The organism is Verrucomicrobiia bacterium, assembly GCA_035577545.1.
Taxonomy (GTDB): domain Bacteria; phylum Verrucomicrobiota; class Verrucomicrobiia; order Palsa-1439; family Palsa-1439; genus Palsa-1439.
In genome coordinates this window covers 1-45,533 of record DATLVI010000042.1, presented here as the reverse complement: position 1 = coordinate 45,533, position 45,533 = coordinate 1, and the positions used below count along the sequence as shown (strand labels likewise).

The 45,533-nt window shown below is 57.9% G+C and carries 43 protein-coding genes and 1 tRNA gene; 14 read left to right on the top strand and 30 right to left on the bottom strand.

Translation table 11 applies throughout. The features are described from left to right. The 4 genes from VNL17_15790 to VNL17_15775 all read right to left on the bottom strand — a co-directional run. Window positions 1-174 (bottom strand): beta-ketoacyl synthase N-terminal-like domain-containing protein (locus VNL17_15790; protein HXI85543.1); only part of this gene is annotated, 174 nt, incomplete at its 3' end. A 123-nt stretch (window positions 175-297) separates the two neighbouring features. Continuing rightward, window positions 298-543 carry an acyl carrier protein gene (locus VNL17_15785; GenBank protein ID HXI85542.1) on the bottom strand — a complete coding sequence of 82 codons (246 nt, stop codon included), beginning with the start codon at window positions 541-543 and terminating at the stop codon, window positions 298-300. 86 nt (window positions 544-629) lie between these two features. Continuing rightward, on the bottom strand, window positions 630-1,379 hold the full coding sequence (gene fabG, locus VNL17_15780) for a 3-oxoacyl-[acyl-carrier-protein] reductase (protein HXI85541.1): 750 nt from the start codon (window positions 1,377-1,379) through the stop codon (window positions 630-632). 196 nt (window positions 1,380-1,575) lie between these two features. Next, on the bottom strand, window positions 1,576-2,589 hold the full coding sequence (locus tag VNL17_15775; GenBank protein HXI85540.1) for a hypothetical protein: 1,014 nt from the start codon (window positions 2,587-2,589) through the stop codon (window positions 1,576-1,578). Window positions 2,590-2,975: 386 nt separating this feature from the next. Between VNL17_15775 and VNL17_15770 the strand changes: the two genes are divergently transcribed. Then, window positions 2,976-3,746 (top strand): hypothetical protein, encoded by a 771-nt coding sequence (locus VNL17_15770; protein ID HXI85539.1) that lies wholly within the window; start codon window positions 2,976-2,978, stop codon window positions 3,744-3,746. A 97-nt stretch (window positions 3,747-3,843) separates the two neighbouring features. Here VNL17_15770 and VNL17_15765 read toward each other — a convergent pair whose 3' ends face one another. Further along, window positions 3,844-4,437: a GNAT family N-acetyltransferase gene (locus tag VNL17_15765; protein ID HXI85538.1), complete on the bottom strand. Its 594-nt coding sequence runs from the start codon at window positions 4,435-4,437 to the stop codon at window positions 3,844-3,846. 7 nt (window positions 4,438-4,444) lie between these two features. Then, window positions 4,445-5,353, bottom strand: coding sequence for a methyltransferase domain-containing protein (locus VNL17_15760; protein ID HXI85537.1), 909 nt, complete (start codon window positions 5,351-5,353; stop codon window positions 4,445-4,447). A gap of 376 nt (window positions 5,354-5,729) precedes the next feature. On the opposite strand from VNL17_15760, the gene VNL17_15755 reads away from it, so the two are divergent. Then, window positions 5,730-7,157, top strand: a complete 1,428-nt coding sequence (locus tag VNL17_15755; GenBank protein HXI85536.1) for an ATP-binding protein — start codon at window positions 5,730-5,732, stop codon at window positions 7,155-7,157. Window positions 7,158-7,217: 60 nt separating this feature from the next. Here VNL17_15755 and VNL17_15750 read toward each other — a convergent pair whose 3' ends face one another. The 3 genes from VNL17_15750 to cysK form a co-directional block, all read right to left on the bottom strand. Continuing rightward, window positions 7,218-7,616: a cupin domain-containing protein gene (locus tag VNL17_15750; protein HXI85535.1), complete on the bottom strand. Its 399-nt coding sequence runs from the start codon at window positions 7,614-7,616 to the stop codon at window positions 7,218-7,220. Window positions 7,617-7,778: 162 nt separating this feature from the next. After that, window positions 7,779-8,705, bottom strand: coding sequence for an ACP S-malonyltransferase (gene fabD / locus VNL17_15745; GenBank protein ID HXI85534.1), 927 nt, complete (start codon window positions 8,703-8,705; stop codon window positions 7,779-7,781). 9 nt (window positions 8,706-8,714) lie between these two features. Continuing rightward, window positions 8,715-9,668 (bottom strand): cysteine synthase A, encoded by a 954-nt coding sequence (gene cysK / locus VNL17_15740; protein HXI85533.1) that lies wholly within the window; start codon window positions 9,666-9,668, stop codon window positions 8,715-8,717. 384 nt (window positions 9,669-10,052) lie between these two features. Between cysK and VNL17_15735 the strand changes: the two genes are divergently transcribed. Continuing rightward, window positions 10,053-10,499: a hypothetical protein gene (locus tag VNL17_15735; GenBank protein ID HXI85532.1), complete on the top strand. Its 447-nt coding sequence runs from the start codon at window positions 10,053-10,055 to the stop codon at window positions 10,497-10,499. Here the strand turns inward: VNL17_15735 and thiS are convergent. The 5 genes from thiS to larE are packed head-to-tail and all read right to left on the bottom strand — an operon-like array spanning window position 10,496 to window position 14,229. Beyond that, window positions 10,496-10,711, bottom strand: a complete 216-nt coding sequence (gene thiS / locus VNL17_15730; protein ID HXI85531.1) for a sulfur carrier protein ThiS — start codon at window positions 10,709-10,711, stop codon at window positions 10,496-10,498. The genes VNL17_15735 and thiS overlap by 4 nt on opposite strands. Then, on the bottom strand, window positions 10,701-11,936 hold the full coding sequence (thiH, locus tag VNL17_15725; protein ID HXI85530.1) for a 2-iminoacetate synthase ThiH: 1,236 nt from the start codon (window positions 11,934-11,936) through the stop codon (window positions 10,701-10,703). The genes thiS and thiH overlap by 11 nt, the downstream gene beginning before the upstream one ends. Next, a complete protein-coding gene (locus tag VNL17_15720; GenBank protein ID HXI85529.1) occupies window positions 11,933-12,727 on the bottom strand; it encodes a thiazole synthase in 795 nt (264 codons plus the stop codon). Before VNL17_15720 ends, thiH begins: the two co-directional genes overlap by 4 nt. Next, entirely contained in the window at window positions 12,724-13,410 is a 687-nt protein-coding gene (locus VNL17_15715) for a hypothetical protein (GenBank protein ID HXI85528.1), read from the bottom strand. Before VNL17_15715 ends, VNL17_15720 begins: the two co-directional genes overlap by 4 nt. A 3-nt stretch (window positions 13,411-13,413) precedes the next feature. After that, entirely contained in the window at window positions 13,414-14,229 is an 816-nt protein-coding gene (larE, locus tag VNL17_15710; protein HXI85527.1) for an ATP-dependent sacrificial sulfur transferase LarE, read from the bottom strand. 223 nt (window positions 14,230-14,452) lie between these two features. On the opposite strand from larE, the gene VNL17_15705 reads away from it, so the two are divergent. Next, the gene (locus VNL17_15705) at window positions 14,453-15,205 is read left to right on the top strand and encodes a hypothetical protein (GenBank protein ID HXI85526.1); all 753 of its coding nucleotides are present in this window, start codon (window positions 14,453-14,455) and stop codon (window positions 15,203-15,205) included. A gap of 90 nt (window positions 15,206-15,295) precedes the next feature. On the opposite strand, the gene VNL17_15700 is transcribed toward VNL17_15705, so the two are convergent. From VNL17_15700 to VNL17_15685, 4 genes are all read right to left on the bottom strand, one after another. After that, window positions 15,296-15,748, bottom strand: a complete 453-nt coding sequence (locus VNL17_15700) for a GNAT family acetyltransferase (protein ID HXI85525.1) — start codon at window positions 15,746-15,748, stop codon at window positions 15,296-15,298. A gap of 9 nt (window positions 15,749-15,757) precedes the next feature. Further along, a complete protein-coding gene (locus VNL17_15695; GenBank protein HXI85524.1) occupies window positions 15,758-16,216 on the bottom strand; it encodes a hypothetical protein in 459 nt (152 codons plus the stop codon). A 49-nt stretch (window positions 16,217-16,265) separates the two neighbouring features. Further along, window positions 16,266-16,883 carry an HNH endonuclease gene (locus VNL17_15690; protein ID HXI85523.1) on the bottom strand — a complete coding sequence of 206 codons (618 nt, stop codon included), beginning with the start codon at window positions 16,881-16,883 and terminating at the stop codon, window positions 16,266-16,268. 144 nt (window positions 16,884-17,027) lie between these two features. Further along, window positions 17,028-17,915, bottom strand: a complete 888-nt coding sequence (locus VNL17_15685) for a hypothetical protein (protein HXI85522.1) — start codon at window positions 17,913-17,915, stop codon at window positions 17,028-17,030. Between the two features lie 86 nt (window positions 17,916-18,001). Between VNL17_15685 and VNL17_15680 the strand changes: the two genes are divergently transcribed. The 3 genes from VNL17_15680 to mdh all read left to right on the top strand — a co-directional run bounded on the left by VNL17_15680 (window position 18,002) and on the right by mdh (window position 21,801). Continuing rightward, window positions 18,002-18,601: a type II secretion system protein gene (locus VNL17_15680; protein HXI85521.1), complete on the top strand. Its 600-nt coding sequence runs from the start codon at window positions 18,002-18,004 to the stop codon at window positions 18,599-18,601. A 2-nt stretch (window positions 18,602-18,603) separates the two neighbouring features. Further along, window positions 18,604-20,745 (top strand): PQQ-binding-like beta-propeller repeat protein, encoded by a 2,142-nt coding sequence (locus tag VNL17_15675; protein ID HXI85520.1) that lies wholly within the window; start codon window positions 18,604-18,606, stop codon window positions 20,743-20,745. Window positions 20,746-20,874: 129 nt separating this feature from the next. Then, window positions 20,875-21,801 carry a malate dehydrogenase gene (gene mdh / locus VNL17_15670; protein ID HXI85519.1) on the top strand — a complete coding sequence of 309 codons (927 nt, stop codon included), beginning with the start codon at window positions 20,875-20,877 and terminating at the stop codon, window positions 21,799-21,801. A gap of 11 nt (window positions 21,802-21,812) precedes the next feature. On the opposite strand, the gene VNL17_15665 is transcribed toward mdh, so the two are convergent. Further along, complete coding sequence (locus VNL17_15665) at window positions 21,813-22,403, bottom strand: hypothetical protein (GenBank protein HXI85518.1); 591 nt, start codon at window positions 22,401-22,403, stop codon at window positions 21,813-21,815. A gap of 187 nt (window positions 22,404-22,590) precedes the next feature. On the opposite strand from VNL17_15665, the gene mfd reads away from it, so the two are divergent. The 3 genes from mfd (at window position 22,591) to VNL17_15650 (ending at window position 26,648) form a co-directional block, all read left to right on the top strand. Further along, window positions 22,591-25,782: a transcription-repair coupling factor gene (gene mfd, locus VNL17_15660; GenBank protein HXI85517.1), complete on the top strand. Its 3,192-nt coding sequence runs from the start codon at window positions 22,591-22,593 to the stop codon at window positions 25,780-25,782. Window position 25,783: 1 nt separating this feature from the next. Beyond that, window positions 25,784-26,062: a cupin domain-containing protein gene (locus VNL17_15655; GenBank protein HXI85516.1), complete on the top strand. Its 279-nt coding sequence runs from the start codon at window positions 25,784-25,786 to the stop codon at window positions 26,060-26,062. Window positions 26,063-26,129: 67 nt separating this feature from the next. Further along, window positions 26,130-26,648 carry a superoxide dismutase family protein gene (locus VNL17_15650; GenBank protein ID HXI85515.1) on the top strand — a complete coding sequence of 173 codons (519 nt, stop codon included), beginning with the start codon at window positions 26,130-26,132 and terminating at the stop codon, window positions 26,646-26,648. Window positions 26,649-26,681: 33 nt separating this feature from the next. On the opposite strand, the gene VNL17_15645 is transcribed toward VNL17_15650, so the two are convergent. Both VNL17_15645 and VNL17_15640 read right to left on the bottom strand, forming a co-directional pair. Beyond that, on the bottom strand, window positions 26,682-27,575 hold the full coding sequence (locus tag VNL17_15645) for a hypothetical protein (GenBank protein HXI85514.1): 894 nt from the start codon (window positions 27,573-27,575) through the stop codon (window positions 26,682-26,684). A 3-nt stretch (window positions 27,576-27,578) separates the two neighbouring features. Further along, entirely contained in the window at window positions 27,579-28,067 is a 489-nt protein-coding gene (locus tag VNL17_15640; protein HXI85513.1) for a hypothetical protein, read from the bottom strand. A gap of 86 nt (window positions 28,068-28,153) precedes the next feature. Here VNL17_15640 and dtd point away from each other — a divergent pair, with 86 nt between their 5' ends. Next, on the top strand, window positions 28,154-28,588 hold the full coding sequence (gene dtd, locus VNL17_15635; GenBank protein ID HXI85512.1) for a D-aminoacyl-tRNA deacylase: 435 nt from the start codon (window positions 28,154-28,156) through the stop codon (window positions 28,586-28,588). Beyond that, on the top strand, window positions 28,581-29,372 hold the full coding sequence (locus VNL17_15630) for an RNA methyltransferase (protein HXI85511.1): 792 nt from the start codon (window positions 28,581-28,583) through the stop codon (window positions 29,370-29,372). The genes dtd and VNL17_15630 overlap by 8 nt, the downstream gene beginning before the upstream one ends. A 4-nt stretch (window positions 29,373-29,376) precedes the next feature. Here the strand turns inward: VNL17_15630 and VNL17_15625 are convergent, their stop codons facing one another. The 4 genes from VNL17_15625 to VNL17_15610 form a co-directional block, all read right to left on the bottom strand. Further along, window positions 29,377-31,599, bottom strand: a complete 2,223-nt coding sequence (locus tag VNL17_15625; protein ID HXI85510.1) for a hypothetical protein — start codon at window positions 31,597-31,599, stop codon at window positions 29,377-29,379. Between the two features lie 508 nt (window positions 31,600-32,107). Further along, window positions 32,108-32,989, bottom strand: a complete 882-nt coding sequence (gene lipA / locus VNL17_15620; protein ID HXI85509.1) for a lipoyl synthase — start codon at window positions 32,987-32,989, stop codon at window positions 32,108-32,110. A 56-nt stretch (window positions 32,990-33,045) separates the two neighbouring features. Continuing rightward, window positions 33,046-33,834 (bottom strand): fumarylacetoacetate hydrolase family protein, encoded by a 789-nt coding sequence (locus tag VNL17_15615; GenBank protein HXI85508.1) that lies wholly within the window; start codon window positions 33,832-33,834, stop codon window positions 33,046-33,048. A gap of 141 nt (window positions 33,835-33,975) precedes the next feature. After that, on the bottom strand, window positions 33,976-37,725 hold the full coding sequence (locus tag VNL17_15610; protein HXI85507.1) for an Ig-like domain-containing protein: 3,750 nt from the start codon (window positions 37,723-37,725) through the stop codon (window positions 33,976-33,978). A gap of 409 nt (window positions 37,726-38,134) precedes the next feature. On the opposite strand from VNL17_15610, the gene VNL17_15605 reads away from it, so the two are divergent. Continuing rightward, window positions 38,135-39,403, top strand: coding sequence for a glycosyltransferase family 39 protein (locus tag VNL17_15605; protein HXI85506.1), 1,269 nt, complete (start codon window positions 38,135-38,137; stop codon window positions 39,401-39,403). A gap of 80 nt (window positions 39,404-39,483) precedes the next feature. Here VNL17_15605 and VNL17_15600 read toward each other — a convergent pair whose 3' ends face one another. The 3 genes from VNL17_15600 to frr form a co-directional block, all read right to left on the bottom strand. Beyond that, the gene (locus VNL17_15600; GenBank protein ID HXI85505.1) at window positions 39,484-42,837 is read right to left on the bottom strand and encodes a PKD domain-containing protein; all 3,354 of its coding nucleotides are present in this window, start codon (window positions 42,835-42,837) and stop codon (window positions 39,484-39,486) included. Window positions 42,838-43,018: 181 nt separating this feature from the next. Further along, window positions 43,019-43,096, bottom strand: a tRNA-Glu gene (locus VNL17_15595). 95 nt (window positions 43,097-43,191) lie between these two features. Beyond that, entirely contained in the window at window positions 43,192-43,752 is a 561-nt protein-coding gene (gene frr / locus VNL17_15590) for a ribosome recycling factor (protein ID HXI85504.1), read from the bottom strand. On the opposite strand from frr, the gene VNL17_15585 reads away from it, so the two are divergent. Next, window positions 43,751-44,491, top strand: coding sequence for an HAD family hydrolase (locus VNL17_15585; protein ID HXI85503.1), 741 nt, complete (start codon window positions 43,751-43,753; stop codon window positions 44,489-44,491). The two genes, frr and VNL17_15585, sit on opposite strands and share 2 nt — an antisense overlap. Before the next feature lie 28 nt (window positions 44,492-44,519). On the opposite strand, the gene pyrH is transcribed toward VNL17_15585, so the two are convergent. Beyond that, window positions 44,520-45,254, bottom strand: a complete 735-nt coding sequence (gene pyrH, locus VNL17_15580; GenBank protein HXI85502.1) for a UMP kinase — start codon at window positions 45,252-45,254, stop codon at window positions 44,520-44,522. A gap of 11 nt (window positions 45,255-45,265) precedes the next feature. Beyond that, window positions 45,266-45,533, bottom strand: a 268-nt coding sequence (locus VNL17_15575) for an elongation factor Ts (GenBank protein HXI85501.1), incomplete at its 5' end; no start/stop codon positions are given.

The following is a 45,533-nucleotide window of genomic DNA, read 5'->3' as shown; positions in this document are numbered from 1 at the left end:
CTTAAAGTCGCGCACTTCGCCGCCAATCTTGCAGTCGTATTGCGTGGTATCGAAACGGGTGACGAGTCCGATGCCGCTCTTGCCCGCGAGCAGGTTCTGCCAAAACAGCTCCAGCTCACTGCTCAGCGGCGTGAGGACCCCAATACCCGTGATGACAACGCGTCGTTCGCTCATGGCTTGTCAGAATCAGGAAAAATTGGGGCATAAAGTGTGAAATAGCAACTCACTTTATGCCCCGCAATTCAACGGCCCGTTTTCGTCCCCGTTTCTGCGGAACGCCGGGCGCCACCGATCGCTTTATTTCTCGCCGCGCTCCTCGATGTATTTGACCACATCGCCGACCGTCTGGAGCTTTTCCGCGTCTTCGTCGGGGATCTCCGCGCCAAACTCCTCTTCAAACGCCATCACCAATTCGACGGTATCGAGCGAGTCCGCGCCCAAATCTTCGATGAACTTCGCCTCGGGCGTCACCTGGTCGGGATTAACGCCGAGCTGTTCGACAATAATCTCCTTCACGCGGTCTGCTACGGATTTCTCTGCCATTTGCTCCTCCTGGTTCAAAACGTTCGTTTGTTTATGCGAAAACGTGCTCTGTTGTCAAAGTTTTGTTTGCGCTCGCTTGCCGCTCTTCATGCCATCGCCAGCCCACCGTCCACCGTCACGACCTGCCCGGTCATATACGCCGCCAGGTCGCTGGCCAAAAATAGTACCACGTTGGCCACGTCCCCGGCTGTGCCCAACCGCCCCAGTGCAATTCGCGTCTTCAACACTTCCCGCGCCGGCTCTCCCAGCGCGTTCGTCATCTCTGTTACAATGAAACCCGGCGCCACGGCATTCGCGGTGATGCCGCGCGAAGCCAGCTCGCGGGCCACCGATTTCGTGAATCCAATGAGACCCGCTTTGGACGCGGCATAGTTAGATTGGCCCGCATTGCCTGTCAACCCAATAATTGACGTGATATTGATGATCCGACCGCTCCGCTGCTTCAGCATCCCCCGGCTGACCGACTTGGTAAAATTGAATGCGCCCTTCAGGTTCGTATCCAGCACCGTGTCCCAGTCGTCATCGCTCATCCGCAGCAGCAATTGATCGCGCGTCACGCCCGCATTATTCACCAACACATCCACCCGCCCAAATTCCTTCAAAACCTTGTCGCAACACTCCGCGACCTGCGCGCTGTTCGCTACGTCCACCGCAAACGCCGTCGCCTTCCCGCCTGCCTTCACAACCTCCGCCGCCGTCTCCTCCACATTCGCCAGCGTCCGCCCGCAAGCCGCAATCGCCGCCCCCTCGCCCGCCAACCGCAAAGCAATGGCCTTCCCAATCCCCCGCCCCGCCCCCGTCACCACCGCCACCTTGTTCTCCAAAAGCTTCTGCATGAGCCCTTCTTAACTACCTGTGAGAGGAAATGTCAACCGCGCATGTTGTTGGGCAATGTCACATTTCATAAAAAACGAACCCATTTGTAATAATTGGTCAACACAACTGAACTCTTTAATTCCGTGACACTTCCACTCAAAAATACGCACATTACAAATGGGTTCGTTTCGCAGATACAGGGTGTTTAGCGCCGATCTACCTCCTCAAAACTTCCATCGTCACCGGCGGCGGCACATTCTCGCCTTCACGTCGCCGCTGCAGCCTCTCCAGTTGCAGCAGCGCCCGATACATCTGCCGCTCCAGCGCGCCCTCATACCGCAAAATCTTGTCCAACACCTTCGCCGACGGCAACACGTCCGCCGCTTGCCGTGCCCACTCGTCTTTGTCCTCCCGTTCCTCCCGCTGCTCGCTCAACTTCGCGTACTCCCCCAACTTCTCGTCGATAAACATCAGCACCCCTCGTTGATGAATGTCCTTCAATTCCTCCCCACTCAACCCGTCTGCATCCGCCATAGCTTTAGCGACGGCGGACCCGTCCGCCGGCTTGTCCATCCCGTCCACTGACGTATCCGCCTCGGCTTGAGGAGCAGCAGCTTTCACATCGGTCACCATCCGTTCGCGCAATCCTTCCAGCTCCCGTGTGATCGCATTCGGCTGGTTGATGAACCACTTCCGCGTCGATTCACAGGCCGCCTCCGTCAGTTCACCGTCACGCTCCACGTCGCGACGGACCGACTTCAACACCGCTGTCAAATACTCCAGTCCCTGCGTCGTCTTCTCCATCTGCTCTGCCGCGTCTTTCAAAGGGTTCCCGAAAATTCCCAATGGCAACGGCTGCCGGTCCTCCCGACGCCGCAGACCACCGTCCACGCTCAACGCAATCTCCCCCGTCTCCGCCAGCACCGCCCGCCGCAATCGCCACTGCGTCATCACGACCCGTTCCACCAGCATCTCCTCCACCGGCCCCTCCGGCGCCAGACTTTCGAAGCATCGTTTCCGCAATGCCTCATACTCCTCCTCATGCTCCTGGATCCGCAACCCCCGCACCACCACCATCCCCGACAAAATCCCGTGCTTCACCGCATTCATCCGCGACGCCGCCTTCCCCTTCGCCGTCCGCGGCCCCGTCGACCTCCGCGCATTCCGCCGATTGCCCTCCAATTGCTTCAACGACCCCTTCGTCACAACCACTTCATCATTCGGAATCATACTAGTGTCTTCTCGGTTTGGGTTTGGTTTGCGGCTGGCTATACCTCAGTAGTTCACACCCGACTATATCACCCACCGATACAATGTCAAGCAGTATTATCGTTTTTTGATATGCTGCCAGTTGTAGCTGCGCTTCTGTGAAGCGCAGGGCGCCAAGAACGAGCAGTTCCGCCACAAACTTACCGCCAAAAGGTCGAGCTATCACGTGTGGAGTGTTGACCCCAATGACCGGTTGGTTTGGACGCGAATCGTTTCGGAGTGTCCTCAGCAGATAATCACGGGAGTCATAATATACACTAAGGACACTTTGGAAACGGAGTTGCAAAGGCTACTCATCGTTTCTATGGAGCAGGGCCGGTCCATCGAACCAAGACGATTTTGAAGACTTGGCAACGGGCATCGACGGCAGTACGATACCGAATGCGAGCGATGTTGCTGACAATCTTCAAGAATCACAGACTATGACTGACCCTGCCACGCCGCCGACTGACCGCCTTCCTATAGATTTACCGAAGGAGTGGTGGCTCGCCGCCGGAGTGGTGATTCAAGTAGTGGTAGCGATTTTAATGTACTGGTCGATCCGTCACAGTGAGAGTCAGTTTGAATTAGCCAGCAAGCAGTTTGAAGCCACTATTGAGCCGGTAGTGTCAATTTCAGGCTACCAACAGGTTCTAACCATTGAAAATCGCGGCACAATCCCAATATCCAAAATCGAACTCGCGGGCCTTCTCCATGCCTCATTTTCCAGATCAAATATGACGCCGTATATGGTTCGCTCAGAAGTGTACGGGAATCCGTATTCCATCTGCGATTCGACTTTGATTTCAGGAGCGAAAACGAACTGCTCAATTCCGTCAATGCTTATGTACAGTTTCGGTCAACAGGAATGGATTGACGCTCGAAAAAGTCAGTCAGAATACCTAGGCGTTGTCATCTGCTACAGGCGCAGCGTAGATATGAAGGCGTTTTACAAACTAACGCTGTTTGAATTACTCCCTCTCGACAACACTCCAACTTCGACATTCATATTGTTTGAGAGAGACCCTTCCCATAGCATCATTGTCGGCGGGGGCTTGGGAGAAACGGCAGATTTAGCCGTGGGTATCCGCACGATTATGGAAACCAAACTGGATGAGTCTCACTTGCGCTACAAGTGAGTAATGACAACCGGGGTCACATCTCTGCTTTTGCCGATAGAGCTTCGACCTAAACCCTCGACCCCGTCACAAACTCACCCGCCTCAAGGCGGAGTTGTCACGAGCGGAGAGTTGACCTCAACGACGACCGGCGAGACCAGTCCGCGTGCAATAATCCGAAGATGGCACAGTCATGGAACTGCGCGTCGTCCTCGAGAATTCGTTTCCGTAGGGTACCATCCCGTGTGAAGCCGAGGCGTTCCGCCAGGCGCACGGATCGTAGATTCTCAGCAGCGGTCCAAATTTCAATGCGGTTGACCGTCATTGCTTCGAACGCAAATCGCAAGACCTCTCGGATGGCTTCCTGGGCGTAACCAAGCCCCCAGCAATCCTTCGCCAAATCGTATCCGATGCCCACGCGTCGATGGTAACGGTCCCAGTCGAATAGACTCACAGAACCAATCACGCGCGCAGACTCACGCATCTGCACCGCCCAGATGATTTCCTGCTTCAACCGGTACCTCTCTCGCTCCTCTTCGATGAACGTAAGCGTCTCTTCTATCGTTCGATGTGGCGCGGAATTGTAGCGCTGAACCTCAGGGTCGCTGCGGATCGCAAAAATATCGGCGACGCATTTCGAGTCGTACTCGCAAAGCGAAGTGCGCTCCGTCATCAAGACGGGAAATTGGCCAAAGTCGAATGCGGGCGACATGCTATGACTACTTTCTCGCCATGAACACAATGACATCGTGCTCGGCAGTAGCCTCGACCTCTGTATAGCCGCCCTGAATCGCTTCAATCTTAAAACCTACTTGTTCGAGCATCTGACGCAGCTCGTTGCGAAAGTAGGGATTTTCGTAAAGTGTATATTCCTCTTCGGAGATGAGCTGCCCATCGCGCCATAACAGCGCGCGCATTTGGCGTGTGACTCGTTGTTCCAAAGGATCAAAGGCCACAATCCGACCGTGCAGCGTGTAGCCGGATCCCCCGTCTGGCGGTGTCTTTCCAATCGTATCGGCCCACGGTTCTGGCAATTGACTCCTCAACTCCTTTCGCCACAAGGGCCACTCCTTGGCGGATCCATACGGCAGGTGCTGATCCAATAGCAGCAAGCCGCCAGGGTTCAGCTGTGCGTAGAAGCGCTGGAGCGCAATAAAATCCTGCTGGCGAGTAACCCCAATCCCAAACACACCGCAGGCCACGATGCTCTGATACGTGCGTGGCAAGTCTAGTTCGTGCAGAGCTTGCTGATAGAGACGGACGCTCAGGCCCTCGCGTTCCGCCTTTTCCCGACACAGGGCGAGCATATCGGGCGACACGTCACAGCCATCCACGTCGAGGCCTGCCCGCAAAAAGGGGATCAGCAAGCGACCAGTTCCACAACCGGCATCGAGTGCCGGTTGCCCATTGCGTTCTATCTGTTTCTGGAAGTACGCAATCTCCGGCCCAACCGTGAGATGTTCGGCCCAGTACCGCGCCACGAGCCCATAGTGCCATGTTTGCGGTCGGTCATTCATCAGCCGGAGGTTAGGGTCAATTCGGGGTGCAATGTCAATCCGGTAATCAATCATCAATCCGGGGTCATGATTAAAGACCGGGGTCACATCTCCGCTTTCTGCTTTTGCCATATCAGTCTGCCTTCGCCGCTTGGTATTGTTCGTCGCTGACCTTCTCCATCCAGTCACCATTTTGCCGTCGAGCTATTCCTGAATCGCGATGTGCGCCACCCTCCTGGTCCAAGCTTACGACGTCCCTCCGGCTAGGTGCGGATTGTTTAGAGGGCGTTCCCTTCGCGCCGATGAGTAGCATCCCCAGCCATCCGTGACGTCCCGTTCTCTTAGGTATGAACAATTCGCGTCCTGTCTAATGCTTTTCCCCTAGCGACTTAAATCGACCTTTCTCCAATATAACCCCTCAATGGCCCAGGTTAAGCTGCCTTGGTTGGCAAGCCACCTCGCATTGTGCGTGTTCGAACCAATAATCACTGATTTCTATTGAGGCAAAATGAAGAATGCTTTTCCAGACGCGACGGTGGCCGCCGTTGACACACAAGTTGAGCAAAAACTGACCGATCGCGTCAATCAGGCCGAGTCGCGAACGGAGGACGCCGAAGCGCGAACAGTGGAAGCCCAGACGCGCATCGAGCAGGCGGAAACCAGGACGGGACAGGCCGAGACCCGAACCGAGCAGGCCAAAACAAGGACCGAACAGGCTGAGACGCGAACCGAGCAGGCCGAGACAAGGACGGAACTCGCCGAAGCGCGCGTTGAGCAGGCCGAGGCGCAGACGGAACTGGTGACGCAAGCCTCCGAACTCAGTTATCAGCGGCTCTTCGAGGCGTCGCAGGACGGCATCCTGATTCTGGACATTGACACCGGACGCATCAACGAAGTGAACCCTTTCCTCTTTAAACTACTGGGTCTTTCCCGCAGTGAAATGGTCGGCAAAACCGTTGACGAGCTTGCTCCATTCAAACTCATCGAGTCCAACCCGCGCATGTTGGGGCAACTACACCTGAATGGGACTGTCCACTATGACGACCTGCGACTGGAAACGAGCGATGGCCGCGGGATTATCGTGGAGTTTGTCAGCAACGTGTACGAAGCCGGCGACAAACAACTGATTCAATGCAACATCCGCGATATCACGAAACGCCGACAAGCGGAAGATGAAGTGCGCCGGCTCAATGCGGGCTTGGAGCGGAGGGTCGAGGAGCGCACGGCGGAATTGGGGGCGGCCAACAAGGAACTGGAAGCGTTCAGCTACTCCGTCTCCCATGATCTTCGCACGCCACTGCGCCATATCATCGGTTTCGCAGAACGCCTGCAGCGGGAGGGGCCGAACCTTTCAGAAAAAAATCTCCCGCTGGTGACAACGATCTCCCAAGCGGCAAAACGGATGACCGAATTGATCGACGACCTGCTGGCGTTCTCGCGTCTGGGGCGCGAAGCCCTGCAAAAAACGGAAGTGAATCTGGATAAACTGCTCCAGGACACGTTGGGTGATTTCAAAGCGGAGACAAACGGACGGAACATCACGTGGAAGATCCACCCACTGCCGGTGGTGTGGGCCGACCGGGCCTTACTACGGATGGTGCTGTTCAATTTGATTTCCAATGCGGTGAAGTTCACCGGCCGTCGCGCCGAAGCGACAATCGAAATCGGTAGTACCCCGAACGACAAAGGCGAGACCGTGATTTTTATCCGCGATAACGGCGCCGGCTTCGATCCCCGGTATGCGGACAAACTTTTCGGCGTGTTCCAGCGTCTGCACGCGCAGGCGCAGTTTGAAGGCACGGGAATCGGGCTTGCCAATGTCGGGCGTATTCTCCTCCGGCATGGCGGCCGGGCCTGGGCGGAAGGTGTGGTGGACGGTGGCGCGACATTTTTCTTTTCGTTGCCCCAGGAAAATGGAAAAGGGGTCAGTCCTTAACACCAGATGCATCGTGAGCCCGGGGTCGCATCTCTGCCGTGGAGGCTCTCGGGGTCCCCTTCAGGCGCCTTGATATTGTTCGTCGCTGACCTTTTCCATCCAGTCAACCATTTTGCCGTCGAGCTGTTCCTGAATGGCGATGTGCGTCATGGCCGTGGTCGGCGCGGCGCCGTGCCAATGCTTCTCGCCCGATGCGAAGCAGATCACGTCACCCGGCCGAATTTCCTCAATCGGGCCGCCCCAACGCTGCGCGCGCCCGCAACCAGCGGTGACGATCAGCGTCTGCCCCAGCGGATGGGTGTGCCAGGCGGTACGCGCGCCAGGTTCAAACGTGACACTGTTGCCAGCCGCGCGCGCCGGTTCCTTCACCTGAAACAGCGGATCGATTCGCACCGTCCCGGTAAACCAATCGGCCGGTCCTTTGGCGGAAGGCTGTGAGCCACTTCGTTTGATTTCCATATCCTTAATTCCTTCTCTTGACCATTTGGGAAAAAGGGTCAACGCTTTACAATTTACAAATGAATACAGTAAGCGGCCCCGACGACAACGACCTCACACGATTCTCCCGTTCATCTCAATCGGATACATGGCACTACCACGTATCGGGTCGAAACGTTTGGGTTAAACTTTCAACTTCGCCACCGTCGCATCCAGCGTCGCCACATCACTGACCGAAAGCATCTCGACGTCTTTGTTGATGCGTTTCATTAGGCCGCTGAGGACGTTGCCGGGGCCAAGTTCAATGAAGCGCGTGAAGCCTTCCGCGACCAGCCACTGCATGGACTCGCTCCAGCGGACCGGTGAGGTGACCTGGCGCACCAGCAGTTCTTTAATCTCCGCAACACCCCCGGCAGGGCGTGCCGTGACATTGGAAACCACGGGAACTTTCGGGAGCTGCATCCGCAGACCGCCGAGCGCCTCCGCCACTTTGACCTTCGCGCCTTCCATCAAGCGTGAATGATACGCACCGGCCACCACCAACGGGATGGCGCGCTTCGCGCCCTTTTCCTTGGCAAGCTCAATGGCCTTCGCAATTTTCTCTTTGTCACCGGAGATGACGACCTGGCCGGGGCAATTGATGTTTGCGATGTCCACGTCGGCTTCTCGGCAGACTTCCGCCAACGCCTCGTCGTCCATATTGAGGATGGACGCCATGCCGCCGTTGGTCGCGTCGCAGGCTTCCTGCATGAAGCGACCACGCATTTGCACCATGCGCAACCCATCGTCAAAGCTCACCACGTCCGCCGCAGCCAGCGCCGTGAATTCGCCCAGTGACAGCCCAGCCGTCGCGTCGAACACGAGATCTGGAGCCTGGCAATTCAAGGCTTCCAGGCACGCGAGGCTCGTAAGAAAAATCGCCGGCTGCGCGTTGTCCGTCTTGGTAAGAACGTCAACCGGCCCCTCGAAACAGATCTTCTGGAGGTCGCGTCCGAGCACTTCGTTGGCGCGGGCGAAGAGTTGGCGGCACACCTCATACTTCTCGCAGAGATCGCGCCCCATGCCGACAGTCTGGCTGCCCTGCCCCGAAAAAAGGAGAGCCGTCTTCATCACGAAGGACTATGAATTCTTCGTGACTTCCGCGCGCGCTTCGGCGGCCAGCGCCGTGCTGAGGTAGCGTTCGCCTGTCGACGGCGCAAAAGTGACGATGAGCTTGCCCTTGTTCTCGGGACGCTTCGCATATTGGATCGCCGCCCAAACGTTCGCGCCGGAAGAAATTCCGCAAAGAATACCTTCCTCTTTCGCCAACCGCCGCGCCATCGTGAACGAATCATCATTCGTCACGGTGAGCACTTCATCAATGATGGCCGTATTGAGGTTCTTGGGGATGAACCCCGCGCCAATCCCCTGGATCTTATGCGGCCCGGGTTTGCCGCCGCTTATCACCGGCGAGTCGACAGGCTCGACCGCCACCGCCTTGAAACCCGGTTTCTTCGCTTTGATCACTTCGCCGCAGCCGGTGATCGTGCCGCCGGTCCCCACTCCCACCACCACCGCGTCAACCCGGCCGTTCGTGTCTTCCCAAATTTCCACAGCCGTCGTGCGCCGGTGAATTTCCGGGTTGGCGGGATTGTTGAACTGCTGTGGCATAAAAGAGTTCTTGGTTTCCTTGAGTAATTGTTCCGCTTTGCGGATCGCGCCGGGCATTCCTTCGGCTCCGGGCGTGAGAATCAGGTCGGCTCCGAGCATGCGCAGCAACGTGCGCCGTTCTACGCTCATCGTGTCCGGCATTGTGAGGGTCAGCCGATAACCCTTCGCCGCGCAGACAAATGCCAGTGCGATCCCCGTGTTGCCGGAAGTCGGCTCGATGATGGTCGAGTCCTTCCCGATCAGCCCGTCGCGCTCCGCCGCTTCGATCATCGCCACGCCAATACGGTCCTTGACGGAGCTCAATGGATTGAAGAATTCGCATTTAACCGCAATCTCGGCATCAAGTCCGGCCGTGACGCGGTTCAGTCGCACCAGCGCTGTTCGTCCGATCGTTTTGGTAATATCGGCAAAAATTTGGCCCATGATTTCCTCGTAGAAAGAATTCGCAGTTGAGAATCCGCAGCTTTCAACTACTCTTGGCTGACTTGTAGGTGAACCTCATGGCAAACGCAAGCTTGAAAGGTTACCGCTCGGTGGCCGGCAAGTCGCGCGTGATCGCATGTCGATCGGTGTCCATCGGCTTTCGGCGTCACAGATACCGTGCCAATGAAGAGGGGGAAAAATGAAAGGCCCTAAAAATGAGATTCAGGAGTTGCACGCCAAGGAGGTGGGGGTGGGGAACCCCTCTGAAGAACGTGCAAGCTCCTGAATCTTCAAATTCGTACTTTTTGTCTCCGGCACAGGATATAATCACTCGAAGTATATTGCAACTAGTTTTTTGCAGCGACAAACGGCGACCAATCCACCATGAACAACCCCTCCCCAGATGACCAGAACCGCCAGATGGACGCCGCTGTCAGGCAGGTCAATGCGGCCCTCCAAGACTACTCGGACAAGGACTGGAATTATAGTCGTATCTCCTTGACTATACGCGGATTAGATGAATTGGATAGCCCGTATATCCTGAGGCTTGAGACTCTGGATTTGAAGACGAAGCAAGGCCGTACCGATCTTAAAACCCTGTCCGACGAGGTCAAATGGGGAGAGCGCCACACTTCCGAACTCGGTATGCTGGAAGTAGTTAGCTTACGACTTAACAAGGCCCTACTTGAAATCACAAGCGACGAACACTGGCAATTCAAGCGGCCTGTCGTTCGTATCGTAAAGAAGGAAGTGCCTGCAGTACAACAGGATAATTACGCTATCTGGTACCAAATCGACGAAGTGGCTGGCGATGACTTTGACAATCGTTAGCCACCGGCAACTGGCATGATCACCTCGAGGCTATCGTCGCTCTTCAACATGATTTGAGCCAATTCCGCGCGGCTCAAGACCCGTCCGTTATACTCGACCACAACCTGCGTAGCCTTCCAGCCGCGCCCAGTTACGAAATTGGCCACCGTGCAGGGCGCGCCAACCTCCTCCTTCTTTCCGTTGGCGATGATTGTGATCGACTCAGGATTCATTGAGGGCCGACTCCCAATCCTTCCACACCGTTTCGTAACCCATCTGCTCCAGCCGCGCCGCGACCTCGGCGGGCGAGCGATTGTCAGCAATCTCGAATTGCACCGTCGCGTGCTCCCCTTCGGACTCGATCACCGGTGTCGACGGCTTGACCATCCGCCCGCCTTTCGTCACGTGCAACTCCGCCTTCCCCTGCCCCGTGTAACCACCCGGCTCCGTATGACTGCCCGCGCTCATCATCGTGATGCCTAGCGGGGCCAGGTTGTCACGCAGTTTCGCCGACTCGCGCGTGCTCAGTACCAACCCAACCTCTGGGAACATGAGCCGGAGTGCACAGATAAACTGCACGAGTTCGCGGTCGTTCATGTTCACCAACGGCTCGAACTCCCCGGCCGCCGGCCGTAATCGCGGCGCGCTGATCGTCAATTGCGCCATCCAGCATTTCTTCAGAAGATGCGTCGCATGCGCTGCCAAGGCAATCGCCTCATTGCGCCACGGCGCCAGACCGAGCAACGCGCCGATGCCGAGCCGTTTGAATCCCGCCGCGTACCCACGCTCCAAAGTGTCCAAGCGCCAATCCATGTCCTTTTTCGGTCCGCTGACGTGCATCGCGTCGTACACACCGCGATCGTACGTCTCCTGATAGACGACAAGCCCCTCCGCACCCGCCTGAACGATCGGCGCGTACTGCTCGGTCTCCATTGGACCGACCTCCAGCGAAATACTCGGCCAGTCGGAATGCAGCCGCGCCACGCAATCGCGCAGGTAATTGTCCGAGACAAAATGCGGATGCTCGCCCGCAACGAGCAAGATGTGGCGAAAACCTTGTTCGCTTAGGTATTTCGCTTCCGTGGCCACCTGCTCCACCGTCAGCGTCACGCGCAAAATGGGGTTGTCGCGCGAAAAGCCGCAATACTTGCAGATATTGATGCACTCGTTGCTCACGTACAACGGCGCAAAGAACCGCATCACGCGCCCGAAATATTTCTGAGTGAGCGCATGCGATTGCCGCGCCATCTCTTCGAGATAGACCGGTTCAGCCGCGGCCGGTGAAATCAGCGCCGCGAAATCGGTCGCCCCTAGGCGACCGCCCGCCGAAGCCTTGGCGAAGGCGGGCCCACGTTCCGCACGCCCCAACGCTGCTTCCACATCGGCAGCCGTTGCGTTCTGGGAAAACGCGGAAAGCTCCGCCAACGCGAGACTGTCAAACTCGGAGGAAAAACTCATGGCTCATTGAGAAACCCGGTCAGTGGACTCGTCGCCTCAGCCTCTTTCCGTTTCGGGGCCAAACCAACTTCATACGCGGTCCGACCTGCCTCGACCGCTGCTCGGAATGCCGCCGCCATGCGCACCGGGTCGGCAGCGACGGCAATGGCCGTATTCACGAGCACGGCATCGGCGCCCATCTCCAGCGCTTCCGCCGCATGAGACGGCGCGCCCAGTCCCGCATCGACCACAACAGGCACTGTCGCTTGTTCAATAATGATGGATATATTCGCCCGCGTCTCGATGCCGCGCGCGCTGCCGATCGGCGACCCAAGCGGCATGACCGTCGCGCAGCCGACATCCTCCAGCCGCTTCGCCAGAACGGGATCGGCATTGATGTACGGCAACACCGTGAAGCCTTCCTTCACCAAAACCTCAGCCGCCTTCAACGTTTCAATGGGATCAGGCAACAGGTAACGGGCGTCGGGATGTATCTCCAACTTCAGCCACGCCGAGCTGGTCGCTTCGCGGCCCAGGCGCGCGAGTCGACAAGCCTCCTCGGCATTCCGCGCGCCGCTGGTGTTCGGCAGGAGTAAATATTTCTTCGCGTCAACGAACGTCAGGATGTTGGCGAACTTATCCTTCTGTCCCGACAAATCCGCGCGCCGTAGCGCCACGGTCACCATCTCCGCGCCGCTGGCTTCGAGCGACGCCGCCATCAATTCGCCCGAGGCGAACTTGCCCGTGCCCATGATCAGGCGCGAGTTGAAATCGCGGTTGGCAATGCGTAGCTTTTGCGGCTTGTCGGTCATTGCGGACGATACAACTCCTGGTTAAGTGGGTAACTTCCGGGCGTGCGCTCGACCACGATGGAACCATCCTTCACAAAGTAACCGTGATTACCCATGGCGTATTCCGCGCGGTCCAGACGCTTCAGTTCCTCCACCCTCTTCTGGTGCAATTCCTGTTTCACCACAACGATCTGCTCCTTCAACGCCTTCAGGTCATGCAGCTTCGCTTCGAGTGCGACCTTTTCATTGTTCAAGCGGACGTACTCGTCCCGCATCGCTTGGAGATGCGTGACCGTCGTGGCATGCGTCTTTTCCAAATCCGCGTACTTCTGGCTGATGTCCTCGATCTTGTCGGTGAGCACTCTCAACTCGCTCGTCAGGTTTGTTATGTCTTGTGAGAGCGTCTCCACCGTGGCCTGTTTCTGCTGCAACTGGTTGTCCATATCAGCCTTGAGCGATGCCATCTTCTTTTCCGTGTCCGCCTTCTCGTCGCTTAGCTTCGAAATCGTCTGCTGCAATTCATCGACCCTGGCCTGCATTTGCGTTTTGACCGTGCTGGTCTCCGTCCGCGCCACCGCGAGCTCATTGGTTGCGGTCGCCAACTGCTGCTGCGTCTGCTCCAGCTTCTGGTCCGAACCACAACCCGCCAACAACAGCGCCGCGCCCAGCATTCCGATTCCGAACCCCATGACGTTACGCTTCATCGGTTATCTCTCCTTCGATTTTGCCAGCACCTCGTTCGCGCTGCCGCGCCGGTACCCCTGCAGATCGAGCGTCACGTATGCGTACCCGATCTTCCTCAATGCCTGGGTTACCGCCTCCCGCACTTCTTCGTCGAAAAATTTCTGAAATTCATCCGCGCCAATCTCGATGCGTGCCATGTTCTTGTGATGACGCACCCGCACTTCATAAAACCCCGCGTCCCGCAACACGTTCTCCGCCGCCTCGATCATCCCCAACGCCTCTTCCGTCACCGGCTCGCCGTACGGAATCCGCGACGACAAACAGGCCATCGCCGGCTTGTCCGCCGTCGGCAAACCCAACTCCGCCGACAACTCGCGAATCTCTGCTTTCGTCAATCCGACTTCCTTCAACGGCGCGCGCACCTGATATTCCTTGGCCGCCACGGCACCGGGCCGATAATCCCCCACATCGCTGGCGTTCTCTCCATAGATAATCGCCTGCCAGCCTTCGCGCTTTGCGATTTCGGCCAAATTCTCGAACAACTCGCTCTTGCAAAAGTAGCAACGGTTCGACGGGTTGCTCGTGTAATTCGCGTCCTCCATCTCCTCCGTCTTGATCACCCGCACGGGAAACCCAAACTGTTCCGCAATCTCGAGCGCCTCCTGCAACTCCCGCCGCGGCAAACTCGGCGAATCCGCAATCACCGCCAGCGCCTTGTCCCCCAGCACATCGTGCGCGACCTTAGCGAGGAACACGCTGTCCACCCCGCCCGAATAAGCCACCAGCGTGCGTCCGCAAGAACGGAGCGCAGCCTTGAGTTGATCGAGTTTCCCGAGCACAACCAGAATACTATCGCCGAACCACAGGGGTGTCAAAGCGGAAGCCGAGTAGTTATCTCTCCTCCAAACGGGTTGCTAAAGAAACACCGGGAGGCGGCGGACTGGAAAAAACTTGCAAATCTGTGGAGCAGGAAGAAAATTTGAAAAAGTCCCGCGACGGTCGTGGTCAAGAACCCCTATGGGAAATCCCAGTTACTGCGAAAGTTGAAATGAAAAATTCACCATGACTCCAGCCCAAGAGAAATTTGAATTGTTGATGCTGGAAATTGATAAATTCCTTTCCACCGAAGGCTTTCATCGTTCGGGAAAGCATTTTCTTAAACGGATACCGGATAATAATGTCCGATGGAACATTTGGTCTCAACGGAGTAAATACACCACCGCCGAACAAACTAAATTTACTTTTGAGGTTTATACCGAATGGAAGCATCGCTGGGCGCGCTACGAAGATTGGCAGCCAAAAGCAACATGGTATGGCGTGGTCGGCAATCGAATCGGATACTTGATGCCCAAAAAGGAAGACACTTGGTGGGAACTAACGGAAGCAACATCTATCGGATTGTTAAGCGATCAAATTATTGGAGTTATGTCATCCTGTGTCCTGCCATTTTTAAAGCAGTTCCAAACTGAACAAGACATAAGAACTTTTCTTCGAGCGTCCCCGCTTAATAACTATATTACAGCTCTTGCTATACTGGAGCTTGATTTAATGGAAGGAAAGCCGAGTTCTGAAATAGAAGAAAGCATCGATAGAGCGCGTCGACTGGGAAGAACAACCGGGCAGGTTCTTGAGGCCGGCCTTCAAACCGTAGTAAAGGCTCTTAGGGGATTTGTGCGGAAAAAATCAATTTCCAAAATGGAGGAAACCATTGATAAAGCACGCCCGGCGGGCGTCAGCAACGCAGTTGTTGAGGCCGCCATTCAAAGGATATTAAAAGCTTACGGTGACCAAGACTCAGCGGAAAAAAATAAATAATCAAAATTGCATCAAGTGTGGCAGCATCCGTGTGGCACGATTGCCGACGAGCGGGCGGCTGGGAGGGCCTTTGGCAAGGCACAGGTGCACTCACGAAATATCCGGCGAATGAAACGGCTCATCCGTCTCCAGCCGCTTCCCCATGCTGACAACGTCGTCAACCTTGAATCCAATGCTCTTATAGAACTCGATCACCTGGGCATTCGCGGTTCTCACCTGCAAATTGATCTTCGGACAGCCCACCTCTCGCAACAATCGCTCGGCCTCCTCCATGATTTGCCGGGCAAAACCGCGCCGCTGGTATTCGGGAGCTACCGCCAGATAATTGATCCAGCCTCGATGCCCTTCATACCCGACCATGCAAGTCGCCACAATCTTGCTGTCCAGTTCACCAACCAGAAACCATTCGGGATTGACCAGTAGCTTTCTCGCAATGTCCTGCCGTGGATTGTTCTTCGGCCCAACCAATTGACAGGTCTTCCACAGTTCCAACACAGCGGCTTCGTCGGCAGGGCGATACGGGCGGATTTGAAATGAGGTCATCGGACGATGTCACAAGGCGGTTACCGCTTTTTGCGGCTTTCTTCCTACCTTGTAGTGAAGAACGCGATCCTCAATAAGCTCCTCATTTTGAGGAAATGAAAAGAACAGTTCGTTCCTGCAGGACAGAAAATAATCGACTCTCTCTTCGGAGGTTTTCCACAACGAAAGTTCATATTCTGTAAGCGGCCATCGCTTGAGATTGTTTGCGTGTTGTCGCATTTGCGCAACGTCAAACAGAGTAACGTTAACACTTTGGGAAGCGTCTTCAATTGAGCCGTTGTAGTCCATCAGTGCCATTCGACCGTAATCTTGAAACTGTTCCGTGAAATCTTCCTCAGCAAGAGATGCCTTGCCATCGCGTGTAGTTTTCGGAAAGGAGATATAACGCGAATTCTTGGTCCCCGCCTGCACGCGCATTTGGACAATGAGGTCAGACAAATCGCGCTCATCATCACAAAGGACTTGCATCTCTATACTCCTTGGAAGCTTCATCTGCGGAACACGAAGAAAAATACCCTTACTTCACATCCTCACCCAACTCAACGTTCCAATACGCCAAATCGAGGAAATGCTTCCAGCTATCGTGGGCGACGGTGCTGATGGTGACATTCACGAACGGACGCCACTTCGGGCGCTTGGGCTTCTTGATGAGGTGCATCCCCGCCTGCGTCGGCGTGCGGTTGGCCTTGCGCGTGTTGCACGGGATACACGCGCACACAATATTCTCCCACGTCGTCGTCCCGCCGTGGTCGCGGGGAACGATGTGGTCGAGATTCAATTCGCGCCGGTCAAAATGTTTCCCGCAATACTGGCAGGTGTTGTGGTCGCGCTCGAAAATGTTGTGCCGCGTGAATTTCACTTCCTTGTGCGGTAGCCGATCAAAAAACAGCAGCAAAATCACGCGCGGAATGCGGATCTTGAACGAGACGGTATGGACCACGTCCTCGCCGTGGTGTCCCTGGCTGAATTCGCGCCACTCGTGGAAATCAAAGGTCTGGAAATTCCCGCTGTCCTCCGTCACCACCTCGGCGTGGCCCATGTACAGGAGCATAAACGCGCGTTCGACCGTGCAGACGTTGATCGCCTGCCACAGACGATTGAGCACCAACACGTTTTCGTTTAGCACATTCCTCATGGTCAACTCCCAGAGGGTCGCACCGACCCACACCGGTACGATGCCCAAGCCTATCATTTTACTGGCCTAGCGTCAACGACGGTGGTAACGCTTGATAGCACGAGGGTTGCGTGATTCGGAGAACCGTGCCCGTCGCGGATTTCCTCAGAACCAGCCCAGCCTCGACTTGTGCGTCCGGTACAACAATCCCAGCAACCGCATGCTGGCCATCCCTCCCCATAACTTAAGAGCGACGCCGCCGAAATGCTCCAGCAAAGAGCCCGGTGTGACCACCACGCGAAATACCATCACTGTGAGACCTATGACCGTCATGAAACCGCAGACTACCAGGTACGGTCTCCACACACGCGCAATAGATGGGATCACGACCCGGGGACTGACCACGCGTTTCGAGTTGAACATAACCACCGCAAGCAGCGCCATCGGGTAGTAATACAAACTGACCAGCGCCAGGCCGACAACACCCCACGCGCAGGCTGGCTCGGAAAGATCCGGAACCCAACCTTCGTACCAGCAATGCCACAGGTAGCCGATGAAATACAGGAACGACGGCACGAAGCACAGCACCGTGGTGCTGATCATCAATAAAATCGGCTGGAAAATGTCGTCAACCCAGTCACTGAAATCCGGCAATCCCGGCGGCTTGTCCTCACCATTGGCCGTGGTCAGCACGACGTCGAACAAATAATTGAGCATGCAGCCGTAGACGATGAGGCTGATGACGTAGCCGTACAGAAACGGCAGGCCATACGCGATCACGCCAATGACAATCGTCCCCACACCGAGTACGAACAAACCGCCGCCGCGAAATGGATACGCCAGGGCCGCAGCAAACGATGGGGGTGGTCCCGTCGGCTCCCCGTCTTCGACGGCCGTCCCCTCTTCATTCATCCTCGCGACCGGGCCACCGCAACGCGGACAAGCATCCACCACGAGGCCCGACGCGACCATCCGTTGTAGCTCCGCCGCACGGAGCATCACGCCGCAGCGTTTGTCCTGGCATTGCCAGAGCCTGTCCGGGGCCTCACTCATCGACGCCGAAGGTTATCAGTTTCGATTGCCATTGACGACGACTTTTGGTCGATGTTAGGTTGGGTGTCGCGGTGAGGGGCTGGGTTATGAATCGTGCGACATCCGGCGGATTTACCTTGATCGAATTGCTGGTGGTCATCGCATTAATCCTGACGATGTACGTTATGGCCTACGGACCGGCCCAGAAATCCTACCAGGAAAAGCAACTGGTCGCCTGCCAGAAGAATCTGCTGATGATCCAGATCGCCTTGAAGATTTATGCCGCGGATTACCATGACTCCTATCCCGTCGTGCCCGGGGCGCATACCTCGGAGACACCACTAAGTCTCTTGGTTCCGCGAGACACGACGGAAACGTCCATCTTTGTCTGTCCGGGCAGCGCCCGCCGCCGGTTACCCGAAGCCGAGCCGTTTACTCACCGAAAAATCAGCTATGCGTATTACATGGGACGCACGGGGCGCGATGGCGCCGACGCGATGCTGCTCTCGGACGCACAACTGAATTCGCGGCCACGACACACAGGCGAGCCCATGTTCTCGGTCACCGGCAAGCGACCTGCCGATAACCACCGGCAATTCGGTGGCAATGTTCTGTTTTGCGACGGACACGCCGAGCAATTCCCGTCCGTAGCGCCGCGCGATTTTACCTTTTCCGATCCGGTCGTCCTTCTCAACCCGACACCATGACCATGAAAATCGTCGTCGACTGTGCCTGCCAGACACCGTACGAGTTCGAAGTCGAGCCGGTGGATGGGCAGATGCCAGGGCAGGTCTCTTGCCCGACGTGCGGCGCGGATGGCACCGACTACGCCAATTCTGTCATTCAAGAAACCCTGGCAAACCAACCAAAGGCCGCACCGAAAATCAAACTCAAGGGTTCGGTTGAGGAGGAACCTGACGGTGACGTATCGGAAGAAGCGGCCGACGAGGCCGGCGGACTGCCGAAGTCCTGCTTCATCCACAAGGAACAGCCTGTGGAAGCGTTCTGCCTGACGTGCAAGAAACCCATTTGCCTGAAGTGCATGAAGCAAACCGGTTACTTTTGCAGTATCTATTGCCGCAATCGCGCCCAGCAAGCGGGCATGGATATCCCGGTTTACGCCGGTCAGGATCGCGTGGTGCGGGAGCGCGAATACAAACGGGTCACGCAGATGGGCAGTGCCATCCTCGTCGGGCTCGTGGCATTGTTCATCACCTACGAGTGGTACGTGATCTTCGGCCAGAAACCGTCCGTCAAGTTTGCCATGCCACTGGCCGCCGACGCGCGGCTCATGCACGCGCAGTTTGCCAACGACCACGAACTGTTGCTGGTGAGCGCCGATAGCGTGTCGGATTATGATTTTAAGAAGAAGCAGGCGCTCTGGTCCACTTCCCTGACGAAGTACCGCGCCAAACAATCCATGCCAACCAACCTGGCGGCGCTGGTCGCAGCAGCCCAAAACGAGGATCAACCGAAGTCACCCGAGGCAATCGCAGCGCAAAAAAAACTGGTCGAACAGATGGCCGATTATGAGGAGAATTATTACCCGACTGATACTCAGCTACACGTGGTCGGCAATGATCTCTGGGTGACCGTGGGGCGAAGCATCGTCTGCCTGGATCGCGCCACGGGGACTGAGAAACTTAGCGTGAAAACGGAAGGACGCGTCCGGGACATGACGTTTGGCGACGACGCGGTGATCGTCGTCTCGGCCAAGGGCGAATACGATCGCATACTCACGCGCATCCAACTGCCGTCGGGTGAGCAACAAACCGAACGGCGTTCGCTTCCCCAGCCTCCCGCTCGTCGGTTCGATATGAACATGGATATGGAAGCGGCACGGGAGCCGTATATTCCCGATGATCGACACGAATTTGTCGCAACGGGCTCGACCGTTGTGGATCTGGACGTGAAGCTGGTCGAAAAGAAAGTCGTCACAGTCGACACGATGAAAGCGGCCGATCCAAACAGCAAGAAGTTCGAGAACCTGGGCGTTACGCAGACAAAGGAATTCGCCGAGGACGTGATGAACGATATGAAACGATCACGGGGTGAAGGCATCGCGAAAGTGGATCAGAGCCGCTACGCCCTGACCCTCCAACGCGTCTTCGGCAAGGACATCGCGCCCTGGACCGGCGAAGTGACCGGATCCCCGGCGCTCTTCGCCATGAAGACCGTGGATGTGCTGGTCGCCGGCAACGTGATGTACGCGTTCGACAAGAGCAACCAGAAACTCTGGCAGAGCAATCTGTCGTATCCGATCGCCCCGCAGTTCACCCAACGCGAATACGCGTTGGGATACGGTCGCCGCACCGCGTCCGCCGCGCCGTGTGTGGAGAGGGGCAACACGTTGTACCTGTTTGACCGGGGCGTGTTGACAGCCTTCGACGCGCAGTCGGGTGCCGTTCGTTGGCGGATGCCGAGTGTGGGAATTTCCAACATCCGGTTTGACGACAGCGGGATGCTCTACGTCAGTACGAGCACCGCGAGCCCCGAGTCCATTCAGTATTCCGATCAGGTTAGCCTCGACAAGGTCGATCCCGTGATCGTCAAAGTGGATCCCGCAAACGGTAAGGCGTTGTGGCGCCTCGAAAAGGCCGGCGACGAATGTTACGCTGCGGGCAAATACCTTTACAGCACGCATGTGATCGTACCCGGTGGTTTGATGACCATGATCGGCAAGGGCTCCTCGTCTAGGACCTTCCACTTGTTCCGTCTCAATCCCCGAAACGGCAAACAAATGTGGGACTGCACACGGGAAGGCTCCCCCGGGTCAGTGGATTTCTGCAACAACGAGATCCTGTTTCAGTTCGATGACAGGCTGGAAGTGCTGAAGTTCTTGCCGCTATAGACATTCCCCACGGTCCATCCCGGAGGCCCGCCCTGCTTCGTGGCAATTCCGGCTCGACAGCCCCCGCTCTTTCCTTAATAACAAGCTGTCACAGCGACGTTTTATTCACCACACAACTCAGGAAAGTATATGAATCGCAAAGTCACAGTTTTCGGCGCCGGTTTCGTCGGGTCCACCACCGCGCAACGCATCGCGGAAAAACAACTCGCCGACGTTGTGATGGTCGACATCATCGAGGGTATGCCGCAGGGCAAGGCGCTGGACATGATGGAATCGGCCTGCCTTGAAGGGTTCGACGCGAAGGTCACCGGCGCGAATGATCCCGCCGCCTGCGCGGGCAGTGACCTCATCGTCGTCACCAGCGGCATCGCCCGCAAACCCGGCATGAGCCGCGACGATTTGCTGAAGACCAACGCCGGCATCGTCGGCAGCGTCTGCGAAGCCATCAAAAAGAACGCCCCGAATGCCACCGTCATCGTCGTCAGCAATCCCCTTGATGTGATGACCTATCTTGCCGGCGTCAAACTCGGTTTCCCGAAAAACAAAGTCATCGGCATGGCCGGCGTGCTCGATAGCGCCCGTTTCCGTTGTTTCATCGCGATGGAACTCGGCGTGTCGATGCGTGATGTCGACGCCATGGTCCTCGGCGGTCACGGCGACGACATGGTTCCCCTCGTCCGCTACGCCACCGTCGCGGGCATCAAGGTCGAAGATTTGATTCCAAAAGATAAACTCGACGCGTTGGTCACACGCACACGCAACGGCGGCGCGGAAATCGTCGCGCTGCTCAAGACCGGTTCGGCCTACTACGCCCCGTCATCGTCCGTCGTCGAAATGGTTAGTTCAATCCTGCGCGATGAGAAACGCGTCCTCCCCTGCGCCGCCTGGTGCACCGGCCAATACAGCGTCAAAGACATGTTCGTCGGCGTCCCCTGCATCCTGGGAAAAGACGGCGTCGAGAAAATCATCGAGCTAAAATTGAGCGAGAACGAACTAGCCCAACTCAAAACCTCCTCCGACCACGTCTTCGAAAACGTGAAGCGGCTGAATCTGTAGAAAGAGTCCGGCTACGAATCCAATACTTCGAAGAACCGTTTAGCATTCGCCGCAAAATGCACGCGACGGGCCTTTACGTCGAGCTTTTCGACCCCGAGCTTCTCGGCAATTGCGTTCAACACCTCTGCGTAAACAGTGTACATCCTTTTCCATTCGCTTGAGATAAGACCGGACCGTCGCAATTCATCCTCAACGGACAACTCAACTTTACCGTGAGCCACCAAGTTGTGGCGCAACATCTCCACCTTTGACCAAGTGGATTCTACTGAGTGCAACTTCTGCTTCAGAGCGGTGCGGATCGGCGGATCGAGAACCTGCAATTGTCCTGCCAGCGCAAGAATCCTCCACAGATTCACACGCTCATACTCAGGGGCCTTCCCTTCTGGTTCAAGAAGCTTGTAAAGAGACAACACCAGCCCTTCGAATAGGGAAGCGTGGAGAATGCTCAGCGTGGGACCGAACGAGTTCCAAGCTTTTGAGTAGTGCCCTTGGCCTGAGGTAAAACAAATCCAGAGTTCGGAAGTTGAGACGCAGTCGGATGTGTGCTTCCGCGCTTCGTCCACACGCAGTTTGAGATCTTCCTTTGAATGATAAGCATTCATTTTAAAAAATCTCTGCGAATTCCAAGTCTTTTGCAACTCCGTTCGTTGCCTTGTCGGCAATCGGATGCTACACTCCTTGCGCGCTTCGAAGCGCAAATAATTTGTGACCGAAAATCGGTTGTTCGAGACAGCGCTGGGGTCTCCGTTGATACCCCTTATCAAACGGAGACTCAATGCGGGGGATTTTTTGTCTCTAAATTCCCTGGCCGACGCGGGAAAACCTTTCATCGCCTCTCTCCTCTCGCAAATTGCCAATCGTCCGATCCTCATCGTGACCGACGGGCTGAAGTCGCAGGAAGCTCTCTTCAACGATCTGCAAACTCTCCTGCCCGGCGTCCAGTTCTATCCCGCATGGGAAACGCTCCCGCACGAGGACGTGCTTCCTCATGCGGACACGATCGCGGACCGGCTCAAGGCGCTCACCAACCTGAACGCCCCCGTCACCGTCGCCTCCGTGCAAGCCTTGATGCAAAAGACATTTGCTCCTGACTATTTTATGTCGCTGCGGTTGGAAGTCCGCCTCGGCCAGGAAATCGAACTCCAGGATTTTCTCGACACGCTCACGAAACTCGGCTACCACGCCGAATATCAGGTCAACGATCCCGGCGACATGGCCATGCGCGGCGGTATCGTCGACTTCTTTCCGCTCGACCGCGGCGAGCCCGTGCGCGTCGAATTCTCCGGCAACGAGATCGAATCCATCCGCACCTTCGACCCCATCACCCAACAGTCACGCGAGAAACGGGAACACCTCGTCGTCACCCCGGCCGGCGAACTCGGCCTCCTGAAACAAGCGATAGACCAGACCGCGCCGCTCGTCGATCTGCTGCCACGCGATACGCTGCTCGTGCTCGACGAGCCGGACAAACTCGCCGAAGCCGCCGAGAATTACGCGCGCCAGATTCCCAAGGGCGACAAGTTCTTTGCCGAGTGGCGTCATACGCTGGAGTCGGGGCTAAGCATCGTGCAACTCACCGAAGCGCTGGCCATCGACCCGCCGGCGGCCTACATCAACCTGCGCCTCGCTTCGCTCGATGCCTTCCGTCCTCTCGACACGCGGTCGCCCGAACCGGAAATCGCCGAGCAGATGCGCCGTTCCTTCTTCGAACAGATGCAGCGTTGGACCACGGAAGGTTACTCCCTGCAAGTCTTTTGCAGCAACGATGGCGAGAAGCAGCGCTTTGAAGAGCTCTGGCGCGAGTACACCGAAGCCTCCAATACTACGGGCTCAAAACTGGAGGCGTCAATCGCCACGCTGTCGCGCGGTTTCCTCTGGACGGACGCCAAACTCGCCGTCGTCACCGACTCCGAAATTTTCGGTCGCTACAAGCTGGTTCGTCCCCGCCGCAAGTTTCATCAACTGGCGCAGGCGACGGACTGGACGGAGTTGCAGGAAGGCGACATCGTCGTGCACGTCCAGCATGGCATCGGGAAGTATCTGGGATTGAAGTCGCTCGACTTCAACGGCTCGAAGCAGGAGGTCCTCGCCATCGAGTATGCGGATGAAGCGCGGCTCTACGTCCCCATCGACCAGGCGCATCTCGTCTCGAAGTACTTGGGCGCGGGCAAACGGCAACCGCCGTTGCACCAACTCGGCGGCGCGCTCTGGCAGAAGCAGAAGCTCACCGCCGAGCGCGCCATCATGGACCTCGCCGCCAACCTGCTCGAAATCCAGGCCGCGCGTCATACGCTCGAAGGCCATGCGTTCGCACCCGACACTGCCTGGCAAAATGAGTTCGAGGCCGCGTTCATCTACGACGAGACGCCTGATCAACTTACCGCCATCAGCGAGGTGAAGGGCGACATGGAATCGTCCAAGCCGATGGACCGTCTCATTTGCGGCGACGTGGGCTACGGCAAGACGGAGGTCGCCATCCGCGCGGCGTTCAAGGCGGTGATGGGCGGCTTTCAAGTCGCGATCCTCTGCCCCACGACGATCCTCGCCGAGCAACATTGGAACACGTTCCGCGAACGCATGTCGGGTTACCCGATCACCATCGAGATGCTCTCGCGCTTCCGCACGCAGCGCGAACAAACGAAAGTCGCCAAACTCCTGCGCGAAGGCGGCGTGGACATTGTCATCGGCACACACCGCTTGCTCAGCGGCGACATAACTTTCAAAAACCTCGGGCTGGTCGTTGTCGATGAGGAGCAGCGTTTCGGCGTCTTGCACAAGGAACGGTTCAAGCAATTGCGCAAGCTGATCGACGTGTTGACGCTCAGTGCTACGCCCATTCCGCGCACGCTCTATCTCTCGCTCACGGGCGCGCGCGACATGAGCACCATCCAGACGCCGCCACAAGACCGCCTGCCCGTGGAGACCATCGTCGCGGCGTATGACGAACGGCTCATCAAGCAGGCCATCCAGCGCGAACTCAACCGCGGCGGCCAGGTTTACTTCCTCCACAACCGCGTCCAAAGCATCGAGATGGTGGCCGAACGCCTGCGCGACCTGCTGCTGGAATCGAAAGTCCGCATCGATGTCGGTCACGGCCAGATGGACGAGCATGAACTCGAAGAAGTCATGCACCGCTTCGTCAAAGGCCAGATCGACGTGCTGGTGTGCACCACCATCATCGAGAGCGGACTCGATATCCCGAACGCCAACACCATTATCATCGATCGCGCCGACCGTTTTGGGTTGAGCGACCTGTATCAGCTTCGCGGTCGCGTCGGCCGCTACAAACACCAGGCGTACGCCTACATTCTCCTGCCGCGGCACCTGAACCTCGTCCAGAGCGCGCGCAAACGAATCGGCGCGATCAAGCAATACTCGTCCCTTGGCAGCGGGTTCAAAATCGCCATGCGCGACCTCGAGATTCGCGGGGCCGGGAACATCCTCGGCTCCGAACAGAGCGGCCACATCACCGCCATCGGCTTCGACCTCTATTGCCAGTTGCTCAAGGAAAGCATCGCGCGCCTCAAAGGCGAGAAACCCAAACACCGCACGTTGGTGACGCTCAAACTGGACTTTCTCAACGACGAATCCGGCGAAGGGCTCGCGCGCATTCCGTCAAACTATATGACGGACTCGCGTCTGCGCATCCAAGCCTACCGCAAGATCGCGCAAGCCGCGGAACTCGCGACTGTAAAGTCACTGCGCCGCGAATTCCGTGACCGTTTCGGCAAAATCCCGCGTCAACTGGAACTCCTCTTGCAATGCGCCGAGGTAAGGATTCAAGCAAGCGACACACACGTGGAAACCGTCGAAACCCGCGAAGACAAAATCATGCTCACCCAGCGCAGCACCCTCCTCCAAATCGGCGGCAAATTCCCCCGCTTCGTGGAAACCAAACCCGAAGGCAAACTTGCCGAACTCAAAACGCTGTTGTATTCCTTGAGCGAGGGCGTGACACCTGAAAAGGAAAGGAAAAGGTGAAATGACCGACGTTATCGTGGAGCAGAACCCAGATCCCCACCGACTCGATCAGCTGGGCGTGTTCGTTTGGCCTGTATGGGAAAAGGAAGTGTCTGAGTTTCCGTGGCACTACGACGAGAAGGAAACGTGCTACTTGCTGGAAGGCGATGTCACGGTGACGCCGGAGGGCGGAGAGCCGGTGCGCTTTGGCAAAGGTGATTTGGTCACCTTTCCGGCGGGCATGTCATGCACGTGGGAGGTTCACAAGGCCGTGCGGAAGCACTACAAGTTCGGCGAATGATTTGAGTGTGTTGACGGCACGTGCTAGGTTCGAGGCAATTACTCACCAAACTACAGGAGGCAATGTGATGAAGGCTGGCATTCTCGTGGTGGCGTCAATGATGGCGGTGGCAATCGTCTCCGCTCAAGCGCAGTCAGTGACGAAGGCGATCGCGGTCCTCTCGCCGACGAAGGGAAGCACCGTGTCCGGCACGGTGACGTTCACGAAGGTCGATGGCGGGGTGAAGATCGTGGCCGATGTAGCGGGCTTGACTCCCGGCCAACATGGTTTCCATATTCACGAATTCGGCGATTGCAGCGCGCCGGATGCAACCTCGGCCGGTGGACATTTCAATCCCCATCACATGCAGCACGGCGGGCCCGACGCGACCATGCGGCACGCGGGTGACTTCGGCAATCTCGAAGCGGACGCTTCCGGCAAAGCCCACTACGAGCGGGTGGACGCCACGGTTTCCCTCGACGGCGCGGACTCCATCATCGGCCACGGGGTGATCGTGCATGAGAAGGCGGACGACTTGAAGACGCAGCCGACGGGCAACGCTGGCGGGCGCGTGGCGTGTGGTGCCATCGGTGTCGCAAAACCGTAGAACGTTGGCTCGCGGTGCGCTGGCCGCCAGACGTTATGGCTTTCCGCCTGCGTCTGGTGCGATCGTCGCCGTCGCGTTGGCAGGCTTGTCTTGCTCCGCGATTTTTCGCTCAATGGCGCGGCGCACGGCCGATTGTCCGTTGTCCGTAAGCTTGGCCAGCCACTGCCTGGCCTCGTCGTTCCGCCCCATGCGGTTACAGACCCGGGCAAGATTCGCATATACAAGCTGTCGCTGTTGATCGTCCAGCGGCTGATTGAGACAGAATTGCCAACCGTCATACGCCCCCTGCCAATCCGGCTTGGGCATCATATAGAATGTTTCGGCGTACGTGCTGGCCATCTCAAAATCCTGCGGGACAAGGTCGCGTGCCTGGCGGAATTGTTCCAGGCTGTGCTGGAAGATCTCCTCCTTGCTCCAGCCGTAAACCTTCGTTGACTCATTGCGGAACATCTGGCAGGTCGTCGCCCAATTGAATCGGAAGATCGGTTCCGTCGGCACGAGGTCGATCGCTTTTTGATAGTAAAGCAGGGCTTTGTCAGCGTGCCCGTTGTGGCCGTAGTCGTTGGCCAGACTGTTGTAGGCGTAGGCTTCGCGCGGATCGATCGCGATGGCCTTCTCCCACCAACGCACCCCCTCGTCTTCGAGGTGCTGCTCATACAACAGGCTGCCGTAAGCAACCATCGCGCGGGTATGGCGCGGGTGATCGTTGAGAAAATGTTTGTAATCGCCCTCGAGTCGGCGCAACTGCGCCTTCCAGCGACCAACGTCCGCAGGCGAGATCGCATCACGTTGCGCTTGCAACTCCTCGCCCCGCGACAAGAGGAACCGGAACTGTCGTTCCGCTTCGCGCGGATCTTCCTCCGCGCGGACCGAAGGCGAAAGCGCCACTAAAGCGAGGAAGCAAGTTATCAGCAAACGCGTCGTCATACCTCAACGTCCCTTCCATTCCGCCGCGGGATTCTCGGCAGAAACACGCTTGTCGAGCGGGTCATACTTCTCGGCAAGGCCGAGTTCAAAAGGCTGGTTATCGGGATTCGGGGTGACCTGCCGATATTGCGCATAACATTTATAGCAGATCGTCACGTCGGGCAGGAACTTGTAGAGCAACCCATCCGCGAGAACAAATGCGGCCCACACGAGCGTGCCCTCCACGAGGCGGTTTTTCCACGCGCAGAGCAGAAACAACACGGCACCGGCCATGAAAATACTGACGCCCAACGTGCGGTTGAAGTCCTTCTGCACGTACACGGTGTTGCAGTCGCAGCAGGCGCAGCGGTCCACCATATTATGCTGCCGCATCCGTTCCGTGATCCGCAATCGAATCGTCTCCCCGCACAACGGACACGGCGATTCCTTCTGCGACAAATCGTCGAACTCCAACTCGTGCTTGCAGTGGGGGCACAGAAACTGAATCTTCACCACGTCACCCTAACACAAGCGCACGCCCGTTCAAGACTGGACAACCCACCGCGCTTCGCGTATTCACCTGCCCGATGAAAGCCGTCGTGCAACGTGTCTCCCGCGCCTCTGTCCGGATCGATAGCCAGACGGTTGGCGAAATCGGGCCCGGTTTGCTGGTGCTACTCGGCATTGGCAAGAACGATGCCGTGGCGGATGCAGACTGGATGATCAAAAAACTGCTCGCGCTGCGCATTTTTCCAGATGACGCCAAGAATATGAACCGCTCGGTGACAGATATTGGCGGCGGACTACTCATCGTATCGCAGTTCACACTCTACGGCGATGCTCGCAACGGTACGCGCCCGAGTTTCACCGATGCAATGCCTCCCACCGAAGCGGAGCAGTTTTACAACAATTTCATGGTGAAACTGCGCGCGGCCACCGCGTTGAAGGTCGCTGAAGGCAAATTCGCCGCGATGATGGACATCGACCTGGTCAACGACGGGCCGGTGACGATCATTTTGGATTCGCATGCGTAAGCCCAATGAAAAAAACCCCGAGCCGCCGCTGACGTTTGGCGCGCCGAAGCATCTCGCCAACGTAACGGTCATTCTCGTCGAACCGGCGGTGCCGGGCAATATCGGTTCGGCGGCACGCGCGATGACCACGATGGGGTTGACCGACCTCGTTGTGTTGAATGGCCCGAAGAACTTCCGCACTCACATACAGGCCATCAGCCTGGGTCATGGTGCAGGCGATTTGTTGGCGAAGGCCCGCGCGGTGTCAACCTGGGAGGAAGCGACGGAGGGTCTGCACTGGCTCGTAGGAACAACGCACCGCAAACGCCGCCCGCAGTTTCCGCAGATTGTCGAAGCCCGAGAAGCTGCGAAAAAGATCGTCGAGCTGACCCACAAACATCGTGTCGGGATCGTGTTTGGCCGTGAGGAGTCTGGCCTCTCCGACACCGAGTTGCGTCTCTGTCACGACATCGTCAGCGTGCCGCAAGCCGTCGAGCATCCGTCCCTGAATCTGTCGCAGGCGGTACAGCTTTTCGCATATGAGATTTATTTGGCGAGCATGGGCGGCATGCCCAAGCCGAAATACAATCTCGCGACCGTCCAGGAAGTGGAATCGCTGTTGAAACACTTGCAGACGTCACTGGACAAGATCGGTTTCCGCCCCCATCAAGGCGACCCGCAATCATTTCTGCGCTCCCTCCGCCGCGCCATCGCCCGCGCCCCCCTGGAAAAACGCGACTGCAACGTCCTCCACCGTATCTGCCAGCAAATCGATTTTTACGTGGACGAGCATCCGAAGAAGTAGCCCGCTAAGCCGCAGCGATATTCAGTGTCGAACTGGCACTGGGTCGCCGCAAGATCGCAATCAGATAAAAGAGGCCGACGAGAAGGATAAGGGCCCGGACGCCGGTGACGAACGATAGCGATTCCAGCAGCCCACCCACCAGCGCGCCGATGAGATTGGAGCCGAGTGCCCGCGATTTGTCCGCGCAGACGGCGAAAGAGCGGATGAAGATGAGTCCCGCGAAGAACACCGGCGCGGTCAGAAACGCACTGGCGGCGAGGAGCTTGGTCGCGCCAGTCAACGCGTTGAACCAGTCCAGCGGCACTAGTGCCAACGCGGCAAGGCTGAGCGCCAGGCCGGCCACGATTGCGGCTTGCGGGAGGTGCGGCCAGCGCCACGCGACGAGGTTGGACAACAGGATCATCACCAGCACCGCCGAGATGACGATGGCGTTGACGATCCAGGTCATCCCGAACAGCAACGTGGCGCGGCTGACGGTCTGCACTTCCAGCAGGAGGAAGGCGGCGCCCAGCGCGAAGAAATGCCAGTCCGATCCGCCCGCCACCCCAAGTGCCCGTCGTCCCACCAGCAGTACAGCCACCACAATCGCCGCTGAAACGATCAGGTGGAGTCGTGGGATCCCGGCCCGCTGCAGATACAAGTACGGCCAGTCATCGGTCGTGACACGAACTGTGCCGGCGGGATGCATCTCCGAGGAAGCGACGAAATCACGCAGCACGGGGTTTTGGATCATCTGCGGGGTGACGGGGTGCTCGCCAATGACGAGCGTGACCGTCGGAGTATGTCCCACCTTCTCAATGAACAAGTCCTCCGAGTAAACAAAGGGATCATGCCCGAACGTCTGCCGCAGCAGACTGAACAGTCGGTCCACCATCCACAATCGCTGGGCGGGGAAATTGACCACCATCAAACCGTCGGGCGCCACCAGTTTTTTGGCCTCTTGGAAGCTCTCGGCGGTGTAGACGTAATGATCCAACCGCATGTTGTTATAGGACGAGCCGAGCGTATGCGCGTCGAGCCACCCGAACCAAACCAGATCATACGGTCCCATGGCTTGCTTGAAGAAAGCTCGCGCGTCATTCACAATCATGTGGACTCGCGGGTCGCTGTAGGGCTGTTCGGGATGGAAACGTTGGCCCACGGCGTAGATTTGTGGATCGATTTCGACGCAGTCCACTTGCTCGACGCCGTGACGCAGCGCGGCGGCCGCATTATTGCCGGCACCCGCACCGACAATCAGTATGCGGTGCGCATTCGGCTTGAAGCTGAAAGGGACATTGTAGTGGTTGCGATCCAATTGCTCGCGCGCGAACAGTTCGGGATATTTCGCAGTGAAGGCGTCGGAGAGATCAAGCATGGCCTGGTGGGCGGTTCCGTTGACCTGCACAATGTAGCCCGGTTGCACCTGGGTAAAGCCCACCGGCACGTGGATCGGGAATATCGCGACCTTTTGATAGGGCGACCAGAAGACGACGCCCTCGGACAAGTCACCAGCCCACACCACCCATGCCGCGGCAACTACCAGACCAACCGCGAGCCCCGCGCGGAATTTTCCCGCGAGAAGGGTGGCCGCGAGCAGTGCCGCCGCCACGAGCATCCAGACGGTTGGCGGGGTGGAGGCCCAACTCAAAGTGTTAAAGAGCCAAACCCCGACGAGGCTTCCGGCGATATTGATCGAATAGGCGCGGATGGTTTGTGGGGCGCGTTGCATCGCCCGCCCGAGTATTTGTCCCAATGGCGCGAAGGTGAGCGTCACCAGAACGATGAGGATTCCGATGAGGAGGCCGCCCGCCATGAAGCCCAAGCCCGCTGCATGCACGTCCCACCAGATGGGCGAGTCCTCGAAGCCGCTGAGCAGAAATGTTACCCGGGAAAAGTCGAGTTCGGGAATGTGGAACGGATTGGCGACGAGCGTGGCGAGCAACAACAGGACCGCAGCCATCAGTACGGGCTGCACGGGCTTGGCTGCCCGATAGCACCCCAACCCGACACCAAAGAAACACATGATCAGGAGAAGGTTGCCCAGGTATGCAAAGATGCGAATCTCGGTGCCAATCCAGCGGATCAAGAGGAGTTCCAAGTAGAGGATCAACGCGCTGATGAAGAAAACTTCCAAGTCGGATCGGAAAGGTGAATTGGCGCGCACGGTATTCTCGGTTTGCTGATTCAACCCGAGGGGTTGCGCAGCAGCAATCGCAGTGTTGTCGCGAGAGGGCGCCAATTTCATTCGCCGTGGCCTCATTGTTGTGATGCACGAGAGGCATTTTAATTCCCTTGCAGTTGCTTGGTTACACTCGTGTAATCTAAACAAGCGCTCGCAAATGGAGCGGATGGGCAACCAGCCGGAAATTGGCCTGATTTTTGGTGAGATGTTCGCAACATTTCGCTAAAAAGGCGCGACTGCAACATCCTCCACCGCATCTGCCAGCAGATCGATTTCTACGTGAACGAACATCCGAAAAAGTAGAGCAGCGGTTGGAATTCCGTGTAAAAAACGCACAACGTTGGCTTAGTTTGAACCGTACACGGGCAGGAGATAGCCGCGTTTGATCGCCATGACTGCGAGGACAATAAGAAGAATTATCATGGAAATCAGCCAGCGACGAAACTCCTCCTTAAATTTGAATCCTTTGGTAACGATTGTTCGGCAACGACGCCTCCATAAAACTGCTACGGGTACAAAAATGATTGCTAGAAGGAGATTCAAAAAATATGTCGCACATTATTTTGCCTTCCTATTTCACATGTTCCCACGCGTGGTAGGAACTACGGACGAGGGGGCCGGATTCTACGTGGTGGAAGCCCAATTCCAGCGCGTCTTGCTTGAAGAGGGCGAATTCTTCGGGGGTGACGTAGCGGGTGACGGTTAATTGGTCTTCGGTCGGGCGCAGGTACTGGCCGAGCGTGAGGATGTCGCAGCCGTGCTGGCGCAGGTCACGAAAGACTTCCAGCAATTCTTCGCGGGTTTCGCCGAGGCCGAGCATCAGGCCGGACTTGGTGAGGATATCACCGCGAAATTCCTTGGTCATTTCCAGGACGCGCAGGGAGCGTTCGTACACGGCGCCGGGGCGCACTTGCTTGTACAGGCGCGGGATGGTTTCCATATTGTGCGCGAGGACGGCGAGCGGGGTTTTCACGACGCGGGCGATGCAGGCTGGCTCGCCGCGGAAATCGGGGATGAGCATTTCCAGTTTGCAGTCGGGCAAGCGTGCGTGAATCGTTTCGATCGTGCGGGCGATGTGGTCGGCACCCTGGTCGGGCAGATCATCACGGGTCACCGAGGTGAGCACGCAGTAATCGAGCTTCATGGCCGCCACGACTTCGGCTACGTGCTCGGGTTCGGCGGCGTCGAGAAAGCCGGGCTTGCCTTTATCGACCGCGCAGAAATTGCAGCGGCGCGTGCAGACGTCGCCCATGAGCATGAACGTGGCGGCACCGTGTTCCCAGCACTCGCCCATGTTTGGGCATTTGGCTTCTTCGCAAACGGTGTGCAGCTTGAATTCGCGGAGGACGTTCTTCAGGTAGGCGTAGCGTTCGCCGCCCGGCACGCGCTGCCGGATCCACGGCGGCAGACGCCGATGCGGCGTCGGCTCAATGGTAATCAGTGCGGTGTCCATGTTCGCGCGGGAAACAATAAATCACGCCGTGGCATTTGTCACGCTGTCGCCATCCCTCACGCCTCATCTTGGACGGGATTCGTCAGCGCGCCGATTTTCTCGATTTCGATGGTCACGCTGTCTCCCGCATGCAACCAGCGCTGTGGTTTTCGCGCCATGCCGACCCCTTGGGGCGTACCGGTCATGATCACAGTGCCGGGCAACAATGTGGTACTGCCGCTGAGAAACTCGATCAAGGCAGGAACATCGAAAATCATGTCCCGCGTATTCGATTCCTGCATTACTTCGCCGTTGACCGTGGTCTTGATCGTCAGGGTGTTCGGATTTGGAATCTCATCGGCGGTGACTAGGCAGGGTCCCAGTGGGCAAAAAGTGTCGAAGGTTTTGCCGCGGCACCACTGGCTGCCGCCGCGCTTGATCTGCCAATCGCGGGCGCTCACATCGTTGCCGCAGGTATAACCGAGCACGTGATTGAGTGCGTCTTTCTTCGAGACATTCTTGCCGGGTTTGCCGATGACCACGGCCAACTCACATTCGTAATCCACTTCCTCGCTCTTGAGGTGCATCGGGATCAGGATCGGATCGCCGGGATTCTGCACGGTACCGACCCCTTTCGTGAACAGGACGGGATATTCCGGCAGCTTCGCGTTGGTCTCTTGAGCGTGACCGCGGTAGTTCAGTCCGATGCACAGGATTTGCAACGGCACGATCGGCGCGAGCAACTTCTTCACATCAGCCTTCTCTCCCGTGACGACATACTGCCCGAATATGTCGCCCTCGATGCGACGGCCGTCAGCCCCGTGACAAATGCGCCCGCTCGAATCCTGATAGCGAATAATCTTCATCGTTTCCTCTCCGAAAGAAAGTGGCGGTGGAGACGATAACGAGTTGGAATCAGGTTGTCCAGCGACTACGTGGGTCCGCCGCCCGCTCTGCATTGCCGCCTGCGGTTGGCGCCGCAGGCGGCGGAGTTATTGAGGCCCCGGTTACCGCTTCCAGTGCGTGGACGTCGCAGTGGTCCGCTTCAATTCGATGATGCTCTCGAAGAACATCGGACCGTTGGCCGTCTGCACCGTGATCAACACCGGTAACTCATACTTCATCGGACCATTAGCAGCCGGCGCGGGCAACGGAATGTCGCCGGACGCGATGCTCAGGGCGAACGTGTGCGTCGAATTGCGGAATGAGAACTTCGTCAGCGTCGTCGTCCCCGAGGAGGGCGCGATCTGCGGGAGAAGTTGGTAGTCCGTCCCCGCGGCGGCCAACTCGGTAACCGGCACCGCGATCTGGGCGTTGCCGATTTGAATCGAGACGGGGCCGGTTGGGACAATCGCCCCACTGCCATCCGACTCAACGACGCCGGACATGCGCACCGCCACCCGGCCCGCCTGGGCTGCGAGGGTCTTGTTGGAGTTGAACACACCGGTCAGCGTGCGGTTCTTGCGGTAGTTGAACCGAACTGCGCTGGCTTTGTCCTTGGTGGTGCGATAGGGGCATTCGATCTTGGCAACTGTGACCGGGATATCCAGGGCCGCGCCGTTAATCGTCAGTCGCACGTTGACCACGGTGACGCCGGCTTCCGTGTGATTGGCCAAACCGAGCGCCGCGCTGAGATCGGTGCCGCTGACTTTGATGCTGTATGCGCCAGTGGTATTCCGGAGCTGGTAGCTCGTCTTGATACTGCCAACCACACTCGTGGCACGACCGCGTGCGTCAAGCGTCTGCGCCGGAGCGAGACTGACGCCGTTGATCTCCACCGCCATTGTCGCGCCGCTCAGGTTGTCCTTTGCGCCGCGCGGATTGATCTTGCCGCGAAGCGTAATGCTGTCCCGCGAGCCAGCCGCCCGGTTCATCTTGGCCGCAGCGGACTTGACGAACAGATCAACGTCGCCCGCCCCGTGGACGGCCGATACGGTGATGTGCACGGTGGCGATGTTGGAGTCGTTCGACCCGTTGTTGGCTTTATACGTAAAGCCGTCCGGACCACTGAAGTTGTCATCGGGCACGTATGTGAACGAGCCATTGGCATTGAGGGTCAGCGTGCCGTTTGTTGGAGAGGAAACCAGAATCGCCGTGAGCGCGGTGGCTTCGGTGTTGGTGTCGTTGGCCAGCACGCCCGGAGCTGTCACGTCCAAGGTATCGTTTTCCTGGACTTGGTACGAGTCATCCTGGGCAACTGGAGCAACCGCAACATGCAGGATCGTCACGGTGACCGTCCCTGTCGCCGTCCCGCCGTTGCCGTCGCTGATCGTGTAGGTAAACGAATCGGAGCCGCTGAAGTCGCTATTCGGCGTGTAGGTGAGCCCGGTGCCGCCGCCCGTGATGGCCGTCGAGCCGTTGGCAGCGTCGCCGACCAGGGTAATCGTTAGCGTATCGCCGTCGGAGTCCGAGTCGTTCGCCAGCACATCGACCGCGTGCGACCCGCTATTCTCGGCAATCGTCAAGCTGTCGTCCACGGCCACGGGCGAGTGGTTGACGTGCGCTACATTGATCGTCACCGTGGCGGCGGCTGACATAAGCGATCCATCGCTCGCTTCGTACGTAAACGTGTCGGTACCGGAGAAGCCCGCTAACGGCGTGTACGTAAACGACCCATCGGCGTTTAGCGTCAATACGCCATGCGAAGGTCCATCAACAAGGGCCGCGGTCAACGTGTCGCCGTCCACATCGCTGTCATTGGCCAGTACGCCAGACGCAGGGACCGTCAACTGCGTGTCCTGTGACATGTTGTAGCTGTCGTCGTTTGCAACCGGAGCGTGATTGACGTGGTTGACCGTGATGGTGACCGTTGCTGGGCCGGAGCTACCGCAAGTTGTCTGGGCGTTATACGTGAAGCTGTCCGTACCAGAAAACAGGCTGTTCGGAGTGTAAGCGAACGACCCGTCGGCGTTTAACGTAAGGTTGCCGTGCGTCGGACCGCTGGCAAGCACCGCTGTCAGCGGATCTCCGCCAGGATTTGCATCGTTGCCAAGTACCCCCGCAGCGCTGACATTGAGGGGCACATCTTCGTCGGTCGCATAGCTGTCATCCGTGGCGACAGGTGCGGGTTTCACGATCACGCTGGCCGCAGCCGAAACGGCCGGGGAACCGCATGCCCCGGTGACGGTAACATTGTAGGAGCCGGCATCCGCCCCGCCGGCGGACGCGATGCTGTAGGTGCTAGCGGTTGCGCCGGAAATGTCGTTACCGTCCTTTTGCCACTGATACGTTAGCGAGGTGCCGCTCGCCGAGGCCGACAACGTCACGGACGCGCCAGTGCAGACCGTGACGCCTGACGGATCGGCGGTGATCATCGTGGGCAAATTTACGGTCAACGTCGCAACGGAAGAAGTCGTACCACCGCAGGTGCCGCTGACCACCACGTCGTAACCACCCGCGTTGGTCGCGGAAACGGAGGCAATCTCAAAGAGGCTGTTCGTCGCGCCGCCAATGTCCGCGCCGTCCTTGCGCCATTGGTAGGTGAGCGACTCGCCGCTGGCCTCGACAAGGAACGCCGCCAAATCACCCGGGCACGCGGTGTCGTCGGCGGGATTGGAAGTGATTACGGCCCCGCCAACAGTTAATGTCGCGGGCGATGACGTCACGGTGCCGCAAAGATTGCTGATGACGACGTCATAAGAACCCGAATCGTTCCCACTGAGCGAGTTCAACGTGAGTGTGTCGCTATTGGCGCCGCTGATGCCCACGCCGTTCTTGCGCCACTGATACTGCAAGGTCGCGCTGCCGTTGGCGGCAACCAAGAGAGTCACCGAGTCACCCGCGCAGGCCGCGGAGTCCGAAGGTCCGGCCGCGATCGACGGCGGAATGCAGTTCGAGGTGACGATGGTGGTGACAGACGAAAGGTTGTCGGCTGGATTCGCATCATTCTGGGAGCCGCCGATGGAAGCGTTGTTTTGGAACGTGAACCCGGTGGTGACCAGATTCGTCACCACGACCTGGTAGGTAACGATGCCGCTGGCGCCGCGCGCGAGATCGCCAAGGTCCCACGTGACGGTGTTGCCGAGCGTCGAGCACCCGGCTGAGCAGCTTACGAACGTGACCTGATCCGGCAGGAAATCCGTGATCTGGACGCCGGTGGCCGTGGAGCCACTGAGTTTGTTCTGATAGCTGATACTGTAGTTGATGACCTGGCCGGGATTCGCATTCGTCGGGCCGGTCTTGACGATGGAGAGGTCGGGATTGCCGGCGTTCGCTGCCGGTGCATGGATTTTGAGTGATCCGAGCGAAGGTGTTCCGCCGATCATGAGCGAGCTGCCGCCAAAAAGATGCGCGCCCGATGCCAATCGCCCGCTGAACTGGACGAAACCCGGCGTATTGTCCGTCAGGTTGATGACGAACGTGTACGACCACATATTTTGCCCCGATGGAGTGTTTGCCGTCGGGCCAGACGTGATCACAACGTTCGGTGACGCCGTGAAGTTATAAAGGTTTTCAATGCCCAGATGCGGAGTGCCGGCGGTCGACTTGGTGTGATCGAACTGGACCGTAATCGTCTGGTTGCTGACTGAACCGCCCGTCATGAATACCCGCATTGGGATGAAATCCAATTCAGCCCAACCGCTAAGATTGCCCGTAATCCAGTTGGTGCTGCCGAATGATTGTCCCTGTATTTGGGCAGTGAAAGCAGCCTGTGCGGTATTGGCCGCAAAAGACGCCACGGCTATCAGCGCGAGCGCGAGGCGTCGAAGTGATGTTGAACGAACAAACGAGACACCGACAGTGCGTAATGTATGCATACCCTATTTTCCCTAAATACCCCGAATTCCCTGTTCCCCTAATACCCGCTATGCGGTCGACTCCCCTTTAGCTGCCCGCGTGCCCAGATTCAGACGTTTCCCGCGTGCCAACGCAAGTCGTCTCGTGTGAGGGAGTTGGAACATGGGTTCCAAAAGGTTGCCATGTAAACACGGCACATGATGTGTTCAGAAATCCGAACATGATGTGTAAGATTTTACGCCCACTTGGACACTTGAGCCTGTGAGAATGAACACGACCCCCGAAGATAGGATCGAAATGTCTTCGGGGTCATGACAGCGATTGCAGAAAGCGGACTTTGTTGTCGTATGCAACCGATGCGAAGTAAGGACCGTCGTTACGCTCTCCCCGCTCTTGTCTTTTGCGCGCACGCCACATACATTTCCGCCTATGTCCGAAACGGCTGGCGCTACTGCGGCGAAGTCGTGGAAATCATCCCTGGGCGGCGCAGCGGTCATCATTCTGCTGACGATGCTGACGTATCTGCCGGTAATGCGAGGGGGCTTTTTTTGGGATGACTATGTTCTCGTCACCGATAACCAAATGGTCAAGGCCCCGGGCGGACTCTATCGCTTCTGGTTCACGACCGAAGCGCCAGATTACTATCCGCTGACATCGAGTTTGTTATGGCTGGAGTGGCGCGCGTGGGGCAACAACGCGCCGGGCTACCATCTGATCAACGTGCTGTTGCATGCCGTCAGCGCCGTGCTGGTGTGGCTGGTGCTGCGGCGGCTGAGGATTCCGGCCGCATGGTTGACGGCGCTCATCTTCGCCGTGCATCCGGTGAACGTGGCCACGGCCGGCTGGATCAGCGAGCAGAAGAGCACGCTGTCGATGTTGTTCTACGCCACCGCCGTCCTTCTTTACCTCGAATTCGACGAAGAACGCCACTGGCGCTGGTATGCGCTATCACTGGCCGCGTTCCTGTTGGCGTTGCTCAGTAAATCGGCGGTCGTAATGTTGCCGGTGGTCCTGCTGGCTTGCGTGTGGTGGAGACACGGTCAGGTGCAGCGGCGGGATGTTGCCTACAGCCTGCCGTTCTCTGCCCTCTCGTTGGTCGCCGGGGTGTCGACCGTCTGGTTCCAGTACGGCAACTCCATGCAATGGCGAACGATTCGAGCGGCCACCTCCGCCGGCCGGCTGGCCGCAGCGGGATGGCCACCCTGGTTCTACCTTCTCAAGGCTGTGCTACCGTTCCACCTGATGGTGGTTTATCCGAAATGGGAAATCGACCCGGGCCGATTCGTCTCATGGCTGCCCGGCGGCCTCTTGATCGTGTGTTTCATTGTCTTCTGGTGGAAGCGGAAGTCGTGGGGTCGGGCCGCATTATTCGGGATCGGATATTTCACCGTAACGCTGTTCCCGGTCCTGGGGTTCTTCGATCAGGCTTTCTATCGCTTCTCATTGGTCGCCGACCACTGGCAGTACTATTCCATCGTCGGCGTGATCGCCCTGGGTGTCGCCGCCGGGGAAAGAATTTGCGGAAAAATCGCTGGTGGAGACAGTACTTTCGTCAAGGCAGTGGCGAGCGTTGTGTTGCTGACGGCGCTGACGGCCACCACGTGGACGCGGGCTTCCCTCTATGCCGATCCGAATGCCCTCTGGCGAGACACAATCGCGAAGAATCCGAATGCGCGAGCCGTGCTCTTCAACCCGTAGCGCCATCCGACACGAAATTCAAAACACTCGATCGCGTTGGAGAAAACGTTCTGGCGACCCTCGTGATTTCCAAATTGGGTTTAGGGCACGAGCCGGACGCGGTAGTAGCGGGCGGGCGTATTTGTCGCGCCGCCGATATCCAGGTAATTCGTAGCGGTGCCCACCGTATTGGTCACGCTGAAGATGTCTGTGAAGCCGTTCGTGGCATAGCCACCGCCCGGATCGCCACTGGTCTCCTGCAAGGCGTTCGTCTTGCCCGTCCCCATCGTCCAGTTAACCAGAATGTCCGCGCCCTGCCTCGTGATCGAGGTAATGCGCAAGGCAGACACATTATTGGTTGGATCCGTGCCGGTGATGAACTCCGCCAGATTATTCTGGCCATCGCCATCGGCATCAACGCTGGGCGCCGCCGCCGGATTGGTCGTGCTGCCAAAGTACTGAATCTGCCAGGCTTGGAATGCCGTCAATGCCGTCACATAGCCAGCCTTGATGTTGGTGCTGACTCCACCAGAACCGGTGGCGACCAGCGCCACGTCGTAGGTGCCCGCAGCATACGTGTGGACGACGCTGTTGGTCGTAATATTGGTCGTGCTACTGTCACCGAAATCCCAGAACCAGTTGCTGACCGTGCCGGTGGAATTGTCGTTGAATGTGACCGTCAGCGGCTCCGTGCCGGTGGTCGGGCTGCCGGTGAAGTCGGCCAGGGGCGGAGGATTCGTAACCGTTGCACAACAAAACACATCTTGAATCGACACGGAGTCCACGTACCAACCACTACCAATCGTGCTCGCACCCGCTGTCACACTGCCCTGAACATTTAAGTTGTCGATGCGCCACGTCCCTCCAGAGGCGCCGGCCTTGTAACCGTAAAGTCGGAAGTAGATCGTGCCCGTCAAATTGGAGAGCGTCAGCGGGAAACTGTTTGCGCCCGAGGCAATCACCGTATGGGCTGTTTGCGCGGTACTGGTGTAAATCCCGGACGAAAAATTCGCGATTTGACTGATTTGCACCGTGAAGTTTGTCGGGCCGGTACCGGAACGCTGATCATCGAAGCTGAGGCTCGACAAGCTGGCCACGGAACCATTGGTCACCACAAGCGAGAATGTAAAGCAGCTCGTATTCGTCGCCGGCGGTCCCGCCGAAGTCGAAAACCCGCTTGTGGCAATTGCCTGACCGGTACCGGGATTACCGCCGAAGTACTGGATGGAGCCGGTATTTGAAGTCGCGACCGGGCCGGCGGCAATATTCGTCATGACCACTGTCGGATTTGGCGTGGATCCGTCGAAATTCCAGTAAGCCAGCGTACCCGACGATGTCACCGACCCCGGAGTGTTACCCGCCGCGCAGCGCCAGCGCAGTTGAATGTTTTGGCCCGCCGCCGCCGCCGGCAGATTCACCACGGTCGTGGCAAAAGCGCCGGAACTTCCGCTCCACGCCTGCCGCCCGGCCAAAGGGTTGCTGAAGTCGCCGCTGAGTGTCGTGTTATAGCCACCGCTTATAAACGAGCCCCCGGCCGCAACAACATCTGTGTATGAGCCGCCGCCGATCGCGATCTCAAGGACGCCGCCGTCATAGCCAATCGAGCTGTTCGTTGTGCTCACAGCCAGGCTGTAGTTTTGCCGGAACGTCAGCCGTGCCACGCTGCTGTTGATCGCAATCGCAGGCGTGTCGAGTTCATTGACGCCCACGCTGCTGGGATCGGGCGAAAACGCTGCGTTGGGCGCCGTATCCGCCGTCGCAGTGGACGTTACCCAATTGGATTGCGCGCCGGAGGACGATGTTGCCCAGCTGCCCGGCAATGCCGGCGTCGCGACGGAGTCAAAGTTCTGCGTAAAAACGGCGGTGGTCAGGCCAACCGGGATGGCGTAACTGATCGTGCCGAGGTTTGCCACCCCGTCTTGCAGCGCGAGAATCGCGGTGATCGCGCCACCGCACGTGCCGCCGGCGGTGAAGCTAAAGGATTGGGATACCGGCGTGCCATTGGTCGAGATGACACCGTACGTTTGGGGACTGCTTGGCAAATTCACGTCGTCGGTTCCCAGTAGCGTTGCCACCAGGTTGGTCGTATTGGCGGTGCCGGTGTTTTTAACGGCAAGATTGAGAGTCACCGTCTCGCCCGGATCCACCACGCCGTTACTCGGCACGCAGCTCTCCGCGTTTAACGTCCAGCCGTTGGTGACAATCACGGGGAACGTGCTTTCGACGGTGAGGCTTACCGAACGTGTGGTGCTACCGGCTCCGTTCGTGGTGTTCGTGAAAACGACCGTGTCCGAATAACTACCGGCGGACAGGCTGCTGGCATTGGCGTTGATCGACACGGTGATGGTGTCATTCGAGCCGGGCGCGAGTGTACCGTTTGTGGATGAAAGCGTCACCCAACTGCCGCTTTTGCTGGCGGTCCAGGTGAGGTTGGAGTTGCCGGAGTTGCTCAGGTTATAAATCTGATTCGTGGGGCTGAACGGGCCACCCACGTGGCCCAAACTGGACAAACCGCCCGCTGGAGTCACTGCCAGCAAAGCCCCCGATGCGAGTTGTACGGATACTAAAAAGTCCTTAATGACAGGCATATGCTGCATCCCACTAACGTGAGAATCGCCCGATTGAACCGGGGGAACGTCGCTCAGCGGTAAATAAACATTCGAGTCAAACACCAGGCCATTCGGAAACGTGTTGGAAGGCAACACCACTGACGTGAGCGTGTTCGTCATCGCGAAGCTCGGCAACAAGTAGTCATGAGGTTTGGTGCGCGTTTCGCTCGTATTAGGGTTACCGCCGGACACGGCGTCAGTTGGGATCGGTGAATCGCTCAAGAACGTAAGGAATGTGCCATAGCCGGGCTCGTTGCTGGTGTTGCGGGATCCGAAGTTCGTGTCACCGGCCACGATGATCCAGGCGTTGGACGGAAAGTTGGCCTGGATGAGCGCCTTCAGGTTGGCGGCTTCCGTGGCGCGCGCACCGGCGGAGCTCGTGAGCAAATGGATGCTGACGATATAAAGATCGTTCGTACCGGGGAGGTGGATTTGCGCCCAGGCGAAACCACGGTTGCCTACTTGCGTGTCGACCCACGAGCCCGACGCCACGATTGGATAACGACTGATGATTCCGTTGGGGATGTCGCCGCTGGCCGTGTACGGTTCGCGGAAATAGACAAAGCTGGTGCCGAAGGTGTTGTCGATCATCTCCCGAAACGCCGCCGGCGTATCAATGCCGTTGGTCGTCACGCTGGCGTAGTTGAATTCCTGGATCGCGACGATGTCCGGCTTCAACCCTTGGAAGATGTCCAAACCCGCTGTCTCATAACGCTGGTTATTACCGGAGGTTATGTTGGCGTCCATCACACGGACCACCAGGTTGGACTGGGCTACGGCCGTGATTGTGAAAAAACAAGGAATCGCCAGTACGATCCAGATGCTACAGTATCTTGCTAATCTCATATACAGCCGACGTGGGCATACAAACTGTCAAGTTTTTTTACCACAGATCCGCGTCACCCACAAGCCTTTTCCACATTGGCTTTCAGAATACATGCATCCCTCATGCCCGAAGCATGGCAAGAACCAACTTCGTGTGCTTGAACTCGCTGTTTTCTTGGTGAAACCAGCAATTCCAGAAGTTTGGCGACCCCAGCGGGATTCGAACCCGCGTTACCGCCGTGAAAGGGCGATGTCCTGGGCCGGGCTAGACGATGGGGTCGCCGGAAAATATGCCGCGCAGGCGGCCCGAATATAGCGGAACTAACACGAATCGCAATGCGGAAGTTTACCCCGGAGATCTTCGAAGGCTGCCGATCACACCTGCAGGATTTCTTTCTCCTTGTGGCTCAGAACGGTGTCGATCTCCTTGATGTATTCGTCGGTCTTGTTCTGAATTTCTTTCTCCGCGTGCTTGAGCTCGTCCTCCGTGATTTCCCCGTCCTTCTGCAGTTTCTTGACCTGATCGTGCGCATGCCGGCGCTCGTTGCGGATGGCGATGCGCCCTTCCTCGGCCATTTTCTTGCAGACCTTGTCCAATTCGAGGCGGCGTTCCTGGTCGAGTTCCGGTATCGGGATGCGGAGGATTTTGCCGTCAATGCGCGGCGTGATGCCCAGCTCGGACTTCATCAGGGCCTTCTCCACGGCCTGCACGAGGCTGACGTCCCAGGGTTGAATAACAATGAGCCGCGGTTCGGGCGTGGAAATGCCCGCCAATTCGCGCAACCGCATGTTCGAGCCATACGCCTCGACCTGGATATTCTCCACGAGGGATGTTGACGCCTTGCCCGTGCGGACGGTGGCGAATTCGCTATGAACGAATTCGAGCGTCTTCATCATTTTTTCTTCCATCGTGTCGAGGACTTCTTGCAAGGTCATGCCCGAGAGATTAGAAATTCTGGACGGAGATGTCAACACGCCAACCATGAACCGAGAACCGACAACCTTGCTGATCGATGCCGATGACACGCTTTGGGAGAACAATATTTACTTCGAGCGGGTCATGGCCGAGTTTATCACGACCCTGGGGCAACGCGGCCACAGCGCCACCCATGTCGAACAACTGCTCTGGCAACGCGAGCAGCACAATATCCGGACAATCGGCTACGGCACGAAAGGGTTCTGCCAGTCGCTCCGTGAAACCATCCACCAACTCGACGCGGACGACCTTGCCTCGTGGGTCCGCGAGAAGGAAGCATGGATCCTTCATCACCCGATTGATTTGATGCCGGGTGTGCGAGAGGCCCTTCCTTTGCTGCGCGCCGAAAACCAGCTCGTCGTGTTAACTAAGGGCCGTGCTGACGAGCAGCTTCCCAAGCTTGAACGCTCCGGTCTCGTGCCGTTCTTTCACGCCGTGGAAGTGGTTGCGGAGAAGAACCTGGAAACCTACCGCAACATGATTACGAAATATGCTCTCGCGCCCGAGGCGGCCTGGATGATTGGCAACTCACCGCGTTCCGACATCAACCCCGCCAAAGCTGCCGGGTTGGGTACCGTCTTCATCCCCTACCACACGACGTGGCAACACGAGCTCGAGGAGATCGCGCCGGATGGCAAAACACTCATGTTGGAGAACTTCGGCCAACTCGCCGAGCATTTCGCGGGGAAGTCAGGCTAAGAGATCGCAAAACACCGCCGGTGGACGATCACTCGGTGACGAGCGTGCCGATGGCTTCGCCGAGGAGGACGCGCTTGATGTTGCCGCGTTTGAAGAGGTTGAACACGACGATCGGGATCTTGTTGTCCATGCAGAGGGAGAACGCCGTGGAGTCCATCACATTCAGACGTCCCTTCAGGGCATCCATGTAATTGAGCTTATCGTACTTCGTCGCGCTCGGGTCCTTTTTCGGGTCGGCCGTGTAGACGCCTTCGACCTTCGTCGCCTTGAGCAGGACATCCGCGCCGATCTCGCTGGCGCGCAATGCGGCCGTAGTGTCGGTAGAAAAATACGGGTTGCCTGTACCGGCGGCGAAAATGACCACGCGGCCTTTCTCAAGATGTCGCATTGCGCGACGACGGATGAAGGGTTCAGCCACGGCGCGCATCTCGATGGCGGACTGCACGCGGGTGTGGACGCCGTTCTTCTCCAGCGCGTCTTGAAGCGCCAGCGCGTTGATCACGGTGGCGAGCATGCCCATGTAGTCGGCGCGGGCGCGGTCCATGCCGCGCGTCGCGCCCGACATGCCGCGCCAGATGTTCCCGCCACCGACCACCACTGCGATCTCGACGCCGAGCTCCGCGCGCGTCTCGGCCACCTCTTCGGCGATGCGCTGCACGACGGCGGCGTCGATGCCGAAGTTGATGGTGCTGTCGGCGAACGCCTCACCCGACAGCTTGAGGACAACGCGGCGGTACGCGCTCTCGACCGTCGACTCGCTCATGTGATCGGACGCTAGTCCTCGCCCACCTTCACGCGGGCGAACCGCGTGAGCTTGGCGTCGCCACCGAGGCCTTCGACCAGCTTCGCGATGCTGATCTTCGGGTCCTTCACCGACGGCTGCTCGAGCAGCGTGACGTCCTTGTAGAACGCGTTGAGTCGACCCTTGACCGCGCCCTCGAGCTTGGCCTCGGGCACGCCCTCGTTGCGGCTCTTCTCCTCGATCACCGCCTGTTCGCGCGCGAGCACGTCGGCGGGCACGTCGTCGCGGGCGAGATACGCC

What these genes read in the sequence shown, in the direction of transcription:
- VNL17_15785 (HXI85542.1), bottom strand. Translation starts at nt 543, where the DNA reads ATGGCAGAGAAATCCGTAGCAGACCGCGTGAAGGAGATTATTGTCGAA.
- fabG (HXI85541.1), bottom strand. Translation starts at nt 1,379, where the DNA reads ATGCAGAAGCTTTTGGAGAACAAGGTGGCGGTGGTGACGGGGGCGGGG.
- VNL17_15775 (HXI85540.1), bottom strand. Translation starts at nt 2,589, where the DNA reads ATGATTCCGAATGATGAAGTGGTTGTGACGAAGGGGTCGTTGAAGCAA.
- VNL17_15765 (HXI85538.1), bottom strand. Translation starts at nt 4,437, where the DNA reads ATGTCGCCCGCATTCGACTTTGGCCAATTTCCCGTCTTGATGACGGAG.
- VNL17_15760 (HXI85537.1), bottom strand. Translation starts at nt 5,353, where the DNA reads ATGGCAAAAGCAGAAAGCGGAGATGTGACCCCGGTCTTTAATCATGAC.
- VNL17_15755 (HXI85536.1), top strand. Translation starts at nt 5,730, where the DNA reads ATGAAGAATGCTTTTCCAGACGCGACGGTGGCCGCCGTTGACACACAA.
- VNL17_15750 (HXI85535.1), bottom strand. Translation starts at nt 7,616, where the DNA reads ATGGAAATCAAACGAAGTGGCTCACAGCCTTCCGCCAAAGGACCGGCC.
- fabD (HXI85534.1), bottom strand. Translation starts at nt 8,705, where the DNA reads ATGAAGACGGCTCTCCTTTTTTCGGGGCAGGGCAGCCAGACTGTCGGC.
- cysK (HXI85533.1), bottom strand. Translation starts at nt 9,668, where the DNA reads ATGGGCCAAATTTTTGCCGATATTACCAAAACGATCGGACGAACAGCG.
- VNL17_15735 (HXI85532.1), top strand. Translation starts at nt 10,053, where the DNA reads ATGAACAACCCCTCCCCAGATGACCAGAACCGCCAGATGGACGCCGCT.
- thiS (HXI85531.1), bottom strand. Translation starts at nt 10,711, where the DNA reads ATGAATCCTGAGTCGATCACAATCATCGCCAACGGAAAGAAGGAGGAG.
- thiH (HXI85530.1), bottom strand. Translation starts at nt 11,936, where the DNA reads ATGAGTTTTTCCTCCGAGTTTGACAGTCTCGCGTTGGCGGAGCTTTCC.
- VNL17_15720 (HXI85529.1), bottom strand. Translation starts at nt 12,727, where the DNA reads ATGACCGACAAGCCGCAAAAGCTACGCATTGCCAACCGCGATTTCAAC.
- VNL17_15715 (HXI85528.1), bottom strand. Translation starts at nt 13,410, where the DNA reads ATGAAGCGTAACGTCATGGGGTTCGGAATCGGAATGCTGGGCGCGGCG.
- VNL17_15705 (HXI85526.1), top strand. Translation starts at nt 14,453, where the DNA reads ATGACTCCAGCCCAAGAGAAATTTGAATTGTTGATGCTGGAAATTGAT.
- VNL17_15700 (HXI85525.1), bottom strand. Translation starts at nt 15,748, where the DNA reads ATGACCTCATTTCAAATCCGCCCGTATCGCCCTGCCGACGAAGCCGCT.
- VNL17_15695 (HXI85524.1), bottom strand. Translation starts at nt 16,216, where the DNA reads ATGCAAGTCCTTTGTGATGATGAGCGCGATTTGTCTGACCTCATTGTC.
- VNL17_15690 (HXI85523.1), bottom strand. Translation starts at nt 16,883, where the DNA reads ATGAGGAATGTGCTAAACGAAAACGTGTTGGTGCTCAATCGTCTGTGG.
- VNL17_15685 (HXI85522.1), bottom strand. Translation starts at nt 17,915, where the DNA reads ATGAGTGAGGCCCCGGACAGGCTCTGGCAATGCCAGGACAAACGCTGC.
- VNL17_15680 (HXI85521.1), top strand. Translation starts at nt 18,002, where the DNA reads ATGAATCGTGCGACATCCGGCGGATTTACCTTGATCGAATTGCTGGTG.
- VNL17_15675 (HXI85520.1), top strand. Translation starts at nt 18,604, where the DNA reads ATGAAAATCGTCGTCGACTGTGCCTGCCAGACACCGTACGAGTTCGAA.
- mdh (HXI85519.1), top strand. Translation starts at nt 20,875, where the DNA reads ATGAATCGCAAAGTCACAGTTTTCGGCGCCGGTTTCGTCGGGTCCACC.
- VNL17_15665 (HXI85518.1), bottom strand. Translation starts at nt 22,403, where the DNA reads ATGAATGCTTATCATTCAAAGGAAGATCTCAAACTGCGTGTGGACGAA.
- VNL17_15655 (HXI85516.1), top strand. Translation starts at nt 25,784, where the DNA reads ATGACCGACGTTATCGTGGAGCAGAACCCAGATCCCCACCGACTCGAT.
- VNL17_15650 (HXI85515.1), top strand. Translation starts at nt 26,130, where the DNA reads ATGAAGGCTGGCATTCTCGTGGTGGCGTCAATGATGGCGGTGGCAATC.
- VNL17_15645 (HXI85514.1), bottom strand. Translation starts at nt 27,575, where the DNA reads ATGACGACGCGTTTGCTGATAACTTGCTTCCTCGCTTTAGTGGCGCTT.
- VNL17_15630 (HXI85511.1), top strand. Translation starts at nt 28,581, where the DNA reads ATGCGTAAGCCCAATGAAAAAAACCCCGAGCCGCCGCTGACGTTTGGC.
- VNL17_15625 (HXI85510.1), bottom strand. Translation starts at nt 31,599, where the DNA reads ATGAAATTGGCGCCCTCTCGCGACAACACTGCGATTGCTGCTGCGCAA.
- lipA (HXI85509.1), bottom strand. Translation starts at nt 32,989, where the DNA reads ATGGACACCGCACTGATTACCATTGAGCCGACGCCGCATCGGCGTCTG.
- VNL17_15615 (HXI85508.1), bottom strand. Translation starts at nt 33,834, where the DNA reads ATGAAGATTATTCGCTATCAGGATTCGAGCGGGCGCATTTGTCACGGG.
- VNL17_15610 (HXI85507.1), bottom strand. Translation starts at nt 37,725, where the DNA reads ATGCATACATTACGCACTGTCGGTGTCTCGTTTGTTCGTTCAACATCA.
- VNL17_15605 (HXI85506.1), top strand. Translation starts at nt 38,135, where the DNA reads ATGTCCGAAACGGCTGGCGCTACTGCGGCGAAGTCGTGGAAATCATCC.
- VNL17_15600 (HXI85505.1), bottom strand. Translation starts at nt 42,837, where the DNA reads ATGAGATTAGCAAGATACTGTAGCATCTGGATCGTACTGGCGATTCCT.
- VNL17_15585 (HXI85503.1), top strand. Translation starts at nt 43,751, where the DNA reads ATGCCCGAGAGATTAGAAATTCTGGACGGAGATGTCAACACGCCAACC.
- frr (HXI85504.1), bottom strand. Translation starts at nt 43,752, where the DNA reads ATGACCTTGCAAGAAGTCCTCGACACGATGGAAGAAAAAATGATGAAG.
- pyrH (HXI85502.1), bottom strand. Translation starts at nt 45,254, where the DNA reads ATGAGCGAGTCGACGGTCGAGAGCGCGTACCGCCGCGTTGTCCTCAAG.